Here is a 57,671-nt window from a genome sequence, read left to right as displayed (position 1 = left end):
GCTCCGGCGCCAAAGTGGCCATCAGCGATGTCGACCTGGAGGGCCTGGGCCACACCGAAGAACAGCTCAAGGCGATCGGCGCGTCGTTCAAGTCCGATCGCCTCGATGTGACCGAGCGGGAGGCCTTTTTGGCCTACGCCGACGCCGTCAGAGAGCACTTCGGCAAGGTCAACCAGATCTACAACAACGCAGGCATCGCCTTCACCGGCGACGTCGAAGTCAGTCAGTTCAAGGACATCGAACGGGTGATGGACGTCGACTTCTGGGGTGTCGTCAACGGCACCAAGGCACTCCTGCCGCACCTGATCGCCTCCGGCGACGGGCACGTCGTCAACGTGTCCAGCGTGTTCGGGCTCTTCTCGGTGCCCGGGCAGGCGGCCTACAACTCGGCCAAGTTCGCCGTGCGGGGCTTCACGGAGGCGCTGCGGCAGGAGATGGCGGCGGCCGGGCACCCGGTGGCGGTGACCACGGTGCACCCGGGCGGCATCAAGACCGCGATCGCGCGCAACGCGACGGCCGCCGAGGGACTCGACCCCGAACAGCTCGCCAAGCTGTTCGACAAGCGGCTCGCCCGGACCAGCCCCCACCGCGCCGCCACGATCATCCTGGACGCGGTCCGCAAGAAGAAGGCCCGGGTCCTGGTCGGCACGGACGCCAAACTTCTCGACGTGATGGTCCGGGTGGCGGGCCCGTATTACCAGCAGCTCTTCGGCCCGGTCATGGGCCGGTTGATGCCGAAAGTCTGAGGTCAGCGGCCGAGCGGATGCTCGGCCAGCCAGCCGCCCGCCACCGCCTGCGGGTCGGCACCAGTGCTCAGTTGCCGGCGCATCTCAACCAGGGCCGCGGTATCCAGCACACCGGCCACTTCGTTGATCGCCAGCAACTGGCGATCGCTGAGCGCATTGCGGCGATAGAGCGGCACCACATTCTCGGCACGGATCAGTGCGGGTTGGCCATCGGCCAGCGCGACCAAGTCGCCGGGAACGCCGGGGTCGGTCGAGGTGGTCCACCCCGCGGTCAGCTGCCCGGACCGAATTGCGGCGAACATTGCTACGCCATCAGGAAATTCGCGCGGCTGAGCGAGCCGGCAGGAGCCGACCGTCGACGGTTCCTGATGTCCGGCGACGGTCCCGACAACGAGGTCGTCGCAGTGGCGGGGCAGCGTGCTCAAGTCCGCACTGACGTCACTACCGCCCCACGCCTTGGCGGTGGGCTGACTGACCAGCAACACGGGTTTGTCTTCAGCGGCCGTCGTGTAGTCGCCCGCCACCACTCCCTCGGGCAGCGCCGCGATCATTGCGCGGTAGACATCTTTGTCCGACATCGCCGTCGCGCCGGGCTGCAAAGCTTGCAACGTGCGGCCGGTGAAGGCGGGGACGACGGTGAACGCTCCGGAATCCAATTGCGGTTTCGGGTCGGGCGCAGTCGCCGCACGCGCACCGAATCCGTATGACCGGAGGGCGGCGACGTAGACGCCGGCCAGCAGCGCCGAGTCGGCGTCAGCCCGGGATCCGACCACCACTTCGGCACTGGCCCGGGGGTCGCCGGCGCCGGGAGCACAGCCGGCCACTGCGAGCGCGGCGGCGAGCAGCGGCGCCGCCAGTCTGCCGATTCTCACACCCCGGAAGTGCCTGAGGCGTCCGTGGCCAGTGCCACCGCCTTGGCGACCGCCTCCCCGACCCGGGTGTCCAGGGGGCTGGGGACGATCCGGTCGAGTGCGAGGTCGTCGCTGGCGACGGAGAAAATCGCCTCGGCCGCGGCGACCATCATCTTTTCGGTGATCCGGCGCGCTCCCGCCTCCAGCGCCCCGCGGAAAACCCCGGGGAAGGCAAGCACGTTGTTGATCTGATTCGGGAAATCGCTACGGCCGGTGGCCACCACCGCGGCGTATTTGGCCGCGATCTGCGGGTGAATCTCCGGATCGGGGTTGGACAGAGCGAACACGATCCCGCTGGGGGCCATGGTGGCGATCATCTCCTCGGGCACCACGCCCCCTGACAACCCGAGGAAGACGTCGGCGCCGCGGATGGCCTCGGCCAGGCTGCCGGTCAGGCCGGCGGGATTGGTGCGCCGCGCCAGAGCCACCTTGACGTCGTTCATGTCGTCGCGACCGGTGTGCAGAACCCCGCGCGAGTCGAGCACGGTGATATCCGAAACACCCATCGCCATAAGGAGATTGGTGCATGCGACACCGGCCGCACCGGCTCCGGACACCACCACCTTCAGTGACGTCATGTCGCGACCGAGCACCTTGCTGGCACCCATGAGCGCGGAGAGCACCACGATCGCCGTGCCGTGCTGGTCGTCGTGCATCACCGGGCAGTCCAGCGCCTCGATGAGGCGACGCTCGATCTCGAAACAACGCGGGGCCGCGATGTCCTCGAGGTTGACGGCGCCGAACGTCGGGCGCATGCGCACCAGGGTTTCCACGATCGCGTCGGGATCCTTGGTGTCCAGCACGATGGGGATTGCGTTCAGCCCGCCGTACGCCTGAAAGAGCGCGCACTTGCCTTCCATCACCGGCAGCGATGCCGACGGTCCGATGTCGCCGAGGCCCAGGACGGCGCTCCCGTCGCTGACCACGGCCACCAACCGGTTCGCCCAGGTGTACCGGGCAGCCTGGGCCTGGTCGGCGGCGATCGCTCGGCTGACCTGTGCCACGCCGGGGGTATAGGCGATCGACAACGCGCGTTGGGTGTCCAGCGGGGAGGTGAGGCCTACCGAGAGCTTGCCGCCTACGTGTGCCTCGAAGATCTCGGCGTCGGTGATGACGCCGTCCACGGCTTGCGTCTGTATCGATTCAAGCAATTCGGACACGCGCTTCAGCGTACTGACTACCCATTAGTAGGCCTAATTGGTGAGGTAGGTCTCACCAGGCCGGCGGCCCTCGCTCAGATCAGCTTCAGCTCGGTGACTGCGCTGCGCTCGTCGACCAGCTCGGCCGTGGTCTTGTCGATGCGGCCCCGGGAGAACTCGTCGATCTCCAGCCCCTGCACGATCGACCAGTTGCCGTCCTTGGTGGTCACCGGGAACGACGACACGATCCCCTCCGGCACGCCGTAGGAGCCGTCGGAGAAGACCGCCATCGACACCCAGTCTCCGTCCGGGCTGCCCAGCAACCAAGAGCGGGCGGCGTCGATGGTCGCCGAGGCGGCCGAGGCGGCCGAGGAGGCACCCCGCGCGTCGATGATCGCCGCGCCACGCTTGGCGACGGTCGGGATGAAGTCGTTCTCGATCCAGTTCTGGTCATTGACGACCTCGGCCGCGTTCTTGCCACCGACCTCGGCGTGGAAGATGTCGGGGTATTGGGTGGCCGAGTGGTTGCCCCAGATGGTCACCTTCTTGATGTCGGTGACCGCGGCGCCGGTCTTGCGGGCCAGTTGCGAGATCGCCCGGTTGTGGTCCAGGCGGGTCAGCGCGGAGAACCGCTCCTTCGGGATGTCGGGCGCGTTGCTCAGCGCGATCAGCGCGTTGGTGTTGGCCGGGTTGCCGGTCACGCCGATGCGGACGTCGTCGGCGGCGACGGAGTTCAGCGCCTTGCCCTGCGCGGTGAAGATCGCGCCGTTGGCCTCGAGCAGGTCGCTGCGCTCCATGCCCGGGCCGCGCGGCCGCGCCCCGACCAGCAGCGCGAGGTTCACACCGTCGAAGATCTTGTTCGCGTCCGCGCCGATCTGGACGCCGGACAGCAACGGGAACGCGCAGTCGTCGAGCTCCATCACGACGCCCTCCAGCGCCTTGAGGGCGGGCTCGATCTCAAGGAGACGCAGCTCGATCGGGCGGTCGGGGCCCAGCAACGAGCCACTCGCCAGGCGGAACAACAGGCTGTAGCCGATCTGGCCGGCGGCGCCGGTGACAGCGACCTTGAGAGGACTTGCGCTCACGTCGATTTACTCCTTGTGGAGAAGTTCGTGCAGATTCGGGTTTCGGCTCGAAACTAGCGCACGCTTCTGCGCCGCCGATCTCCGGTCCGCTACCAGGGCTTTCCCGACACCTGAACGTGGCGCCTCGAACAGTTAGGACGCGTACCATGGACCACCGCCCGGTCGGACCTGCGCACGTGGGAGGTGGATGTGTTCCAAGGATTTGACGCATTGCCCGAAGCGCTTCGGCCCCTTGCGCACGAACCGCACCCCAAGCCGGACCCGGCCCCCGAACCGCCCAAGGAGACGTTGGTCGACTGCGCCGTCTACGCCGACGGCCACCGGTTGCCCGGCAAATTCGGCTACGCGGCCGCCCTGGATAAGGTGCGCGAGATCGAAACGCTGGGGCAAGACGCATTCGTCTGGGTCGGCTTGCGCGAACCCAACCAGTCCGAGATGCAGGAAGTGGCCGACGTGTTCGGGCTGCACGCGCTGGCGGTGGAAGACGCGGTGTGCGCCCATCAGCGGCCCAAGGTGGAGCGCTACGACGACACCCTGTTCCTGGTCCTCAAGACCGTCAACTACGTGCCGCACGAATCGGTGGTGCTGGCCCGCGAGATCGTCGAGACCGGCGAGATCATGGTCTTCGTCGGCAAGGATTTCGTGGTCACGGTGCGCCACGGCGAACACGGTGGACTGGCGGATGTGCGCAAGCGGATGGACGGCGATCCCGATCAGATGCAGTTGGGTCCCTACGCGGTGATGCACGCGATCGCCGACCACGTGGTGGACCACTACCTCGAGGTGAGCAGTTTGATGCTGTCGGACATCGACGGCATCGAGGGGCTGGCGTTCGCGCCGGGCAGCAAGATCGACGTCGAGCCGATCTACCTGCTCAAGCGCGAGGTGGTCGAACTGCGCCGCTGCGTCAATCCGCTGTCGGCCGCGTTCCATCGGATCCAGATGGACAATAAGGACGTGATCTCCAAAGAGGTGCGGCGCTATCTGCGCGACGTCGCCGATCACCACTCCGAGGCCGCCGACCAGATCGCCAGCTACGACGACATGCTCAACTCGCTGATCCAGGCGGCACTGGCCCGGGTCGGGATGCAACAGAACAACGACATGCGCAAGATGGCGGCCTGGGCGGGTATCTTGGCGTTGCCCACCATGGTCGCCGCCATCTACGGCATGAACTTTCATTTCATGCCGGAGCTGAACTGGACGTGGGGATACCCGGCGATAATGGCCCTGATGGCCGTCTCTTGCGTGGGCCTGTACTTCCAGTTCCGGCGCAACAACTGGCTCTAACGTGCCCGGCGCGTCACTTAGGCTGTGCGGCGGGGCGATTCGGGTTCAGCACATCGACGCGGTCGTTGTCCCACGCCTGGCGCATCGCCTCGGCGCCCTTGAGCCGGACCCACGCCGCTTCGGTGGCGGTGATGGGGGTCGCCGACAGGAACTGCACCGGGTCGCGGGGCGGGTCCAGCGGTAGATCGCCAATTCCGCTGCGGCCCAACAGGACGGCGGTGAACGGCACCCGTGACGACGGGGACGCCCACAGCGGCGAGCCGAGATCCACCAGCGCGTCGACGCATAGCACCACACCTTCGACGGCCGGCACGGCCGCCAGGATCGCCAGGCTGCGCGCAATGCCGGAGACCGGACCGGGATCGCGCAACCGCAGCACGATTTCGGCGCGTGGACCGCGCACCGGATCGGCAATGTCGAGCGTCGGTTCGGCCATCGGGTGGCGGGAGCAACCCAGCGTCACATAGTGCACCGTCCCGTCCGGCTCGCGGAAACGCAACACCTCGATGGTCTCGGTGCCCAGAAATGTCACGCTCGCCGCATCGGGCTCCGCGTCGGTGAAGTGGGCCTGCAGGTGCGCGCGCACCCGGTCCACCGTCACGGTGTCTCCGACGGAGCGATCATGAGGTTGGCGCCGGAATCCGCATCGAAGACCACCAGCTTGGTGGTGTCGAACGCCAACTCGATCGATTGCCCGATGGCCGCCTTCGATTCGGCGGGGACCCTTGCCACGAACTGGTTTTCATGGGCGTTCGACTCGGCGGCCAGCTCGTCCAACTGCGCCGAGTGCGCGGCCCACGCCGCGGTCGAGAAGTAGACGTACTTGTCCGCGCCCAGCGACTCGACCAGGTCGACCTTCACCTCGAAGGTCAGCGCCCTGATGCGCTGGTAACCGTCGATCAGCCCGGCGTCGGACAGATGTTCGGGCCGCACGCCGACGATGACGTTCTCGGGTTGCGGATGCCGGGCGATCCCCTCTTGGATCTCCGGTGCCAGCATCACCTCACCAAACGGCAGTTTGAGCCCAACGGGCGTCAGCGTGGCCGGAAAGAAATTCATCGCCGGCGAGCCGATGAAACCGGCGACGAACAGGTTGGCCGGCTGCTCGTACAGCTCGTCCGGTGCGCCGATCTGTTGCGCTATACCGGAATGCATCACCACCACGCGGTCGCCCAGCGTCATGGCCTCGGTCTGGTCGTGGGTGACGTAGACCGTCGTGGTCCCCAGCCTCTTTTGCAGCCGGGCGATCTCGCCGCGCATCTGGACCCGCAATTTCGCGTCCAGGTTGGACAGCGGCTCGTCCATCAGAAACGCTTTGGGGTGGCGCACGATGGCGCGGCCCATCGCCACCCGCTGTCGCTGCCCACCCGACAGCTGCGACGGCTTGCGGTCCAGAAGTTCGGTCAGGTCAAGGGTTTTCGCGGTCTCCTCGACCTTCTGGGCGATCTCAGACTTCTTCATCTTGGCCAGCGTCAATGGAAAGGCGATGTTCTGCCGCACAGTCATGTGCGGGTACAGCGCATAGGACTGGAACACCATCGCGATGTCGCGATCTTTGGGCGCCTTCTCGTTCACCCGCTGCCCGCCGATGCGCAGCTCGCCGGACGAGATGTCCTCAAGCCCGGCGATCATGTTCAGCGTCGTGGTCTTGCCGCAGCCGGAAGGGCCCACCAGGATCAGGAATTCGCCGTCGGCGATGGTGAGGTTCAGGTCGTGCACCGCCGTGGCGCCGTCGGGGTAACTCTTGCTGACGTGGTCCAGCACGATCTCGGCCATCGAGTTATCCCTTCACCGCGCCGGAGGTCAACCCGGCGACGATTCGTCGTTGGAAGATTAAAACAAAAGCGATGATGGGCACCGTGATCACCACGGCGCCGGCCGCGATCGAGCCGGTCGGCTCCTCGAACTGGGAACTGCCGCTGAAGTTCACGATCGCCACCGGTGCGGTGATGGCCGCCTTGGTGGCCGTCAGCGTCAACGCCAGCAGCAAATCGTTCCAGGCGAAGATGAATACCAGGATCGCCGCCGTCACCACCCCGGGCGCCGCCAGCGGCACGATCACCTTGCGGAACGCCTGAGCCGGCGTCGCGCCGTCCATTTTCGCTGCCTTCTCCAAGTCCCAAGGGATCTCTCGGAAGAAGGCCGACAGCGTGTAGATGGCCAGCGGCAGCGCGAAGGTGATGTACGGCAGGATCAAGCCGGGCCAGGTGTCGAACAAGCCGATGAATCGTTCGATGTTGAACAGCGGCGTCACCAGGGAGATCGCGGGAAACATGGTGACCAACAGGGTGGCCCCAACGAGCAACCGCTTGCCCGGAAACTCCAGCCGGGCAATCGCGTACGCCGCCATCGCACCGAGGACCACCGCGATCACGGTGGTGATCAGCCCGATCCCGACGGAGTTGACCAGCGCCGAGCTGAAAAAGTCGCCGCGAAAGATGCCGCGATAGTTATCCAGGGATGCCGATGACGGAATCAGCTTGCCGTCTCTGACCGCCGAGCTCGGCTTCAGCGACAAGCTGAAGATCCACAACACGGGAAGGAGCGCATACACCACCACCAGGGTGTCGACGACGGCCCAGATAGCCATGCGCCGGGCGCCCGCCCCCTCAGCGGCCATCGACGTCACCCCCGGGCGCCGCCGCGCCGAACACCTTGATGAATAGCAAGGCGATCAGACCGGCACAGAGGAAGATCAGCACGCTGATCGCAGAGCCGAGCCCGACGCTGAAGCCCTTGAACAGGTTGTCGTAGCCGAGCATCGACACCGAACCGGTGTTGTTGGCACCGTTGGTGATCACATAGATGTTGTCGAAGATGCGAAACGCGTCCAGGGTCCGGAACAGCAGGGCGACCACCACCGCCGGCTTGATGATCGGCAGCGTGACTCTGGTCAGCCGCCGCAACGCGCCCGCCCCATCGACCTGGGCGGCTTTCAGCAGATCTTCCGGGACCAGCGCCAGGCCGGCCAGCAACAGCAGCGACATGAATGGCGTGGTCTTCCAAACCTCGGCGAGCACGACGATCGCCAGCGAGGGGATCTGATCGGTCAGCGGGGCACTGCCCTGCGGCAGCAGGTTCGCCAGATAACCGGTGCCCGGCGTCCACGCGTAATACCAGCTGTACGACGCGACCACTGTCACGATGCCGTACGGGATCAAAACCGCGGTGCGGACCAGTCCTTTGCCGACCAGGGTGCGGTGCATGACCAGCGCCAGCGCCAGGCCCAACACGAATTCCAGGAACACCGAAACCACCGTGATGCCCAGCGTGACCGCCAGCGCCGTCCACCAGTAACGGTCGGTCAGGATCGTCACGTAGTTGTTCAGGCCGACGAATGCGGTGTCATTGGGCACGGCAAGGTTGTTGCGCTGCAAGCTCAACCACACGGCGTAACCGATCGGATACGCCGTCACCGCCAGCATCAGGATCGCAGCCGGCGCGACCAGAAGGAGCGCCAGCCGCTGCTCAGCTGGGCGGCCGCGCAATCGTGGCATAGCGGAAGACGTTCGCGTGGAACCAATTTCGGGGGCGGCTGTTGTCATCGGCAGCGTGCCCCCACCGCGTCGCCGGCGCGCCTCACGGCAGCAACCCCTTTCCGTCGATCGCCTTCTGCACCTGAGTGCTGAGCTCGTCGGCGGTCCGTTCGGGGTCGAGCTGGGCGATCGGGCTCAGCGTCGCGGCGAGCCGGATGGCCACACCCTGGTAAACCGGCGTCGCCGGACGCACCGCCGCATCGGTGAGCTGCCGGCGAATGATGATGTACATCGGATATTTGCTCTGGAATTGCGGATCGGAATACAACGAAGTGCGCACCGGAGGCAGGCCGCCTTCGATCGCAACGTACTTCTGATGCGCCAGATTTCGCAGGCAGCGAAGGGCTTCGAAGGCTTCGGCACGGTGGCGGGTGGTGCTCGCCACCGCCAGATTCGCCCCGCCGATCGTCACCTTGGCCGGACGGCCCGGCGCCACGCCGGGATACGGCGCGAAGCCGAAAACCTTCTGACTGGCTTGGTACGCGATACGGAATTGCTGGTCGTTCGGCACGAATATCCCCGCGCCGTTGATGCTGCCGGCCAAATCCGGATCCCGGTTGAGCGGCAGGAAGGGCACGCCGCCCTTCACCGCGTTCTCCAGCATGGACGCCAGCGCGTACGGCCAGTTGACCGCGAGCGCGGCCCGACCCTGTTCGACCGCCAAGCGCGCAGTGCCTTCGTCGGTCCGGCTGATCGACGGATCGGCGCCGGGCGCGACGGCCACCGACTTGAGGATGCGCAGCGCTTTGACGGTGGCCGCCCGGTGCGCCGGCGTGTCGGTCAGCGTGACGCGGCGGCCATCGTCGGAGAGCACCTGGCCACCCCCGCTCACCAGCAGCGTGTTGAACCACACCACCAGACCTTCGCCCTCGTTGGCCTGCACACCGATCCAGCTGGGCCGGCCCGCGTTGTGCAATCTGGTGGCCTCGGACACCATGTCGTCCCAGGTTCGGGGCGGCTGGGGCACCAAATCGGGCCGATACCAGAGTAATTGGGTGTTGGTGGTGACGGGTGCTCCGAACAGCCTGCCGTGCCAGCGCGCCGTCGACAGCGGGCCCGGCAACGTGTCCACCGTCGCGTCGACCTCGGTTCGGCCTTCGGGATCGGCGGACAACGGCAACGCCCAGCCGGCCTCGGCGAACTCGGCCGTCCACACCACGTCCAGCGACATCACGTCAAGCGTGCGGTCGTGCCCGGTCAGCCGGCGGGCCAGCTGCAAACGCTGCTCGCCGGGCGCTCGGGGCAGGCTGATCTGTTGAATGGCGAGGCGGCCATTGAACTGTTTCGTGCAATCCTGGGCCACGGCGGTGAACGTCGCACCATCGGCGGCCGTCGTGTAGAAGCTGATGACCAGGCCGTGACTCCCCAAACCGCACGCCGCTACCGCCCACGCGATGATCGACGTCGCCAGCGCGATTGCGCCCATCCGGCGCCCGCGCCCGCGCCGACTCACCACTAATTCACACCTCTCAGCGCGCGCCTCAGATCGCCAAGCGCGCCAACAGGTCTCGCGCCTTCTCTGCGTTTTGCGGATCACAGAGCACGTCGTAGCGCCCGGCCACCAACTGCATGGTTGAGCTGAAATCCCTTGTGCCACGGGCCATCGAATAGGGAACGGCGGACGTGATCAGCCCGAAGAAGACACCGGCGACCAGACCCGTGGCCAGCGCCCCCCAGGGGTTCGGGCTGAAGAAGCCCAGCACCAGCCCGATGAACAGGCCCAGCCACGCCCCGCTCAGCACGCCGCCGCCGAGCACCTTGGGCCACGTCAGCCTGCCGGTAACCCGCTCCACCTGCATCAGGTCGACACCGACGATGGTCACCTGCTGCACCGGGAACTGCTGGTCGGACAGGTAGTCGACGGCGCGCTGCGCTTCGGCGTAGGTGGGATAGGACCCGACCGGCCAACCCCGCGGCGGCGTCGGCAATCCGGGCGTCCCGCGGCGTCCCGCACCGCCCGGAGGCGTTGCGCCGGGAACCTGCCCAGGCTGGAAAGGATTAGTCATCGCCGCTCATTGTCCTCCGCCTCGGCCGTCGTTTCATCTCAGGCCTCCCAACCTATCCGCCGACCTTGCACCACCTGCGAAAACATGCTGCGTCCCGCGATGCAATGTCGGTCCCGGCGCGACGACGAGCCGAGGTTTCACCGCTGCCGGCCCCGAAATCGTCGCGCCATCTTCGTGTTCTCGTCGGCGATTCGCGGCGGCACCCGCCACCTGCCCATGGGCTAGGTTGAACACCATGACAGCTCCCGGGGGCGCCTTCGGCGAGAGCGGCCACGACAACGAGGCCGACTCGCCCGCCGCCGGCGGAACCGGCCAGCAGCCGGATGCGACCGCGCCCTGGCATCCGCCGGCCGCGCAGCCGCCGGCCGAATCGGCGCCGCCGCCGTACCCCCCGCCGAGCCCCGACCAGGCATCCGGCTACCCGCCGCCTGCTGCTCCCCCACCCGGATACGAGCAGCCGCCCGGCTATGGCCCACCGGCCTATCCGCCGCCGCCTCCGCCCTATGGCCCACCGCCCACCTACGGTCCGCCCGCTTATCCGGGCGGCGACTACCCCACGCCCGATTACCAAGGCGGTTACTACCCGACGCCCGATTACCCGGGCGGCTACGGATCTGCCCCGCCACAGAAGGCGGGGACCAATGCGCTGGCGATCGCCTCTCTCATCTCATCGTTCACCGGCCTGCTGTGCTGCATCGGGTCGATCGTCGCCATTGTGCTCGGCGCGATCGCCGTGAGACAGATCAAGCGGACCGGCCAGGACGGCTTCGGCCTGGCGGTCGCGGGAATCGTCATCGGAATCGCCACTCTCGGTGTGACTTTGGTTTTCTTGCTCTTCGCGATGCACACGCGTTAGCGCATTCCGGCCCCCCGGGTCGTCTGCCATCGAACCGACGGCTGCCTAGGCTCTACTCCCATGGGATCGGTCAACAGGGTGTACATCGCGCGGCTGGCGCGGATGTTGGTGTTGGGTCCGCTCGGCGAATCCGTCGGGCGAGTGCGTGACGTCGTGATCAGCATCAGCATCGTGCGCCAGCAGCCCCGCGTGCTCGGCCTGGTCGTCGACCTCGCGACGCGGCGCAGCATCTTCATCCCGATCTTGCGTGTCGCCTCCATCGAGCCCAACGCCGTGACGCTGAGCACCGGCAACGTGTCGTTGCGTCATTTCGTCCAGCGGCCAGGGGAGGTGCTGGCCATCGGCCAGGTGCTCGACACCGTCGTCAAGGTCAACGACCCCGAACTGCCCGAGCTGGCCGGCCTGGACGTGGTGGTCACCGACCTGGGCATCGAGCAAACCCGAACGCGGGACTGGATGGTGAGCCGGGTCGCCGTGCGCAGCCAACGCCGGCTGGGACGGCGGGGCCCGGTCCACGTCGTCGACTGGCACCACGTGCAGGGCCTGACGCCGTCGGCCCTGGCGCTGCCCGGCCAGGGCGTGGCGCAACTGCTGGACCAGTTCGAGGGCCGCAAACCGGTCGACGTGGCCGACGCCATCCGCGGCCTGCCGGCCAAGCGCCGCTACGAGGTGCTCAAGGCGCTCAACGACGACCGGCTCGCCGACATCCTGCAGGAACTGCCCGAGTTGGATCAGGCCGAGGTGCTGTCGCAGCTGGGCACCGAGCGATCCGCCGACGTGCTCGAGGAGATGGATCCCGACGACGCGGCAGACCTGCTCGGGGTGCTGAACCCGACCGATGCCGAGATGCTGCTGACGCGAATGGATCCCGGGGATTCGGCCTCGGTGCGCCGGTTGCTCACCCACTCGCCCGACACGGCGGGCGGCTTGATGACCTCGGATCCCGTGGTGCTGACCGCTGACACGGCCGTCGCCGAGGCGCTGGCCCGCGTCCGCGATCCCGACCTCAGCACCGCACTGTCGTCGATGGTGTTCGTGGTGCGTCCACCCACGGCCACCCCCACCGGTCGCTACCTGGGTTGTGTGACGCTGCAGCGGCTGCTGCGCGAGGCACCCGGCGAAATGGTCGGCGGGATACTCGACAGCGACTTGCTCACCTTGACGCCGGAAACGCCGCTGGTTTCGGTGACCCGCTACCTCGCCGCCTACAACCTGGTGTGCGGGCCCGTGGTCGATGACCAGCACCATCTATTGGGCGCGGTCACCGTCGATGACCTGCTCGATCACTTGCTGCCGCACGACTGGCGGATGGATTTGCAAGAACTCGACGCCGCCGGCCGGCTCGACGGACTGGGAGGACCCGCGTGAGCAAGTCCACGGCTCCACGGGGGCTCTACACGCCGCGGACGTCGCGCAGGTATTCGCCGCGGCTGGATCCCGAAACCGTCGGGCAGTTCACCGAGTCGATCGCACGCTTCTTCGGCACCGGTCGGTACCTACTGCTGCAGACCATCGTGGTCTTCGTGTGGATCGCGCTGAACCTGTTTGCCGTGGGACTGCGCTGGGACCCCTACCCGTTCATTTTGCTGAACCTGGCCTTCTCCACGCAGGCCGCCTACGCGGCGCCATTGATCCTGCTGGCCCAGAACCGTCAGGAGAATCGCGACCGCGTGTCCCTCGAGGATGACCGCCGCCGTGCGGCGCAGACCAAGGCCGACACGGAGTACCTGGCCCGCGAACTGGCCTCCGTCCGGCTGGCCGTCGGCGAGGTGGTGACGCGGGAGTACCTGCGCCACGAGCTCGACGACTTGCGCGAAATGTTGGCCAAGTTGCAGCCGGAAACCGCAGGTGGCGTGCCTGTTTCAGGCGGCGGGACCCTTGAGCGAGCGGTTAAGAAATCCAGGTGAGAACCGATTCGACCATTGCGCCACTCGTGTCACAAGAGTTATGTATGGTGATCTGGTTCACCGAGCTAACAGAAAGTGGACCCAGCTCACACATCTAGGACGGTCGAGTGCGCATAGGGGGAAGCCGGGGTGAAAGCCCCGCCGCCGCGTCCGAGCGGCAGCGAGCACTTCGGAACACGCGCAAGCCGATTTTCGGCGTGGCAATGATTGCTCCATTGGTCTTTGCGGGGGCGGTCAGCGCAGCGTCTCCCACGCTCCCGGTGCGAATGCCGCCGAGGCATGCTGCCGTCACTCCGGTCGCCGCCGTCTCCCCGACCTTCCCCGACCTCACCGGGCCCGCCGTCGTCGCGATGGATCGCGGCCCCACGGCCTTTCACGTCGCCGGACCCGCGTTGTCCGCCCCGCCGCCCGCGATGATCGTCAATGCGCGCGGCGCACTGGGCATTCCGAGCATCGCGCTGGCCGCCTACCGCAATGCGGAACAGAAGATGGCCGTCGCCGCGCCGGGTTGCGGCGTCAGCTGGAACCTGTTGGCCGGCATCGGACGCATCGAATCCGGCCACGCGGGCGGCGGTGCGGTCGACTCGCGCGGCACCGCGATCACCCCGATTTACGGCCCGTCCCTGGACGGTTCGCTGCCCGGCAACGAGACCATCATCCAGAGCAGCGCCGGCAACCGCGTCACCTATGCCCGCGCGATGGGGCCGATGCAATTCCTGCCGGGGACCTGGGCGCGCTACGCGTCCGACGGCAAGGGCGACGGCGTGGCGGATCCGCAGAACATCTTCGACTCCACCCTGGCGGCGGCTCGGTATTTGTGCAGCGGCGGGCTCAATCTACGTGAGCAGTCGCAAGTCCTGACCGCGATCCTGCGCTACAACAACTCGATGCCCTACGCGCAGAACGTGTTGGGCTGGGCGGCGGCCTACGCCACCGGCGTCGTGCCGGTCGACCTGCCGCCGATGACCGGACCGCCGCCGCCGCTGGGCGACGCGCACCTCGAACACGCCGAAGGGCTCGGCCCCAACCTGCCGATGAACATCAACGCCCTGCCGTTGGACGACCCGCTGGCTCGCGTTCCGCTGATCGACTTGAGCAGCCCGGGGCTCCCCGGTTCCCAGCCGATGTTCCCGTGGATGACGCCAACGCCTCAGCAGGCGCCGGCCCGAGTTCCCGGTTGCACGGTGATCTGCATCGGCTCGCAGGGCACGCCGCCCGCGGGTGCGCCGCAGCCGTTCGCACCCCCGCCGCCGTTCGCTCCCCCCGCGCAGCCGCCGTTCGCGCCTCCGGCGCAGCCGCCGTTCGCGCCTCCGGCGCCGCCGCCGTTCGCGCCTCCGGCGCCGCCGCCGTTCGGCGCACCGCCCCCGGATGCCGGCCCGCCGCCGGCGCCCCCGACCGCAGCGCCAACAGGTCCGGCCGCCGTACCCTCGCAGGCCGCGCAGGCACCCAAGTCCGCCAGCCCGTCCGGCGCGGCGCTCGGCGCCGCCAAGCCGAAGCACCCGGGTCCGGCCAGCTAACCAGCCGACGGCGATCGCCCGCGCGGCGAAGGGTCTCCGCCAAACCGCGCCGTCGCGCACGCCTACACTCGGCGGTGATGTCCCGCCATGATTCTTCAGATCCAGCAGCTGACCTGAGCGCGGCTGTCCGCGTTGCCCTGGGCAAGGTGATCGACCCCGAACTGCGGCGTCCTATCACCGAACTCGGGATGGTCAAGAGCATCGACACCGAGCCCGACGGCGCGGTGCATGTCACGATCTACCTGACCACCGCCAGCTGCCCGAAGAAGACCGAGATCAGCGACCGCGTCAGCCAGGCGGTGGCGGACGTTCCGGGCACCGGCGCGGTCAAAGTCACCCTGGACGTGATGAACGACGAGCAGCGCACCGAATTGCGCAAGCAGTTGCGCGGCGATGCGCGTGAGCCGGTTATCCCGTTCGCGCAACCGAATTCGCTGACCCGGGTCTACGCCGTCGCGTCCGGAAAGGGCGGAGTGGGCAAGTCCACCATCACGGTCAACCTGGCGGCGGCGATGGCGGCGCGCGGCTTGTCCGTCGGTGTGCTGGACGCCGATATCCACGGCCACTCGATCCCCCGGATGATGGGCACCACCGATCGGCCCACGCAGGTCGAGTCGATGATCCTGCCGCCCATCGCGCACGAGGTGCGGGTCATCTCCATCGCTCAGTTCACCGAGGGCAACACCCCGGTGGTGTGGCGCGGGCCGATGCTGCACCGCGCCCTGCAGCAGTTCTTGGCCGACGTCTACTGGGGCGATCTGGACGTGCTGCTGCTCGACCTGCCGCCGGGAACCGGCGACATCGCCATCTCGGTGGCGCAGCTGATTCCCAACGCGGAAATCCTGGTGGTGACGACGCCGCAGCTGGCCGCGGCCGAGGTTGCCGAGCGGGCCGGCAGCATCGCACTGCAGACCCGCCAGCGCGTCGTCGGCGTCGTGGAGAACATGTCCGGGCTCACCCTGCCCGACGGCTCCACGCTGCAGGTGTTCGGTGAGGGCGGCGGCCAGCAGGTGGCGGAGCGGCTCTCCCGGGCGGTCGGCGCCGACGTACCGCTGCTGGGGCAGATCCCGCTCGATCCCGAGCTGGTGGCCGCGGGAGATTGCGGCACGCCGCTGGTGCTCAGCGCACCCGATTCGCCGGTCGGCAAGGCGCTGCGCGGGGTGGCCGACAGCTTGTCGTCGCGCAAGCGTGGGCTTGCCGGCGTATCGCTCGGGCTCGATCCGACGCGCCGGTGAAAGGCGCGGGTCTAAAGGTCGCAGCGCGCGCCGGCGTTCAGGTCGCGTCGGCGTCGAATGGCGTGTGACCGCCGGACTGCGGTTCGGCCGCCAGCGCCTGCCCGTTCGGTGCGGCAGGCTCCGACTGCGGAGTCTGCGGCGGCGCGCCATTGACCGGTTTGTCGAAGCCGCCGGTCAGGAAAGAGTCGTCGCCGTCGAGCAGATGCTTGGTCAGCGCCGCACGCGGAGTCATGCCCCGTAGCTTCTGCAGTTCGCTGAGCGGAACGCGCAGATCGTCGAACTCCGGTCCGAGGTCCTCACGCAGCTGATTGGTCACGCCGCTGAGGTAGTCACGCGCCTGACGCAAGGCGTTGGACGTCCACCGGATGGCACCCGGCAGCCGCTCCGGCCCAAGAACCACCAGCCCGACCACGACGAGGACGAGCATGTGCTCCCAGCTCAGGCTGCCGAACATCAGCTGCCGTCAGGGTCGGGTTTGACGGTCAGCGTGACGTGCCGGCCGTCCCGGACGACCTCGATCGGCGAATCCTGGCCGATGGTCAATTGCCTTACGGCGACGACGAACTCGTCGGCGTCGGCCACCTTGCGGTTACCGACCTTGACGACGACGTCGTTCTCCAGGATCCCACCCTTTTGCGCGGGGCTACCGGCCTTGACGTTGGCCACCTGGGCACCGGAAGCGATCGCGTTGCTCACCGACCGGGTGCTGACACCCAACGTGGGGTGCACGATCTTGCCGTCCTTGATCAGCGTCTCGGCGACCTGCTTGGCCTCGTTGATCGGGATCGCGAAGCCCAGCCCACTTGCACTGTCGGACAACGACTTACCCGCGGTGTCGATGCCGATCACCTGTGAATCCATGTCGATCAGCGGACCGCCGGAGTTTCCATGGTTGATCGACGCGTCGGTCTGCAGCGCGTCGATCACCGTGTCGGTGTCCGAGCCCTCCCCCGACAGCGGCACCGGTCGGTGCAGCGCGCTGATGATGCCGTGGGTCACGGTGCTGCGCAGGCCCAGGGGGGCACCCGCGGCCAGGACCTCGTCACCCACCCGCACCTTGTCGGAATCACCGAGGCGAGCCACCGACAGATTGTCGACGTTGTCGACCTTGAGCACGGCCAGGTCGGTCTTGGGGTCGCGGCCCACCAGGTTTGCCGGCACCTCCTTACCGTCGTTGAACACCACCGTCGTCTTGAACTGGCTGGGGTTGTTCGCCGCCTCGGAGATGACGTGGTTGTTGGTGACGATGTAGCCGCGGCCGTCGATGACCACGCCGGAGCCCTGCATGCCCTCCTGGTCGCTCTTCGATTCGATGGTCACCACGGAGCCCGCCGTGGCTGCCGCCACCTTGGCAAAGCGTCCGGCCGGTCCTTCGCCGTTGCCGTTGGTCGACAGCGTCACCTTGGAGGTGGTGAATGCCTCGGCGACCTCGGCCGTCTTGCGACCGATCACGCCGCCGAGCATGCCGATGACCAACGCGATCAGCAGCAAGATCAGCAGCGCGAGGTAGGACACCTTGCCGCCGAACAACACATCGCGCACGCCCAGTTTGCCGCCGTAGCCCAGCGCGGTCCCGGACCGCGAAGGCGCGACCGCCGGGGTGCCCAACGCCGCCGCGGCGCCGGGGTCTCGCCAGGGATCGTCGAGCTCGTCGGGCTCCACGCCGTCTTTCTCGGCGGCCAGCGCGTTGGCGTCCACCGGGTGGCGCTGCAGTGAGTCGGGGCTGCCGTCCGGACGGTGGAATGCCTCCTGCAGGACGGGATCGGCCGCTCGGTCGGTCGGCCGGAATTCGCCCTGGTCCCGGTACTTCTGCGGGCGGACCCGTTCGGCCACGAACGACCCGCGCAGGCCGGCGGGACGACCGAACTCCCGACTCGATGCGGGGTCGACCGGCGGACGCGAGATGGGGCGGGGCGCCAAGCGGCTGCCGCTGTCTTTTGCTTGGTCGTAGCCTTGGTCGGAGGTCACGTTATCCCTTTTGGATCCTCTACTTGAGCGCTCGAGACAGGCCTTTGCCAAGCGAAACCCGCGGCACCGGCGTTGTCCGTGTCCACCCTAGTATCCATGGCGCGCCGCCGGTCGGCATGAACGCGCGTGTGGGGTAGCCGCTGCGCGCGGCAACCGATCGATCGCGTGGGCGTCGCCGCGGAAACGGCACGCTACCGGCGCTTGCGCCGATCACGGCCGTCGCGGTCCGCGAAACGGTCGGATGCCTGCGCCGAAGAGTCGTCGGGCGACTCGTAGGGAATGTCGGCCAGCATGCCCAGCAGCGTGCTCGGGATGCGGATGGGCCGCGAATCGCGCAGCGCCGCACGCGCCCGGCTCTGATCATCGACCTCGGCCGCACACTGAGCGCACAGCGACAGATGATGCGCGGCCCGCAGGTGCGCGTTCATCCGCAGCTCGCCGTCGACGAAGGCCGCGATCGCCTCGACGGAAAGGTGCTCGGTGGACCCGAATTGGCGGGGCGCACCGACGGGCGCGTCGCTTTGGGAGGCAAATTGAGCGGGGAGCCAGGAGAACGCGCGGCGGAACACATGTCCTCGATCGGGCATCACCAACTCCTCGCCACTCGATTCTTATTGCCGCCTTATATCGAATGTAGCGCGAGCGGGTCCGCAATACCGAGGCTAAGGCCGCAAAGCCGCCGAATAGCTGCCCGAACGTTAGGCGGGCCGTCGGTGATTAGGCCGATTCGGCGCGCACTGCGTCGCGATCGGGGTGCGCGGCCAGATAGTCCCGCAACGCCTGGCGCCCGCGGTGGATGCGGCTGCGCACGGTGCCGAGCTTGACGCCCAAGGTGGCGCCGATTTCCTCGTAGGACAGGCCCTCGATGTCGCAGAGCACGACGGCGGCACGGAACTCCGGTGGCAGCGAATCCAGCGCAGCCTGCAGGTCAGGACCCAGCCGCGAATCGTGGTAGATCTGCTCGGGGTTGGGTTCGTCGGCGGGCACCCGCTCGTAGTCCTCGGGCAGCGCCTCCATCCGGATGCGCGAGCGCCGGCGCACCATGTCGAGGAACAGGTTCGTGGTGATGCGGTGCAACCACCCTTCGAACGTTCCCGGCTGGTAGTTCTGCACCGACCGGAAGACCCGGATGAAAGTCTCCTGGGTCAGGTCTTCGGCATCGTGCTGGTTGCCGGAAAGGCGGTAAGCCAGCCGGTACACCCGGTCGGCGTGCTGGCGCACCAACTCGTCCCACGACGGCATGGCCGCTTTGTCTCCGGTCGCGTCGAAGACCGCTGTCCCGTGCAGCGCATCCGACGGCTCCACCCATTCGTCGGTGGGGAGTTCCTGCGCATGAGACATGCTGGACGGGCTGAGAAGCGTGGTGATGATCGAGTCCTCCGAATCCGGCGTGCCTATAAGTGGCACTTCGTCGCTAGCGGCAACAGGTAGTTCCCATTCGGTATTCCCGGTCCAACGCCCGCCGCCATCCATAGGGCTACCGTCGCGTACCGGAGTATGTGCGGTATATGAACAATCTGAGCTGAACCTGAGAAACCGGATCGTTACCTGCGCTGTGCAGGAGATATCCATCGCGCAGTGACCTTAAACGCACGACGACCGTTGGGCGCGTCACCCTGATCCGATTCAGGCGCGCCTGTCAAACTCCGCCGCGAAGTGGAATACGCTGCGGACATGGACGGCACCGACGCAGAAGCCCCGGGCCAGGCGGCGCCCAGCCGGGCCGAATCGCTCTTCGCGCACGCCGAAAACTCGATATCGGAAGACGCGCTGTTGGCGGCCGCCCGCGAGCGGGCCATGGACATCGGCGCGGGCGCGGTGACACCGGCGGTCGGCGCGTTGCTGAGCCTGCTCACCAAGCTGAGTGGCGGCAAGGCCATCGCGGAGGTGGGCACCGGCGCGGGCGTCAGCGGGCTCTGGCTGTTGTCCGGCATGAGCGACGACGGCGTCTTGACGACCATCGACATCGAGCCCGAATATCTGCGGTTGGCCAAGCAGGCGTTCACCGAGGCGGGCATCGGTCCGTCGCGCACCCGGCTGATCGGTGGCCGCGCCCAGGAGGTGCTCACCCGGCTCGCCGACGAGTCCTACGACTTGGTGTTCATCGACGCCGACCCGGTCGACCAGCCGGATTACGTCGTCGAGGGTGTGCGGCTGCTGCGCCCCGGGGGCGTCATCGTGGTGCATCGCGCCGCGCTGGGCGGACGGGCCGGGGATCCGGCCGCCCGCGACGCCGAGGTGGTCGCGGTGCGGGAGGCTGCGCGGCTGATCGCCGAGGATGAGCGTCTCACCCCCGCACTGGTGCCGCTCGGCGACGGCATCCTGGCCGCCGTCCGCGATTGATTCGCGGCCGGCGCAACACCCTTCAACACCGTTGAGCACGCCCTTTCGGGCGCGTGTCACACCGCTACGAAATCTTGACGCGTGTCGTCCTTGACCGCCGACTGAACGAACGTTTAATGTACTGAACATGCGTTCAGCCGACCTGACGGCAGCCGCCCGGATCCGGGATGCGGCCATCGAACAATTCGGCGAGCACGGGTTCGGCGTCGGGCTTCGCGCTATCGCCGAAGCGGCCGGCGTGAGCGCCGCGCTGGTCATTCACCACTTCGGCTCCAAGGACGGCCTGCGCAAGGCCTGCGAGGACTACATCGCCGAGACGATCCGCGGCACCAAATCGGAGGCGCTGCGATCCAACGACCCGGCAACCTGGTTCGCCCAGATGGCCGAGATCGAAGAGTACGCACCGCTGATGGCGTACCTGGTGCGCAGCATGCAGACCGGTGGAGACCTGGCGAACATGCTGTGGCGCAGGATGATCGACAACGCCGAGGAATACATGGAAGAGGGCGTGCGCGCCGGGACCATCAAACCCAGCCGTGACCCCGGAGCGCGGGCCAGGTACCTGGCGATCACCGGCGGCGGCGGCTTCCTCCTCTACATCCAAATGCACGAAACACCAACGGATCTGCGTGCGGTGCTGCGCGATTACTCGCGCGACATGATATTGCCCGCGCTCGAGGTCTACACCGAGGGACTGCTGACCGACCGAACCATGTACGACGCATTTCTGGCCGCTGAAGATCAAGGAGAATCTGATGCCAACTGAGGAATTTATGCGTTCTGCACCCATCGAGATCCGCGGTCTCACCAAGAACTTCGGTGCGGTGCGGGCGCTGGACGGCCTGGACCTCACGGTGCAGGAAGGCGAAGTCCACGGGTTCCTCGGTCCCAACGGCGCCGGGAAGTCGACGACCATCCGCATCCTGCTGGGCTTGGCGAAGGCCGACGGCGGTAGCGTACGGCTGCTCGGCGGTGACCCATGGACCCAGGCCGTCGCGCTGCACCGCCAAATCGCTTACGTGCCAGGCGACGTGACGCTTTGGCCGTCGCTGACCGGCGGTGAGACCATCGACCTGCTCGCCCGCATGCGGGGCGGCATCGACAAGAAGCGTCGCGCCGAGCTGATCGAGCGCTTCGACCTGGACCCGCACAAGAAAGCCCGCACCTATTCCAAGGGCAACCGCCAGAAGGTGTCGCTGATCTCGGCATTCTCATCACACGCGAGGCTGCTGCTCCTGGATGAGCCGAGCAGTGGGCTGGACCCGCTCATGGAGAACGTGTTTCAGCAGTGCGTGGCACAGGCCCGCGACCGCGGAGCAACGGTGCTGTTGTCCAGCCACATACTGGCCGAGACGGAAGCGTTGTGCGAACGGGTGACGATCATCCGCGCCGGCAAGACCATCGAGAGCGGTTCGCTGAGTTCCATGCGCCATCTGAGCCGCACCTCGATCAAAGCCGAAATGACCGGTGATCCGGGCGATCTCAGACGGATCAAAGGCGTAGAGGACGTCAGCGTCGAGGGAAATACGCTGCGCGCCCAGGTCGACAGCGAAAGCCTGGGCGAGCTCATCCGCGTGCTCGGCGATGCCGGGGTGCGCAGTCTGGTCAGCCAGCCGCCGACCCTCGAGGAGCTTTTCCTGCGCCACTACGACACGACGGACGGTGACGGTCGGCACGGACGCGACGAAGCGAAGGTCTCGTTGTCATGAGCACAACCACACTGGACCGGCCATTTGCATCGGCTTCGCCTGCGCCACTTGATAGTTCGAGCTTCTCCGGAACGCTCGCCATGCTGCGGCTCTACCTCCGTCGCGACCGGGTTTCGATGCCGCTGTGGGTCCTGTTGCTGTCGCTGCCGCTGGCCACGGTGTACGTCGGCAGCATCGCAAAAATCTACCCGACCGACTCCGCGCGCGCCGGGTTCCAGGCCTCCATCATGGCCAGCCCCGCCCAGCGTGCTCTCTACGGCCAGATCTACAACGACACCCTTGGCGCCGTGGGCATTTGGAAAGCCGGGATGTTCCACACACTGATCGCGATGGCCGTCATTCTGACGGTGATCCGCCACACCCGCGCCGACGAGGAGAACGGGCGGACGGAGTTGGTGGACTCGACCGCTATCGGCCGCTACGCCGCCCTGAGCGCGGCGCTGCTGCTGTCATTCGGAGCATCGATCGCCACCGGCCTGATCGGTGCCGCCGGCCTGTTGAGCACCAATGTCCCGGCCGCCGGGTCGCTGGCCTTCGGGGCGGCGCTGGCCTGCTCCGGCCTAGTGTTCACCGCAGTCGCGGCCGTGACCGCGCAGCTGTCGCCGAGCGCCCGGTTCGCCCGCGGCGCCGCCTTCGCCGTACTGGGCGCCGCGTTCACCCTGCGTGCTATTGGTGACGCCGGTGACGGCACGCTGTCGTGGCTGTCTCCGCTCGGGTGGTCGCTTCAGGTCAAACCATATGCGGGCGATCGCTTGTGGGTGCTGCTGCTGCACCTGGCGACGACGGCCGCGTTGACCGCCCTCGCGTATCGGCTGTTGGCCGGCCGCGACGTCGGCGCCGGGCTCATCGCGGAACGCCCCGGGCCCGCCACGGCTGCACCCGCACTCGGCAACGTGTTCGGGCTGGCGTGGCGGCTCGACCGCGCCGCGCTGCTGCTGTGGACCGTAGGACTGTGCTTGTACGGCCTGCTGATCGGCAGCGTGGTGCACGGCATCGGCGATGAGCTTGGTGACAGTGGCGGGGCGCGCGACATCGTCGCACGGATGGGCGGCACCAGCGCACTCGAGGAGGCGTTCATCGCCGTGGCGTTCGCGATGATGGGCATGGTCGCCGCCGCCTTCGCCGTCTCGCTCACACTGCGGCTGCACCAGGAAGAATCGAGCTTGCGCGCCGAGACGGTACTGGCGGGTGCCGTGTCCAGAACTCGCTGGCTGGCAAGCCATTTGGTGATTGCGCTCGCCGGCTCCGCGGTGGCGATACTGGCCAGCGGAATCACCGCCGGCGTCGTCTATGGGGTCGCGGTCGGCGATGTAGGCGCAAAGCTGCCCATGGTCGTCGCAAGCGCGGCCGTCCAGCTGCCCGCGGTGTGGCTCTTGTCGGCCGTGACCGTCTGCGTGTTCGGCATCGCGCCACGCCTGACCCCGGTCGCCTGGGGTGTCCTGATCGGCTTTGTCTCCCTGTACCTGATCGGGTCGTTGGCCGGGTTCTCGCAGTGGCTGCTGGACGCGGAGCCGTTCGCACACATCCCGCGGATCGGCGCCGATTTCACCGTTGTACCGCTGCTATGGCTGTCAGGCATCGACGTAGCGCTGATGATGCTGGGAGCCACGGCTTTTCGACACCGCGATCTACGCTGCTAGGAGCACGATGAAAACCGGAATCCGTGTAACGGCGACATCCGTATGGGGCATTCTCTCGCTGGCCTTGATCCTGCTCCTGCCGGCCGGCACGCTGCACTACTGGCAGGCGTGGCTCTTCGTCGCGGTGTTCACCGCCGCGACCCTCCTGCCGACCGTCTACCTGGCCCGGACCAATCCCGCGGCCCTGCAGCGCCGCATGCGTGCGGGGCCGCGGGCGGAACCCCGCACGGCACAGAAGTTCATCATCACCGGCTCGTTTGTTGCCCTTTTCGCGACCATGGTGTTCAGCGCGTTCGATCATCGGTTCGGCTGGTCGTCGGTGCCTCCTCTGTTGTCGGTGCTCGGCGACGTGCTGGTGGCGACGGGCCTCGGCATCGCCATGCTGGTGATCGCCCAGAACAGTTATGCCGCAGCCACCGTCACGGTGGAAACGGGCCAGACTGTCGCTTCCCACGGCCTCTATAGATTCGTGCGCCACCCGATGTACGTCGGAAATGTGATCATGATGACCGGAATCCCTCTGGCACTCGGCTCCTACTGGGGTTTGCTCTTCGTCCCCCCGGGCGCCCTGGTGCTCGCGCTGCGCATCCTCGACGAAGAAAAGCTGCTCGTCCGGGAACTACCCGGATACCGCGACTACGCAAGGCGCGTGCGCTACCGGCTGGTGCCCTACGTCTGGTAGCCACCGGATCGGCCACCTAAGGTATTGGCGTGCTGCACAACCGGCCACCCGCCCTGGACCGCCCCTGGCGGCGCCCCGGCGCGCTGCGTTACGCGTTGAACAGGATTCGCGGCATCGCCAAACCTCCCGTCACCGTCACCGACCCTCCCGCGGATGTACAGGTCGAGCGTGACGTGGCCGTCACCACCCGCGACGGAACGGTATTGCGGATCAACGTCTTTCGCCAGGGAGGGGGCGCACCCCAGCCGGTCATCTTGAGCATTCACCCGTACGGCAAGGACAACTTGCCGACCCTGCGCGGCAACAAGGCGACGTTCTCGGTGCAGTACCGCATGATTCGCCAGCCCCAGCCCGTGGCCTTCTCCACCCTGACCGGATGGGAGGCACCGGATCCGGCGTGGTGGACCGCGCACGGCTTCGTCGTGGTGAACGCCGACTCCCGCGGCTGCGGCCATTCGGAGGGCACCGGAAACCTGCTGTCCCGCCAAGAGGCCGAGGACACCTACGACCTGGTGCAGTGGGTCGCCGGACAGCCGTGGTGCGATGGCAACGTGGTCATGCTCGGGGTGTCCTACCTGGCCATCAGCCAGTACGCCGTGGCCGCCCTGCAGCCGCCGGCGCTGAAGGCGATCTGCCCATGGGAGGGCTTCACCGATGCCTACCGCGACCTGATGTTTCCCGGCGGCGTTCACGAGATCGGCTTCAGCCGGTTGTGGTCGCGCAACCTCAGTCGCGACACGCGGCAGAGCTACGACATCGCACGGATGCAGGAAGGCCACCCGCTGCGCGACGAGTTCTGGCGCTCCCTGGCGCCCGACCTCGCGGCGATCAAGGTCCCCATGCTGGTCTGCGGCAGCTTCTCGGATAACAACCTGCACAGCCGGGGCTCGATCCGGGCATTCGTGCTCGGCGGCTCCGCCCACGCCCGCCTCTACACCCATCGCGGCGGCAAGTGGACCACCTTCTACTCGGAAGCCGCGCTGGCAGAGCAGCTGAAATTCTTCCGCGATGTGTTGGGCGGGGCGACGGCATCGCGCAGCGTGCGTCTGGAGGTACGCGAGGACCGCGACACCGTCGCTGCGGTGCGCGAAGAAGCGGAGTGGCCGCTAGCCCGCACGCGTTGGCGCCCAATGTATCTCGGCGACGCCAGCACCCTGACGCCCGAGCGGCATGCGGCATCCGGCCACATCTCATTCGGAACCCGTTCGCGTGCAGCATCTTTCGCCTGGACCATTCCCGAGGACGTCGAGCTGACCGGCCCGATGGTGGCCCGGCTGTGGGTCGAGCTGAGGGGCTGCGACGACGCGAACTTGTTCGTCGGTGTGGAGAAGTGGCGCGACGGGCGGTTCGTTGGCTTCGAGGGATCCTACGGTTACGGGCGCGACCGCGTGACGAGCGGGTGGCAGCGAGTTTCGCTGCGCGCCCTGGACCCCGAGGCGTCCGGGCCGGTCGAACCCGTGATCACGGGCACCGACCCACGCCCGCTCTCGGCCGGCGAGCTGGCGGCGGTCGAGGTGGAGCTGGGCCCGTCGTCGACGCTGTTCCGCGCCGGCGAGCAGCTGCGGCTGGTGGTCGCAGGCCGCTGGCTGTCTCCGAGAAACCCCCTCACGGGCCAGTTTCCGGCGTGGTACGAAGGCTCGTCACGCGGTCGCGTCACCTTGCACTGGGGTCCACAGCGGGAGGCCCACCTGCTGATCCCCGAGATCCCGGCCTAGATCCGACGGCGCGGGTCGCCTTTTTCGACCGCATCGTCGTTGCGCTAGATCCAGACGCCCTTGCCCACGGCGACCACCCCGCCGGCGCTGATCGCGAAGCGCTCCCGGTCCCTTTCCAGATCCACGCCCACCATCTCGCCCGGTCCCACGACGACGTTCTTGTCCAGGATCGCGTGACGCACCACCGCGCCGCGGCCGACCCGGGCGCCGGGCATGATGACGCTGCCCTCCACGATCGCGCCGTCGTCGACCACCACGTTGGACGACAGCACCGAGTTGCGCACCGAGGCCGCCGAGATGATGCTGCCCGCACCCACCACCGACTCCTGCGCGGAACCGCCGTTGACGAACTTGGCCGGTGCCAGGTTCTCCGACTCGCCGCGGATCGGCCAGCGCTTGTTGTACAGGTTGAACACCGGATGCACCGATACCAGGTCCATGTGGGCGTCGTAGAACGCGTCCAGAGTTCCCACGTCGCGCCAGTAGGCCCGGTCACGATCGGTTGCGCCGGGCACCTCGTTGTCGTTGAAGTCGTAGACCGCGGCCATCCCGTCGTCGACGAGTCGCGGGATGATGTCGCCGCCCATGTCGTGATCGGAATGGTCGTCGTCGGCGTCCGCGCGGATCGCGTCGATGAGCACCTTGGTCGTGAAGATGTAATTGCCCATCGACACGAACGTCTGCTCGGGGTCGTCGGGGGTTCCGGGCGGATCGAGTGGCTTCTCGATGAAGTTGCGGATGCGGCCCGACTCGTCGGAGTCGATGCAGCCGAACGCGGTCGCTTCGCCGCGCGGAACCCGGATGCCCGCCACCGTCGCGCCCGCACCGCTGTCGATGTGGAACCGGACCATCTGCTCGGGGTCCATCCGGTATACGTGGTCGGCACCGAAAACCACGATGTAGTCGGGGTCTTCGTCGTAGATCAGGTTGAGCGATTGGTAGATCGCATCGGCCGAACCGGTGTACCAGCGCGGGCCGAGCCGCTGCTGCGCGGGCACCGGAGTGATGTACTCACCGGCCAGACCGGACAACCGCCAGTTCTGCGAGATGTGACGGTCCAGTGAATGCGACTTGTACTGGGTGAGAACACAGATGCGCAGATAACGGGCATTGACGAGGTTGGACAGGACGAAGTCGATCAGTCGGTAGGCGCCCCCGAAGGGAACTGCGGGCTTGGCGCGGTCCGCCGTCAGCGGGTACAGCCGCTTGCCCTCACCGCCGGCCAGGACGATGCCCAGCACGTGTGGCGCTTCCCTCATGGTTTCAAACCTATCGGCCGTTGCGAAGGGCTGCCAGGGGCACCGGGTGATTGGCGACGTTCTGTGGGGCTGTCCGTCAAGGTATTTGGCTGCACACGCCGCGAAGATCGCCCCGCGCCGTCGCGAACCCGACTCGCGGCGGGATCCGTCGCCGAACTACCGTTCGGGTATGCGGGTGGCCATGATGACGCGCGAATACCCACCAGAGGTCTACGGCGGAGCGGGAGTCCACGTCACCGAACTCGTCGCCCACCTGCGCCGGCTCTGCGCGGTCGACGTGCATTGCATGGGGGCACCACGTCCGGGCGTTTACGTGCACGAACCCGACCCGCGACTGCGGGGCGCCAACCAGGCGGTGTCGACCCTGTCGGCCGACCTGATGATGGCCGATGCGGCGTCGGGTGCGAGCGTGGTGCATTCACACACCTGGTATACCGGCATGGCCGGGCATCTGGCCTCCCTGCTCTACGGCGTGCCGCACGTCGTGACCGCGCACTCGCTCGAGCCGCTGCGCCCGTGGAAGGCCGAGCAACTCGGCGGGGGCTACCGGATCTCGAGCTGGGTCGAGCAGACCGCGGTGCTGGCCGCCGACGCCGTCATCGCGGTCAGTACCGCGATGCGCGAGGACGTCCTGCGCGTCTATCCCACACTGGATCCCAGCGCCGTGCACGTGATCCGCAACGGCGTCGACACCGATGTCTGGTACCCGGCCGGGCCGGTGCGAACCGGATCGATGCTGACTGAACTCGGCATCGATCCCGCACGGCCCATCGTGGTGTTCGTGGGCAGGATCACACGCCAAAAGGGACTGGCTCACCTGGTGGCGGCCGCCCACCGGTTCAGCCCGGAGGCACAGGTGGTGCTGTGCGCCGGCGCGCCCGATACCCCGGAGATCGCCGACGAGATTCGCGATGCCGTGGCCGCTCTGGCCGCCAGCCGCACGGGGGTGTTCTGGATCCGGGAAATGCTGCCCATCGGCGATCTGCGCGAAATCCTCTCGGCGGCATGGGTTTTCGTATGCCCATCGGTTTACGAGCCCTTGGGCATCGTGAATCTGGAGGCGATGGCCTGCTCGACGGCGGTGGTGGCCTCCGATGTCGGCGGGATCCCGGAGGTCGTCGCCGACGGGGTCACCGGGACGCTGGTGCATTACAGCCCCGACGACGCGCGGGCCTATCAGGCCGGGTTGACCGATGCCGTCAACGAGTTGATCGCCGACCGCGAGAAAGCGCAACGCTACGGCAAGGCAGGACGACAGCGCTGTGTCGAAGAGTTCTCCTGGGCCCACGTCGCCGAGCAGACGCTGGAGATCTATCGGAAGGTGTGCGCATAGCGCCGCCGATTTCCACTCGGCGGCAGGCCCTAGGTGGGGCTTGTGACGCCCTTGAGTTCGTCACCGAGGGCAGCGGCTTCGTCGGGCGTCAGCTCAACGACAAGTCGACCGCCTCCCTCAAGTGGTACTCGCATCACGATGCCGCGCCCCTCCTTTGTTGCTTCGAGAGGACCGTCTCCGGTCCGGGGCTTCATCGCCGCCATCGAGTGCTCCCTCCGGGTTCGAGCTGGCCCGCCCGTGCGGACCTGGTCGGCGCCGAGCACGCCCCGCCAGCGAACTTCAAGCCATGCCCGGCATCGAACTGCCTTATCACCCCCCCATTGTTCCCTATCCAGGTCGCCACTTGAACAAAGACCCGCATCTGTGTGCTCAACGGGCCGTTGCGGGCACCCAGCAATCGCGAATGTGGTCGTCGACCATCCCGGTCGCCTGCATAAGCGCATAGGCGGTGGTCGGGCCGACGAAACGGAACCCCCGCCGCTTGAGTTCACGGGCCATGGCCTTCGATTCGTCAGTGGCCGAGGGGATTTGGGATGGGTCGGCCGGTCGTGACCGCGGCGACGGCGCAAATGACCACAGCAGGTCCGCCAAGTCTGCCGGACTCCCCAGCTCAGCGGCGGCGCGCGCGTTGGCGATCGTCGACTCGATCTTGGCGCGGTTGCGGACGATGCCCTGGTCCGCCATCAGCCGCCGCACGTCTGCGTCGGTGTATTCAGCGACCTTGGTGATGTCGAAGTGCCCGAACGCGCGCCGGAAATTCTCCCGCTTGCGCAGGATGATCAGCCATGACAGGCCACTTTGAAAGGCCTCCAAACTCATCCGTTCGAACAACGCGACCCCGTCGCGCACCGGTTGGCCCCATTCGCGGTCGTGGTAATCGCGATAGAGCTCGAAATCGGGTCCGGGCCGCCCGCTCGCCCAACTGCAGCGAACCAATTCGTCTTTATTCACACTGAGTCCTGACGATCCTCGCCATCGTCTGGTTCCCCCGATTCGCCCTCGGTCTCCTGCCCGGCGGGCGACGCGTTCACCGCGGCCAGCTGGCCGCGCAGCGCCTCGAGCTCACGCGCGAGCCGATCCAGCACCCAGTCCACCTCACTGGCCTTGTAACCGCGCAGGACCTGGGTGAACTTGACGGCGTCGACGTCGGAGCCGGTCACCCCGAACGCGGGAAGCACGGTGGCCGTCGTCCCACGGGGCAGCGGTGGCAGCTGCTCGCCGCGACCGAACAACAGGCTGGCCGCACCGAACAGGACGATCGCCACCAGCACCAGAACCACCAGGTACAGCAACACCAACGCCACGTGATCGATACTGCCCTATGGCACCGACACGGCGGCGACCAGCGTGACCTCGCGCCGGGGCTAGTGGGGCCTGATGGCCTGCATCGGCGGCCGATCCGCCAGCGACACGGGCGACGTGTGCTGGGTGTAGCCGTTGCCCTCGGCGCCGTCGGCCATGAACTGCGTCAGCCCGACGCCCGAGTCCGGGATTCCACAGCGCGATAGCAGGGTCGCGATGACCTGCCGGCTCATCACGCCCAGCTCGGCCAGCGGCCGATTGCGGTGCGCGCGGACCCCCAAGTTCGCCTGGGCGATCGCACCCAACCCCAGCCGGTCGAAGGTGTCCACCAGCAGGCCGATCTCCACGCCGTAGCCGGGGGCGAACGGCACCGAGGTCAGCAGCTCGCGCGTGGCCGCGTATTCGCCGCCGAGCGGTTGCACGATGCAGCCCAACTCCGGGCGCAGGGCCGCAAGCAGCGGCCGGGCCACCAGCTCGGTCACCCGCCCACCGCCGGTGGCACTGGCATCGGCGGGCACGTCACCGACATCGGCGAGCTCGCTGCCCCGCAACGGCCGCCGATAGAAGCTTTTGACCAGATGAATGCCGTCGTCGGTGAGGAGCGGGGCCACCAGCCACGGCACGAACATCGGGTGCGGATCGATCAGGTCGGAGTCGACGAACACCACGATGTCCCCGCGGATGGCTGCCAGCGAGCGCCACAGCGCCTCGCCCTTGCCGGGCCGGATCGGCACCTCGGGCAGCGCTTGCTCGCGGCTGACGACGCGGGCGCCCGCGGCGACGGCGCGGATCTCGGTGTCATCGGTGGAACCGGAGTCCAGCACGATCAGCTCGTCGACCAGCCCATCGACCAGCGGTGAGATGCTCTCGATCACCGACTCGATGGTCTCTTCCTCGTCGAGGGCCGGCAGCACCACCGAGATGGTCCGGCCCGCCTTCGCGGCCTCCAGCTCGGCGATGGTCCAGCTCGGCCGGTTCCAGCTGCGGTTGGCCAACCAGACGTCGCCGGGCCGGGCGGCAAGCATGCCGTCGCCGGCGAGGTCGCCGGCGACCAGGCCGGATGTCGTCATGCCAACCCCCTCACCGTGCGCGCCGGCGGGCGTGTTCCCTGAATCGAGGCCACCATCTCCAGGACCCGACGGGTGGGCGCGACCTCGTGCACGCGGAACATCCGCGCGCCGGCGGCCGCGGCCAGCGCGGTCGCCGCCAACGTTCCCTCGAGCCGCTCGGTCAATTCCACACCCAGAGTCTCCCCGACGAAGTCCTTGTTACTCAAAGCCATCAGCACCGGCCACCCGGTGTTCACAAGATCGCTCACGTGGCGTAACAGCAGCAGCCCGTGGAAAGTGTTCTTGCCGAAGTCGTGGGTGGGATCGATCAGCACCCGGTCGCGGGCCACACCGCAGGCCACCGCCCGCTCGGCGGCCCCGGTGACCTGGGCGATGACATCGTCGACCACGCCGCGGGCGGTGGTTCCGTAATGCACCCGGAAGGGGCGCGTGCGCGGGAGCGCGTTGCCGGTGTGCGAACACACCAGGCCCGCTCCGAACTCGGCGGCCACCTCCGGCAGCGCCGGGTCGATGCCGCCCCAGGTGTCGTTGATCAGGTCCGCGCCGGCCGCGCAGGCAACCTTGGCCACCTCGGCGCGCCAGGTATCGGCGCTGATCAGCTGCTCCGGATATGCGCCGCGCAGCCATTCGATGAACGGCACCAGCCTGGCGATCTCGGTGTCGGCATCGACCTCTTCCCCGGGACCGGCCTTGACGCCGCCGACGTCGATGACATCGGCGCCGTCGGCGACGGCCCGGTGCACGGCCGCCCTGGCGGCCTCGTCGCTGAAGGTCGCGCCCTTGTCGTAGAACGAGTCCGGGGTGCGGTTGATGATCGCCATGATCAGCGCACGATCGCCCGCGACCGGGCGCCCGCACAGAGTCGAGCGGCCGGCTGACGCCGGCGGTGTCGAGCGGCCGGCTGACGCCGGCGGTGTCGATTGCACACATACATGGTGCCCGGTCCCCGCGCCGCGCGCGGGCCGGGGATCGAGTGTGCGGCCACGGCCGCAATCTGGCGGCGTGTCGCCGCCGTGTGCGCACACGCGACGCCGTCAGCGCACCCTCATCACCAGGGCGTCCTTAGGGGCGTTTGCCCTCGGCCACCTCGCCGGGGTACTCGTCGTAGTACGGCACGTAGCCCTTGTCGCGCCCGGCCAGCACAAACAGCGGGTCCTCCACGTCGGAACCGTAAGCCTGCTCGCGCAGTTCCACCTTGCGGCTCTTGAAGGTCGTGGTCTGCTCGATGGATTCCACCACCCGCACGAACAGGGGCAGGGCGTAGGCCGGGAGCTGGTCATAGACGGCACGGGCCAGCGACTGCCCGTCGAACTCGGCACCCCCGCGTAATTTCACCGCGGCCATGCCGGCACGGCCGCCGGTGCGCGGAACCTCGACCCCAAAGACCGTGCAGTCCTCGACGGAGTCGTCGGACGCCAGCGCCGCCTCGACCTGCGTGGTGGCGACGTTCTCGCCCTTCCACCGGAAGGTGTCGCCGAGCCGGTCGACGAACGCGGCGTGGCCCATGCCCTGCGGGCTCATCACGTCACCGGTGTTGAACCAGCAGTCGCCCTCGCGAAAAGCGTTGCGCACCAACTTCTTTTCGCTCGACTCTTTGTCGGTGTACCCGTCGAAGGGCTGCAGGCGGTTGACCGGACTGAGCAACAAACCGGGCTGGCCGGCGGGCACCCGACGGACCCGGCCGTTGTCGTCGCGCAGCGGGGCGCCGGTGTCGGGGTCGTACTCGACGTAGGCCAGCGGCATCGGGAACACGCCCGTGGAGCGGGGCACGTTGAAGACGTTGATGAACGCCGCGTTGCCCTCGCTCGAGGCATAGAACTCGCAGACGCGGGCGATGCCGAACCGCTTGGTGAACTCGTCCCAGATCTCCGGGCGCAGGCCGTTTCCGGCGATCACCCGCACCTTGTGGGCGCGGTCGGTCGGCTTGGCCGGCTGGTTGAGCAGGTACCGGCACACCTCGCCGATGTAGATGAACGCAGTGGCCTCGTTGGCGATCACCTCGTCCCAGAACTTCGACGCCGAGAACGACTTGCCCAGCGCCAGGGTCGCCCCCGAGTTGATCACCGACGACAGCGCCACCGTCAGCGCGTTGTTGTGGTACAGCGGCAGGCAGCAGTAGAGGGTGTCGGAACTCTTGAGCCGCAACCCGATACCGCCGAACGCCGCGAGTGCCTTGAGCCACCGCAGGTGCGTCATGACGCTGGCCTTGGGGAAGCCCGTGGTGCCCGAGGTGAAGATGTAGAACGCGGTGTCCCTGGCATGCACTGCCGACGCCGAGGCGGGGTTGGTGGCCGCCGCGCTCACCGCGAACCGCTCCAAGTCCTCGACGGTCAACGTCTCGGTGCTGCCCGAGCCGCCGCACTCGGCCACCGCGCTGACCAGATCGGTCTCGGCGATGAGAACCTTGGCGTCGAGCAGGCCGAGGCTGTGCGCGAGCACCTCGCCGCGCTGGTGGTAGTTGAGCATGCCGGCGACCGCGCCGCACTTGACCGCGGCCAGCATGGCCAACACGGTGTTCGGGGAGTTGCGCAGCATGATGCCGACGACGTCGCCCTGGCCGACGCCGCGCGCGGCCAGCACGGCGGCGTATCGGTTGGCCGCGGCGTTGGCGTCGCGGTAGGTCAGCTGCTGATCGCCCATGCGCAGGAAGATGCGGTCGCCGTAGCGGGCGGCCCGATCCTGAAACACCGTGCCGATCGACTTCTTGGAGCCCGGCTGGGCCAGCAGCCCGGTCATCGCGCCACGCGCGATCACCGGCAGGTCGGCCAGCACGGCCGGCGCCCGAAATGCGATGTCGGTCAGTTTGACCGCCGTGCGCGCTCCACCGTCACGATCGGACACGTGATCCCCTCGATTCGTTTCCAAAGTCAAAGCTCGGCGGACAGCCTAATAGGGGTGGCAAACCCGTCGACGGCCTCAGCCCGGTGCGCACGCTTCCAGCGCCGCACCCACCTTGTCGACCAGCACCAACCGGTCCATCGCCATCTGGGAGACGTAACCGCTGTCCAGCAATCCGCACAACCAGGTCCACAGCCCTTCGTAGTGACCGAAGGGGTCCAGCAACACGATGGGCTTGCCGTGCAGACCGAGGAAGGCCGTCGTCCACGCGTCAAGCAACTCGTCGAGGGTGCCGAGGCCACCCGGGAGCACGACGAATGCATCGGCGCGCTCTTCCATGAGCTGCTTGCGCTCGTGGACGGTGTCGCTGACGATCAGCTCGTCGGCGTCCGCGTCGGCGATCTCGCGGCGCATCAAGATCTTGGGTATGACGCCGACGGTCCGGCCGCCGCGGGCGCGCGCCGCGCTCGCCACCGCGCCCATCGCCGACACCCGGCCCCCGCCCCACACCAGCGTCCAGCCGCGCTCGGCGATCGCCTCACCGAGTTCCGCAGCGACTCCGAGCAATTCGGGATGCTGCGGACCGGAGGCGCAGTACACACACACCGACCACTCGCCTGATGAATCGCGCTGGCCGGGCATATCCGCCAAAGGTAGACCAACCGCATACGGCCCGTCATATCTGGGGCTTTCACCCTGCCGCCCGGCGCTCGCACCATAAAATTCGGCGGTGCCGATTCGATGGAACGTCCCCCAACATGCGGCGGCCTCAGAGCGGCTGGATGCGGCTCTGGCCGACGGGGCCCGCGGAGCAGTGGTGCTCGGACCCGATGGCGTCGGCAAATCCACCCTCGTCCGGGTGGCCGCCGAGCGTTTCGCCGATCAGCACCCGAATACGGTCACCCGCTGGGTCACCGGCACCCCGACCGAACGCACGGTCCCGTTCGGGGCGTTCAGCCATCTGGTGCAGATCGCCGACCTCGGCAAGCCGGCCGCGCTGTTGCGTGCCGCGCGGGCGTCGCTGGGCGGTGACGATCTGTTGCTCGTGGTCGACGACGCCCAACACCTGGACGTGCTGTCAGCCACGCTGGTCTACCAGCTGGCGCGCGACGGCGCCGGACGGCTCATCGTCACCGCCCGCGCCGAGCCCGCTCCCGATGCGATCGCGGCGCTGTGGAACGACGGCCTGCTCACCCGGATAGACCTCGAGCCGCCCGGCGGGGCGACGGCGCCCGAAGAGATAGACACGTTCCTCACCGAGCTCCCTGCGGCTGCGCGCTCGGTCCTGGAGTATCTGGCCGTCGCGGAGCCTTTGTCGCTCGCCGAGCTGACCGCGCTGGCGGGAGACGGCGCGGTGGATGATGCGGTGACGTGGGGTGCCGCGGAGACGCGGGCGCGGGGCGGGTCCTCCGACGACCCGGTCGTCTACACGGCCCATCCGTTGTTCTCCGAACGGGTGCGGGCCGCGCTCGACCCCGACGGGGCCCGGCAACGACGCACCGATCTCGTCAAGTTGCTGTCACAACGTCCGTCCGAGCACCTCAGTGACCACTTGCGGCTGGTGTCGCTGGCGCTGGACAGCGACACTCCCCCGCGGGTCGCCGACGTCGTCGCCGCCGCCCAGCAGGCGCTGCGGCTCGGTGACCTGGCGCTGGGCGAACGGCTGGCCCGATGGGCGCTGCGGCGGTCCGGCGGCCTGGCGGCGCGGCTCGCGCTGGCGCATGCCCTGGGGTGGCAGGGCCGTGGCCGCGAGGCCGATTCGATCTTGGCCGAGGTCGACTCCACCGCGTTGACCGAAGCCGCGCTGATGGACTGGGCCCTGCTGCGGGCGGCAAACCAGTTCTGGATGCTGAGCGAACCGGAGCGCGCCACCGCTTTCCTGCGGACCGTGCGCAACCGGGTCACCGATACCGGCCCACGGACCACCCTCGACGCGCTGAGCGCGACCTTCGCGATGAACGCCGGCAACGTCGGGCACGCCGTGAAGGTCGCCGCCGACGTCCTCGCGTCGCCGGCGGCCGATGACCAGGCGGTGGCCTGGGCGGCCAGTGCGGCCGCATTGTGCGCGGCGCGCGAAGGTCGATTCGATGACGTCGAGCCCCTGGCGCAGCGCGCCTTGGCCGCCGAACATCCCGGGCTGCTGCGCTTCACGATCGGGCTGGGTCAGACCACCGCGGTGTTGATGGCCGGCCGCCCCGACCAAGCCCGCCAGCTCGCTCAGCAGTTCACCGACTTCGCCGAACTGCAGCAGCCGGGCCGCGCGATCGGCGAGGTGCTGCTGGCCCATGCGCTACTCGCCGGTGGCGAATTCGCCGCTGCGGCAGCCTTATTGACCCCGGCGGCCGCCATCCTGGAGCGGACCGGTTACTCGTGGGGGCCACTATCGCTCACGCTGCTGGCCACCGCGCTGGCCCAGCAGGGCGACACCGCCGCGGCGGCAAAGGCGTTGAGCAGGGCCGAAGCCCGGCACGGCACCAAGTCGGCCCTGTTCGCGCCGGAACTCGGTGTGGCGCGGGCGTGGCGGCTCGCCCTGGTGCGCGATCCGCATGGCGCGGTGGCCGCCGCGCGCGACGCCGCCCGGATGGCCGAACGCGGCGGGCAGCGGGGCGTGGCGGTGCGGGTCTGGCACGAGGCCGTCCGGCTGGGGGACATCCGGGCCGCCGATCCGCTGGCTCGGCTCTGTGACGAGGTCGACTGTGTCGCAGGCCGAATCGCGCTGTCCCATGCCCGCGCACTGGCCGCCGGTGATGACGCGGGGTTGCGCGCGGTGTCGGAGGAGCTGACGTCGATCGGAATGCACGCGGCCGCCGCCGACGCCGCCGCGCAGGCGCAGCGGTGCGGGGCCGGTTAGGCTTAGCCGCTCAGGTAGCCGCGCAGCACGTCCACCGCGGCGGTGATGTCGGCGACCGCGACCCGCTCGTCGCGCTTGTGCGCCAGGTTGGGATCGCCGGGCCCGAAGTTGACCGCCGGTATGCCCAGTGCGGCGAAGCGCGCCACGTCGGTCCAGCCGTACTTGGCGCGGACGTTGCCACCGGCCGCTTCGACCAGGGCCTTGGCGGCGGGCTGGGACAGTCCGGGCAGCGCGCCCGCCGCCGCATCGGTCTGTTCGATGTGCACATCGAGCCCGGCAAGCACATCGTGGACGTGTTGCAGCGCATCGGGCAGCGACCGGTCGGGGGCGAAACGGAAGTTGATCGTCACCGTGGCCGCGTCGGGAATCACGTTGCCCGCCACGCCGCCGTCGATGCGCACGGCCGACAGGCCCTCACGGTAGAGGCAGCCGTCGATGTCGACACTGCGCGCCTCGTACGCGGCCAGCCGCTCCAGCACCGCGCCGAGTTTATGAATCGCGTTTTCTCCCAACCAAGATCGCGCCGAATGAGCGCGGGTCCCGCTGGCGCTGACCACCACGCGCAGCGTGCCCTGGCAACCGGCCTCGATGTAGCCGCCGGTGGGCTCGCCCAAGATGGCCACGTCGGCGGACAGCCAGTCCGGCAACTCGCGTTCGATGCGGCCCAATCCGTTTGCGGCGGCTTCGATTTCCTCGCAGTCGTACATCACCAGCGTGAGATCGTGCACCGGGTCGGCCACCGTGGCGGCGAGATGCAGAAAAACCGCGTCCCCGGACTTCATGTCCGCCGTGCCGCAGCCGTACAGGTCGCCGCCCTCGCGACGGCTGGGCAGGTTTCCGGCCACCGGCACGGTGTCCAGGTGCCCCGCTAATAGCACGCGCGACGGCCGCTGGCGGTGCGTGCGCGCCAGCACGGCGTCGCCGTTGCGAATGATCTCGAACCCGGAGGTCTGGGCCCGCAGCGCGGCCTCGACCTCGTCGGCCAGCCGCGCTTCGTCCCGCGATTCGCTGGGAATGTCCACCAGTGCCGCGGTCAGCGCGATCGGATCCCCGCGTAAGTCCAGCACGGTCTCAGGGTAGTGGCGATCGCAAGCGCGGCGGAGCCGGGCGCAGGGTCGCCACCCTCGATCCCGTGGCGATCGCAAGCGCGGCGGAGCCGGGCGCAGCGGGTCGCCACCCTCGATCCCGTGGCGATCGCACGCGCGGCGGAGCCGGGCGCTGGCGGCTAGACGAGCAACTGCGTGGGCATCACCTTGGGCTTCACGCCGTAACGAGGCCCCATGCCGTAACCGCCCCGCCCCGCCGAGGCGACCGCAGGCATGCCGGACGCCCATGTGGTGTGCGCGTCTTCGGTGGGCGCGGTCCACCCCGTGCCCGCGACCGTCGCGGCGGGGACCCGAGGCGTGGCCGCCGACCACGCGACGGGCGTCGACAATCCGCCGACCGGGGACGCCGAGCCCATGCTCGCCATTACCGGTGCGGCACCGACGCCCGCGGTGCTGACCGGTGCCGGGGCACTCACCAGGGCTCCGGAGCCGACCGCGCCTCCCAGATCACCGGCGACGCCGGCGGAAGCCGCCGCGTCGAGGGTGTGGTTGTACAGGATGTTGGACACGATGGTGTTGAACACGTTCCACGACACGATGTCGAATCCGGCGTTGCCGACATTGGACACCACGGGGTCGCCGAGCACGCTGTCCAGGGCGTTCAGGCCCGGCGGGGCCGCCGGTGCGGCGGGCGCGGCGAACGACTGCACGGCGTTGGGCACGTTGGCGACGACCGAGCGGAGCCCACTCGTCTGCGCGGCCGTCGCCGCCGTCTGCGCGCCCAGCCCGCCCGGGCTGTTGGTGGGTGCCGGAGATGTCAACGGGCTCAACCTCGCCGCTGCCGCCGAAGCCGCGGCGTAGCTGTACATGGCGGCGGCGTCTTGGGACCACATCTCGCCGTACTGCGCCTCGGTGGCCGCGATGGCGGGCGTGTTCTGGCCCAGGACGTTGGTCGCGACGAGGGCCGCCAACTGGGCCCGGTTGGCCGCTACCAGCGGCGGCGGCACCGTCATCGCAAAGGCCGCCTCGTAAGCCGCCGCCGATGCCATGGCTTGGGTGGCCGCCTGTTGCAGCTGCGCAGCGGTGGTATTCATCCACGTCACATACGGCGCGGCGGCGGTGGCCATCGTGACCGACGACGGCCCCATCCACTCCTCGCCGGTCAGATTCGAGATCGCCGCCTGGCTGGCCGTGGCCGTCGTACTCAATTCGTCGGCCAAGCTGCTGAAGGCCGCGGCCGCGGCCATCATCGGACCGACTCCCGCGCCGGTGTACATGCGCAAGGAATTCAACTCTGGGGGCAGTGCTCCGAAGTCGAAAGTCATTGTCTTGCTCCTGTTCTTGCTGAGGTTCGGAGGTGTTAAACGGCGGGCTTGGGCATCACGGTGGGCTTGACGCCGTAGCGGGGCGCACCGAGGCCGTAGCCGCCGCGTCCGGCGGTGGCCATCGACGGCACGCCACCCGGGATGGCGTTCACGGTCGTCGCCGGGGGCGCGGTGGTGAATCCCGCGCCGGTCAGCGTCACCGGGGTCGAGGTCGCCTCGGGGACGCCACTTCCCGCCCAACTAGGCGGTACCGACAACGCGCCGATCGAGGGTCCCCGGCCCATGCTCGCCAGCAACGGCGCCCCACCCACGGCTGCGGGCGCTGGCGCGGGCGCGCTCGCGGGCGCTGCTGTCGAGGTGAGCCCCCCGGTGAAGTCGGGGATCCCGGCCGCGCCGGGAACGGGAGCGAACTGCCCCTCGCCCAAGGTGATGAAGTCCGAGGCCGCGGAGCCGACGTTCTGACCCCACTCGATGGTGGTGCCGAGGGCAGCGTCCCCGGGCGGTGGGTCGGCGGCAGCGGCGGCCGGCGCGGCGGCGGGCAACGCCGCGGCGCTGGTGGTGACCTTGTTCGCGGCTTCCGTGGTTCCGTACGAACCGGCGTTACTGTCCAGGTTGTTCACCAGGTCTTGGTGAATCGCCTTCGCCTGGGCGCTGACCTGCTGGTACCACGCGCCGTAGGCGGAGAATTGCGCCGCCTGCAGTGCGGACACTTCGTCGGCGGCCGCGGGGGCGATGCTCGTGGTGGGAGCCGCGGCGGCGGCGTCCTGGGCGGCCATCGAAGCGCCGAGGCCTTCGAGCGTGCTCGCCGCGGCCAGCAGCGCCTCGGGCCGTATGGTGACAAAGGACATGTTCTTTCTCCTCCGCAATCAAGCGGCCACAGCGGGCCGGCGACAAAGGGGCCTTTGGCCAGGCCGGTAACGACCCCGGAGGCTGCGTACCCGAAACGGCGAAATTCACGCCTTGACCTGCTAGGACTGCCGAAGCCGAACGCTCAGGACCACGGACGGCGCGCCCCAACGTCACGAATCGCCTTGTGCGCGTCGGTCGTTGAGCGCACGCACGGGTGACTGCGCGGCCCTGATGCAGCGCTCCCGCAGGGCGGGCGGGACCTGGTGCCACCACACGAAGTAACCTGTCCGCCGTGACTGGAGCTGCAGGTATCGGGCTGGCAACGCTGGCCGCCGACGGATCGATCCTCGACACGTGGTTCCCCGCACCGGAACTGACCAAATCGGGCACCGGCGCGACGTCGCGGCTGGCGCTGTCCGATGTTCCCCAGGAGCTGACGGCGCTGATCGGTCGGGACGACGACCGCGGCACCGAGACCGTCGCCGTGCGCACGGTCATCGGCTCTCTGGATGACGTGGCCGCCGACGCCTACGACGCCTACCTGCGATTGCATCTGCTCTCGCACCGATTGGTGGCGCCGCATGGGCTGAACGCCGGCGGCTTATTCGGGGTATTAACCAACGTGGTCTGGACTAATCGCGGACCGTGCGCCGTCGAGGGCTTTGAGGCCGTCCGGGCCCGGCTGCGGCGCCACGGATCGGTCACGGTCTACGGCGTCGACAAGTTCCCGCGCATGGTCGATTACGTTCTGCCGACCGGGGTGCGCATCGCCGATGCCGACCGGGTGCGGCTGGGCGCCCACCTGGCGCCGGGCACGACGGTGATGCACGAGGGCTTCGTCAACTACAACGCCGGCACCCTGGGCGCGTCCATGGTGGAGGGACGCATCTCCGCGGGCGTGGTGGTGGACGACGGCTCCGACATCGGTGGCGGGGCCTCCATCATGGGCACGCTGTCCGGCGGCGGCACCGAGGTGATCTCGATCGGCAAGCGCTGCCTGCTCGGCGCCAACGCCGGCCTGGGTATCTCATTGGGCGACGACTGCGTCGTCGAAGCCGGCCTGTACGTCACCGCCGGCACCAAAGTCATTACGCCCGAAGGCAAAACGATGAAGGCGCTGGAGCTGTCCGGCGGCAACAACTTGTTGTTCCGCCGCAATTCGGTGACCGGGGCGGTGGAAGTCGTGGCCCGCGGTCAGGGCATTGCCCTCAACGAGGACTTGCACGCCAACTGACGCGTGCTCCTATAAGTCGGCGGGGACCCTGTCGGCGGCCGGGGCCGCGCCCAGCGCGGTTCCTTTGGTTTCGGGCAGCAGAGAGACGCACACGAGGCTGGTCGTTACCAGGGTCGCCATCATCACCCCGATGGCCCAGCTGCCGTATGTCGCCAACAGGGTGCCCGCCAACAGCGGCGGCACGGCGGCGCCGAGGACGCCGGCCAGGTTCATCGCCACCGCTGCGCCGCTGTAGCGGTAGCGCGTGGCGAACAACTCGGGAACGAAGGCCCCCGTGGGGCCGTTGGCTATCGCCGCGCAGGCGAACATGCCGAGGACGGCCACCGCGTACATCGCGGGGCTGCCGGTATCCATCAGCGGAATGACCACGAAGGACCACGGCAGACACGCCGCCAGCCCGCTCAGCATCACGCGGCGACGCCCGACGCGATCGGACAGCCATGCCCCGAACGAGACGAACACGATGCTGGTCAGCCCGGCCAGCGCGCCTACGCCCCAGATGAAGCTGCGTGAATAACCCAGATGGGAGTGGGCGTACATGACGAGGAAGGTGTTGCCCAGATAGACGAAGCCCATGCCGCCCAGGAAGCAGCCCGCGACCAGCACGATCTCGCGTCGCTGCAGCCGCACCAGCTCTGCCAGTGGCGCTTTGGGCACCAGATTGCGGGCCTTCTCCTGGACGAACAGCGGGGTCTCGTCGATGTTGAGCCGCACGTAGAGGGCGATGCCGATCAGCCCGCTGCTGATCAGGAACGGCACCCGCCAGCCCCATTCCATGAATGCCGGGCTGCTCTCCCCCATGGTGAGGCTGACGGCGAGGAACGTCAGGCTGGCCAATATCCCCGCCGTGCCGCCGCCCAGCGAAGTGAACATGCCGTACCAGCCGCGTTTGCCAGGGGGCGCGTATTCGGCGCTCAACAGGACCGAGCCGGCCCATTCGCCGCCGACGGCGAAGCCTTGCAGCAGGCGCAGCACGATGAGGATCAAGGGCGCCGCGGCCCCGATCGACGCCGTGGTGGGGACCAGGCCCACGCTGACCGTCGATGCGCCCATGATCAGCAGGGTGGCGACCAGTGTCTTCTTGCGACCCAGCCGGTCCCCGAAGTACCCGAAGACCGCGGCGCCCAACGGGCGGGACAGGAACGCCGTCGCGAACGTCGCCATCGAGGCGATGGTGGCCACCGTCGGGCCGAGGTGTGGGAAGAACACCGCGGGAAACACCAGGGCGGCCGCGGTTCCGTAGATCAGGAAGTCGTAGAACTCGATGGCCGAGCCCACGAGACAGGCCGTCGCGATCCGCCGCATGGGGGTACGCGCGGCAGGGCCCGCGGGCCGAGTCGCCTCACCCACGGCGGCCTCGCGCCGTCCGGTTACGTCGATGCACGGTTACGACGGTAGGTGAAGCTTCGCGGGCACGCCCGGCCCTGAGCCTGGCAAATTGCTGCGTGTCTCGGCACCCGGCTTACCCGGGCTGCGCCCGGTTGAGCGGCCGCTCAGCCTTCGGTCAGCAGCTGCTTCTTGAGGACTTTGCCCATGGCGTTGCGCGGCAGCGCGTCCACGATGCGCACCTCACGCGGCCGCTTGTGCACCGAAAGCTCTTGAGCGACATAGTCGATCAGTTCGTCACCGGCGGCCGATCCGACGACGTAGGCGACGATGCGCTGACCCAGGTCGTCATCCGGCATCCCGATGACGGCCGCCTCCTGGACTCCGGGATGACCGAGCAGCACCGTTTCGATCTCGCCCGCGCCGATGCGGTAACCGCCGGATTTGATCAGGTCGACCGACTCCCGTCCGACGATGCGGTGCATCCCGTCGGCGTCGATCACCGCGACGTCACCGGTGCGGTACCAGCCGTCGGCGTCGAACGCCTCGGCGGTGGCGTCCGGCCGGTTCAGGTAGCCGTCGAACATCATCGGCCCGCGCACGTGCAGCTTCCCGACCGTCTCGCCGTCGTGCGGCACCACCCCGCCGTCGTCGTCCACCACCTGAGTTTGGACACCGGTGAGCGGCAGGCCCACCCAGCCCGGGCGTCGCTCACCGTCGGCCCGCGTGGAGATGGTGATCAGCGATTCCGACGCGCCGTAGCGTTCGATGGGTTGGTGTCCGGTGAGCCCAGCCAGCCGGTCGAACACCGGAACCGGCAGCGGCGCGCTTCCGGAGACCAGTAACCGCGCCGGGCGCAGCGCCCGGGCGGCCGGCTCGTCGGCCCCGACCCGCGACCACACCGTGGGCACCCCGAAGAACAGCGTGCCCCCGTGCTCGGTCGCGGCCTGCGCGTAGCCCGCCGGTGTCGCCTTGCCGGTGTGGATGAAACGATTTCCGATCCGCAGCGAGCCGAGCAGGCCCAGCACCAGGCCGTGCACGTGAAAGAGCGGCAGCCCGTGCACCAAGACGTCGTCGGCCGTCCATTGCCAGGCTTCCGCCAGGGCATCGAGGTCGGCCGCGATCGCCCGTCGGCTCAGTACCACTCCTTTGGGCAGCCCGGTCGTGCCCGAGGTGTAGATGATCATGGCGGTGGCATCCGGCGACGGCTCGGCATAGCAGTGCCAGGAGCGGGCGTGCAGCCGCACCGGGATGTGCGGCAGGCCTTCCGCCTCGTCGGGCGCCGGCCCGAGCCAAGCCTGCACACCGGAATCGGTGAGCATGTGCCGGCGTTCGGCCGCGCCGACGTCGGCGGGCACCGGGACAAAGGGCACCCCGGCGATCAGGCAGCCGGCGACCGCCAGCACGGTCGCGGCCGTCGGGGCGGCGAGGATGGCAACCCGGCCCGCGCCGCCCGCCCGCTCGGCCACCGAGGTGGCGGCAGCGACGAGGTCGCTGCGGCTGAACACGGTGCCGTCGATGCGCACCGCGTCGGCGATATCGGTGGCGGTGAGCGCCGCGGGATTCAGGGACGCCAGCAGCACCTGAGCAGGCTACCCTGCCCGGAGAAAGGTCAGCCTCGCTCGTCCCAGATCTTGGTCAGGGTGGACAGGATCTCCTCGCCGCGGCCCAGCCCGCCGAGGTGGCTTTCACCCGGCAGCACGATCAGCTCGCAGTCGGGCAGCAAGGCCACGACGTGCTGGCCGTGGGCGAACGGCACGATGTGGTCGCTGTCGCCGTGCCACCACCGCACCGGCACCTTGACCTCGTCGAGCCGGAATCCCCAGTCCCGGGTGAACAGGATGATGTCGTTGAACGGGGCCGCCAGCTGCTTGCGGCTGCCGTTGAGCAGGTCGTCGAGGAACATGGCCCCGAACTCGGGCCGGGTCAGCAGGCGCCGGTCGCCTTCGGGCGATATCGCCGCATATAGATAGAGCGCGGGATTCGCGACGGGGCGGACCGCCCGGACCACCAGGCTCGCGCCGATCCGTAGCGGGTCACCCGCCAGCTGCAGCAGGGGCGCCACCCGCTTGCCCAGATTCATCAGGCCGCTGGTGATTCCCTCGTCGCCGACGAAAGGCGCGACGCCACCGAGCACACCGACGGCTACGACCCGGTCGGGCAGCACCGCGGCGGACGCCAGCGCGTAGGGGCCCCCGCCGGACAGACCGATGACTGCCATCTGGTCGATACCCAGGATGTCCGCGATGGTCCGCAGGTCGTCGCCGAATGCCCGGATGTTCTCGTACCGGTGCGGCGTCGACGAGCCGATCCCGGGCCGGTCCAGGCCTATCAGCCGGATCTTGTGCTGTTCGGCGTAGAGGCGGGCCTCGGTGGGAATCTGGCGGCGGGCGCCCGGGGTGCCGTGCAGCCAGAAGAATGCCCTGCCCTGCGGGTCACCGAACTCCGCGAAGCCGATCTGGCGGTCCTCGCCGACGGCGACGTTTCCCTCGAGCTTGGGGCGGGCGATCTCCATGACCATGTCGAGCAGCTTGGCATGTGATGTGCGGTTCACCAAAGCGGGCCCGGTTGCTTTCCGCCGGGGCCGCCGGCGGCGCAGAGACAAATCTGCGTCGAGAATCCAACATCAGACTTAGGGCACACCGGGCTCGCCGACGAGCTACGCGGGAACCCCGATCGCCATCTGCTCCATGTATTGGTGCAACCCGCCGATGCCGCCGCCCTCACGGCCCAGCCCGCTGAGCTTGAAGCCGCCGAACGGCGCGCCGCCGGGGCTGATGCCGTTGACCGCGATCTGGCCGGTACGGATGCGGCGCGCCACACCGACGGCGCGGTCCACATCTTCACCCCACACCGCACCGGAGAGCCCGTATTGCGAGTTGTTCGCGATGGCGACGGCGTCGTCGTCGTCTCGGTAGCGCAGCACGGTCAGCACCGGGCCGAACACTTCCTCTTGCGCGATAGTCGAATTCGGCTCCACACCGGACAGGATCGTCGGTTCGAAGTAGTAGCCGACGTCCAAGCCGGCCGGCCGGCCGCCGCCGGTCACCAGCTTCGCACCATCACTTCGGGCGCCTGCGACGTGCGCCTCGACCCGGTCGCGTTGCGCCGCACTGATCAACGGACCCATCTGCACGTCGGGATCGGTGGGGTCACCCACCTTGATGTCGCGGGCCAGCGCCGCAAGGCGATCGACGATGTCGTCGTGCAGCGAATCAGGCAACAGGAGCCGGCTGTGCAGGATGCAGGCCTGTCCGGCGTGCAGGGAACAGGATTCGAACAGCATCTGCCGCAGCATCTCGTCGGTCACTTGTGCGTCGTCGAGGACGATGCTGGCCGACTTGCCGCCCAGTTCCAACAGGATTCGCTTCATCGTGTCGCCGGCGGCGGACATGACCTGGCGACCGACGACCGAGCTGCCGGTGAAGCTCACCATGTCGATGCGCGGATCGGTGGTCAGCAGCTTGGCCGCATCGACACCCGACGGCGTGACCACGTTGACCACCCCGGGCGGAATGTCGGTGTGCTCGTCGATGAGCTGCGCCAACGCCAGCCCCGCCAGCGGTGTCAGCGGAGAGGGCTTGAGCACCACCGTATTTCCCGCGGCCAGAGCGTGATTGATCTTCATCACGTTCAGGCAGTGCGGAAAGTTCCACGGCGTCAGCACCGATACGACACCCAGCGGCGCGTGCCGGAGCAACGTGGTTCCGGCGCTGATGCCGCTGACCTCCTGGTCGACCAGTTGGGTGGCGAGCTGGGCGGCATGCATGGACATGAACCCGGCACCGTCGATCTGCATCATCCGCTCGTTGGCGATGCAGCCCCATTCCACCTGGGACAGCGCGAAGAAGTCGTCGGCGTGCTTGGTCAGCGCCTCGCCCAGCTGGTTCAGACACCCGGCGCGCTGCTCGGCGGACATCGTGCCCCACGGTCCGCTGTCGAAGGCGCGCCGCGCGGCCGCGATCGCGTCGCCGACCTGCGCCACGCTGGCATCGGGCGCGGTAGCGATGACGGCCTCGGTGGACGGCGAAACGTCGTCGTAGCGGCCGTCCTGCGGCTCGACCCAGTCGCCGTCGATGTAGAGCTGATAGGTCTGGACAAGAGCGGGTGAATCGGCCATCTGCGTCCTCCGGTCATCTGATCACTTGGTGTACTCGCCCCGGCAGCCGCCGTCAATCTTCATTCGCGCGAATTCCCCGCTATTCCCGTGCTTTGCTGTCGTATTGACAGCGCGCGACGGCGCAGAGTACACACATTTCGCGTGACAGATCGCATCAATCTGTCGGATCCTGTGAGAGGGGCCTTGCCAAGTGACCGACTCAGAAACCGTCAGCGCCAAGGTGCGGGCCCTCATCGGACAGCCCACCGGTGGCACCGGGAAACCGTCGCTGGCACCGGACCCGGTGAACCAGCCGATGATCCGGCACTGGGCGTATGCGATGGCCGACATGAACCCCGTCTACATCGATCCGGAGTTCGCCGCGTCGTCACGGTTCGGCGACATAGTCTCACCGCCGGTGATGCTGCAGACGTGGACCATGCCATCGCCGAAGCTGGAGGGAATCGGCGAACGGGGCGGGGCTCCCGTTGAAATCCAGAGCAATCCAACGGCGTTCCTTGATGAGGCCGGCTACACGAGCACTGTCGCGACCAATTCGGAGTTCGAGATCGAGCGGTACCCGCGACTGGGCGACGTGATCAGCGCGACGACGGTCTACGAGTCGGTCTCCGACGAGAAAAAGACGGCGCTGGGCACCGGCTTCTTCCTGACCTGGCTGACCACCTACACTGACCAGAACGGTGAGGTGTTGGGACGGCAGCGATTTCGGGTCCTGCGATTCAGACCGGCAAACTGATGGCGACTCGTCTGGCGCCGGCGATCACCCCGGACACCGAATTCTTCTGGAATGGTTTGCGGGAGAACAGACTTCTGATCCAGCGCTGCGGTGGCTGTGGGAAGCTGCGGCATCCGCCGCGCCCGATGTGCCCGCACTGCCGTTCGCTGGAGTGGACGGCGATCGAGTCGTCCGGCCGCGGAACGGTCTACAGCTTCGTGATGCCGCACGAGCCCAAGTTTTCGTTCTTCGAATATCCCTACGTCGTCGTTCTGGTGGAGCTGGAAGAAGGCGTACGTCTGGTATCCAACCTGACCGGGATCGACCCTTCCGATGTGACGCCAGGGCTGCCGGTGGAGGTCTACTACCAGGCGTTCGACGACGGCCTCGTACTACACCAGTTCCGGCCCAGCGGCTAGGCGTGGTCATGGATTTCGGCTTGTCCCTCGGTCCGGCTTCGGCCCAACTGGCCCGCCTCGGCGCAACCTATTCGGAAGGATCCGCATGACGACCACCTCCAGCCGGACCACGACCCTGCGATGGCAAGAAATCGCGGAGGGCGACGAGGTCACCCCGCTCGAAATCCCGATCACCACAACGATGATCGTCGCCGGCGCCATCGCCACCCGGGACTTCATGCCGGTGCATCACGACCGCGACTACGCCAAGCAGCAGGGCTCGCCCAACCTGTTCATGAACATCCTGACCACCAACGGCTACTGCGTGCGCTTCCTCACCGACTGGGCCGGACCCGAGGCGATGGTGAAGAACCTGTCGATTCGCCTTGGCGTGCCGTGCTTCCCCGACGACCCGCTGCGGTTCACCGGTAGCGTCACCGGCAAGACCGAAGGGTCGGACGGCGAAAACTTCGTCGAGGTGACGTTCGCCGGCGCCAACAGCCTGGGCGACCACGTGTCCGGCACCGCGTTGCTCAGCCTGCTCGACGGGTCGGGCGCATGAGCCGGACGCTGCCGGGCGCCGCGGCCATCGTCGGGATCGGCCAGACGGAGTTCTCGAAGGAATCGGGGCGCAGCGAGCTGCAATTGGCGTGCGAGGCGGTCAGCGCCGCACTCGACGACGCCGGCCTGGCCCCCGGTGACGTCGACGGCATGGTCACGTTCACGATGGATGCCAGCGACGAGATCGACATCGCCCGCAACGTGGGCATCGGCGACCTCAACTTCTTCTCCCGCGTGCACCACGGCGGCGGGGCTGCCGCGGGCACCGTCGTACACGCGGCGATGGCCGTCGCCACCGGTGTCGCCGACGTCGTGGTCTGCTGGCGGGCATTCAACGAACGGTCGGGCTTCCGGTTCGGCGGCAGCGGTCGCAGCATGGCCGAAACACCGTTGTTCATGGCGCATTACGCGCCGTTCGGGCTGCTCACCCCCGCGGCCTGGGTCGCCGTGCACGCGCAGCGCTACATGTCGACGTATGGCGTCACCAACGAGGACTTCGGCAGGATCGCCGTCGTCGACCGCAAGCACGCGGCGACCAACCCCGACGCGTGGTTCTACCAGCGCCCGATCACCCTAGAAGATCACCAGAATTCGCGCTGGATCGTCGAACCCGTGCTCCGCCTGCTGGATTGCTGCCAGGAGAGCGACGGTGGCGTCGCGCTGGTCATCACCAGCGCCGAGCGTGCCCGCGACCTGCGGCAGCCGCCCGCCATCATCGCCGCGGCCGCCCAGGGCGCGGCCCACAACGGCGAGATGATGACGAGCTACTACCGCGACGAGATCACCGGGCTGCCCGAGATGGGCGTGGTGGCCCGTCAGCTGTGGCGCGACTCGGGGTGCAAACCGCAAGACATCCAAACCGCCTTCATCTACGACCATTTCACGCCGTTCGTGTTCGCCCAACTCGAGGAACTCGGATTCTGCGGGCGCGGCGAGGCGAAGGACTTCGCCACCATCGAGCGGCTGTCGCTGGGGGGAGACTTCCCCATCAACACCAACGGCGGCCTGCTCGGCGAGGCGTACATCCATGGCATGAACGGCATCACCGAGGGGGTGCGGCAGGTGCGCGGCACCTCTTTCAACCAGGTCGACAACGTCGAACACGTGCTGGTCACGTCCGGCACCGGCGTACCGACCAGCGGTCTGATTCTCGCACCGGCCGGCTGAGGCAACCGATCATGCCGAGGCTCGCGCTCCTGACCGCCCACGGCGGTCCCATCGAGCTGGCCGGATTCCCGTTGATTAACCCTGGCGCCGGGCACCGCGGCGCTGCGGCTGCGGATGGCCGGCATCTGCGGTTCCGACCTGCACATCTTCCGTGGCGAGCTGCCACTGCCATGCCCGTTCGCCATGGGTCACGAAATGGTCGGTGAGATAGCCGAACTCGGCGAGGGCCTGACTGCCGACGCGACCGGCCAGCCGCTGGCCGTCGGCGATCGTGTGGTGGCGCGGCCTAGACGCGGCTAGGGAGCAACGGGCTCCGAATGTGCGTCCACGGCGGGCTTGTCGGGGTCGTGTCACCGCCCAGCGTTCAAACTCGTAGCCCTGAGCGCACGGTCGATGGTTTTACACGTCAACGCCGCTGTTGGGGCCACACCGTGTCGGCGACGCGAACCGGTCGGCGATAGCCGCTTTCGTGCCCGACTAAGGCCGCGTGTGCGCGGGGATGGTGCGGCTGGTTGGGCTCCGCTGGTGGTCGCGCAGTTCGCGAGCTTCGGTTGCGCACGTGGACCCGGAGAAAGTTGCGCTGAAGTGCGGGGCATCCCTTGGTACGGTCCCAGGATGAGGTTGAGAAACGGTGCAACCTTCGCTGGATACACAGTGGTGCGACTGCTGGGTTCCGGGGCGACGGGCGAGGTCTATCTGGTCGAAGACCCGAGGTTGCCTGGCCAACGCGCGCTCAAGATTCTGCCGGCGCAGGTGTCAGCTGACACTGAGTTCCGAGACCGGTTCTACCGCGACGCCGACCTGGTCACCACCTTCCACCATCCGCACATTGTCGGCGTACATGACCGGGGCGAGTTCGATGGCCAACTGTGGATCGCGATGGACTATGTCGACGGCAGAGACGCCGCGCAGTTGATGAAAGAACACTACCCGGACGGGATGCCGGCACAGGACGTGTACGACATAGTGACCGCGGTGGCCGACGCGCTCGACTACGCCCACCGGCGGGGCCTATTGCATTGCGACGTCAGACCGGACAACATCTTGCTCACGAATCCAGAACAACGGCGAATCCTGTTGGCCGGCCTAGGAATAGCTCGCCAACGGGGCGAGATCAGCGGACCGAACGCCGCAAATTTCAGCGTGGAACAGGTCGCCTACTGCGCACCCGAACAATTAATGGGCGCGGGCGTTGACGGTCGCGCCGACCAGTACTCGCTGGCCGCCACCGCCTTTCACCTTCTTACGGGTGCGCCGCCGTATCAGCATTCCAACCCGGTCGTCGTCATCAGCCGACACCTCAACGCAGCACCACCGAAGCTTGCTGATCGGCGCCCCGATTTGGCCCAGCTCGACCAAGTGCTATCGACTGCCCTGGCCAAGGACCCCGCCGACCGGTTCGAGCTGTGCCGCCAGTTCGCCACAGCCCTCGCTGGGCGGGCCCCCGCTCCGCGGGAGTTCTTCGCCGTGCGCCCGGCCCCGGGGCAAGGCGGCCCCGAATCGCCCAGCAGATCGGCGCCGGAGCGACCACCAAGCCTTACCGCCCAGTCGGCGCCCGCGCAGCCGGGGTGGAGCGGCCTGGGACGCCGGCGGCGCAAGATCCTGCTCGGGGCGGCGGCAGCGGCGGTCGTGCTTGCCGTCATCGGCTGGATGGTCGGGTACATGATCAACAATCAGGTCTTCGCCCCAACCAGCACCCCAGCCGCTGTCGCTGCGGGTCCCGTACTCATCGGCACTTACGGCGTGGACTACGACGGGGCAAAGCGAACCAAGAACGGCACTGTCGACCCCGCTACCGACGCCGCCAAGGCTTGGTGGGCGTTTCGTTCTTGGTGCACACCTCCGGAGTGCGCTGCCACGGGAACCAGGCTAAACGACCAGAACCCTCAAGTGGCGCGCACGCCAGGCGATACAACCGAGTTGCACTTCGTCGACGGTCACTGGCGGGCCGCGACCCTTCAGGGCAAAATCCAGCAACAGCGGTGCCTGGTAGGAAACGGGCAAATCACAGCAGGTGCCGAGGCCGCAGCGGTTACGTGGACTTTGGAGCCACAGGCTGACGGCACGCTCCGAGGCGTCCAGACCGAAACTGTTCTCGGCAATGAATGCGGCAATCAAGGAACGGTGTACCGAACTCCGTTGGTGTTGACGCGGAAAGGCGATGTGCCGCCTGGTGTGACCGTGGCCGACCCAGCGGCAATAACTACCAGCCCGGCCGCCATCACGCCTGCGACAGCCGCCGCGGGTCCGGCACTCGACGGCACCTATCGCGTGGACTACGACTGGGCAAAGCAAACGGCCAACGGCGCTCCAACAACCGGCGACCCCACTACCACCCGGACCACCAATTGGTGGGCGTTTCGTTCGTCCTGCACCGCCACAGGATGCGTCGCCACGGGATCCCGCCTGGCCGAGGCTAACCACGACGAGGCCAGAGGTGGTGCACGCGTTCTCCGCTTCGCCGACGGTCACTGGCAGGACACGCCTTACCTTCATCCACCAGAACAGTGCCGCGGAACAAGCGGAACAGCCACCGATACCTCAACGCTGAGTTGGTCATTGGAGCCACAGCCTGACGGCACGCTCCGGGGCGTTCAGACCGAAACCGTTCTCACCAATGAATGCGGCAATCAAGGCATGGTGTACCAAACCCCTGTAGTCGCGACTCGGACAGGCGATGTGCCGCGCAGTGTCACCGTGGCCGACCCAGCCTTATTCGCCGCCCCGCCTGCACCACCCACCAACAGCCCGCACCCGTAGAGTCCGACCGAACCTGAGATCGATGGTGAATCGCAGTCATTCGGCAATCCACCGAGCCGCGCTGACCGTCAATCGGGGCATCGAACTTTGGCCCGCGACCTCCGGCCCGCTTTCGCACCTCGGATGTGCCGTCTCGGGTGGGCGCGCCACGAGGGAAGTTGTCGCACAAGATGCGGGGCGATCGGCGCTCTGCGACGATTACGGGCTAGTGACCCCCATGAAACTAGTACTCGCGGCCCTGACAAGCCTTGCCGTCACCATCGGCATGGGCATGCCCGCGCGCGCCGATACCACTGACGACGCGTTCATCGCCTCACTGCGAGCGGCGGGCTTTACCTTTTCGGACGCGGGACAGGCAATAACGGCAGCCCACTACGTGTGCCACGCCGCCGATGGTGGCACGGCTATGGCGGATATCGCCAAGGCAATCCAATCCAAGGACTCCGCACTCAGTGACGAGAAGGCGACCAAATTCACGACAATCGCCGCCAACGCGTACTGCCCTCAAGCGCTTTCGCCCGACAGTTCGTCGAGCAGTGCCCCGGCCAGTTCCGCCCCCAGTGCGCCGACCAGCGCTCCGAGCAGTGCCCCGAGTAGCGCCCCAACGAGCACCCCCACCGGTACCCCGAGCCCGTCCCCGTCCAATGACCGAGCGGTGCCCCGCAGCACCATCTCTTAGCCCGGAGCCCTAACGCTCAGTCGCGGCGGCGACGACAGGGCTTTGGCTGTGCGGCCAGGGCGGTGGTCGTCGGCGCGTCGGCACCCTGACCGCCCACGCAGAGCCCTGAGCGCACACTCAGTGGCCAGGCTGCGCCAGCGCCCGCAGGAAGAAGGCCAGGTTGGCCGGCCGCTCGGCCAGCCGCCGCATGAAGTAGCCGTACCACTGGGTGCCGAACGGGACGTACACCCGCACCTGGTTACCGGCCGCGGCGAGACGCCGCTGCTCGCCGTCGCGGATGCCATAAAGCATCTGGTATTCGAAACCAGTTGCAGGGCGGCCTGATTCGCGCACCATCTTCGGCGCCGCCTCGATGATCACCGGGTCATGAGAGGCCACCATCGGGTAGCCCGACCCGGCCATCAACACCCGCAGGCACGCCAGATAGGAGTCGGTGACCTCGCCCGGTTCGCGGTAAGCCGCCGACGCCGGTTCGTCGTAGGCGCCCTTGCACAGCCTCACCCGGGCGCCGGAGGCAGCGAATTCTTCGCAGTCATCCAGGGTGCGTCGCAGGTAAGCCTGCAAAACCAGGCCCAGCCAAGGAAATTCGGCCCGCAGGTCGCGCACGATGCGCAGCGTCGAATCGGTGGTTGTGTGGTTCTCGGCGTCGACGGTCACCCACACACCCGCACGCTGGGCGGCGGCGCAGATCGACCACGCGTTCTCCCGCGCGATCTTGTGCCCGTCGCGGTCCAGCGACTGCCCGAGCGCCGACAGCTTGACCGAGACTTCTAGGGGACGGATCGCGCCGCTCGCCGCGCCGAGGCCGCCCAGCGCATCGATCAGATCCAGGTAGATCCGCACGGCCGCATCGGCGGCGTCGGCGTCGTCGACGTCCTCACCCAGATAGTCGACGCTGACGAATCGGCCCGAATCACGTAGGTCTGCGGTGCTGTTCAGCACGGAATGGATCGTCTCCCCAGGAACGAACCGGTGCACCACCTTACGCGTGACCGACAGCCGTTCGGCGGTGCGGCGCAAGCCGTCGCGGCGGCTCGCGGCCATGATCGCCGGGCGCAGGGTGGTGGCGAACAGTCCGGCCATCAGTCGGCGCCCATGTGCGGATAGCTGTGTTCGGTTGCGGGGATGAAGGTCTCCTTGATGGTGCGCGCGGACGTCCAGCGCAACATGTTCAGCATCGATCCGGCCTTGTCGTTAGTGCCCGAACCACGCGACCCCCCGAACGGCTGGCGCCCGACGACCGCGCCGGTCGGCTTGTCGTTGATGTAGAAGTTGCCTGCCGCGAACCGCAGCCGGTGCTGGGCGGTGAGCACGGCGTCGCGGTCGTCGGCGATGACCGCGCCGGTCAGCGCGTACCGAGACCCGGTATCTACGACGTCGAGGATTCGCTCGAAGTCGTCGTCGGGATACACGTGCACCGACAGCAGCGGGCCGAAGTATTCAGTCGCGAACGACTCATCGGTCGGATCATCGGACACCAACACCGTTGGCCGCACGAAATAACCTTCGCTGTCGTCGTATTCGCCACCGACGGCGATGGTGACGTGCGCCGCGCCCTTGGCCCGCTCGATGGCGTCGACGTTCTTGATGAAGGCGCGCCGGTCGATCAGCGCTCCCCCGAAGTTGGTCAGATCGGTGACGTCGCCGTAGCGCAACGCCGCGGTCTTGCCCAGGAAGTCGTCACCCATGCGGCGCCACACCGACTGCGGTATGAAGGCCCGCGATGCGGCCGAGCACTTCTGGCCCTGGTAGTCGAACGCGCCGCGAATCAGCACCGTGCACAACACGTCCGGGCGTGCCGAGGTGTGCGCGACGACGAAGTCTTTGCCTCCGGTCTCGCCGACCAGCCGCGGATAGCTCTGGTAGCGGCCGATATTGGCGCCCACCCGCTGCCACAGCTGCTGGAAGGTGGCCGTCGACCCGGTGAAGTGGATGCCCGCCAACCGCGAGTCGGACAGCGCCACATCGGAAACGGCGAAGCCGTCGCCGGTCACCAGGTTGATCACTCCGGGCGGCAATCCCGCCGCCTCGAGCAATCGCATGGTCAGATACGCCGACAACGTCTGGGTGATCGACGGCTTCCACACCACCGTGTTGCCCATCAGCGCCGGCGCGGTCGGTAAATTGCCCGCGATCGAGGTGAAGTTGAACGGCGTGATCGCGTACACGAAGCCGTCCAGCGGGCGGTATTCGCTGCGATTCCACTCCCCCGCTCCGCTGATCGGCTGCTGCGCCAGGATCTGCCGCGCGAACGCCACGTTGAATCGCCAGAAGTCGATCTGCTCGCACGGCGAGTCGATCTCGGCCTGGTAGGCCGACTTGGATTGGCCGAGCATCGTCGCGGCGGCGATCTTCTCCCGCCACGGCCCGGCCAGCAGGTCGGCCGCGCGCAGGAACACCGCCGCCCGCTCATCGAACGGCATTGCCGCCCAGTCGCTTTTCGCCGCCATCGCCGCGTCGATCGCCGCCGTCGCGTCGCCGCGCTCGGCGTTGGTCAGGGTGCCCAGCTTCGCGGCGTGCCGGTGGGGCTGGACGACGTCGATGCGCTCACCGTCTCCCATCCGGTGGGCACCGCCGATGACATGCGGGAGGTCGATGGGCTGATCGTTCAGCGCCGCCAGTTCGGCGCGCAGCCGGGTGCGCTCCGGCGAGTGCGGTGCATAGTCGTGGACCGGTTCGTTGGCCGGCATGGGGACCTGGGTTATGGCGTCCATGCTGCAAGGATCCTCGCGGCGGGCGCGCAGGAAATTAGCCGATCGGACAATCCCGACAGCTTACGGTAGTAGCATCGAACAACATGGCCGGCGTGGGGCTGGGACAGCTACTACTCGCGCTGGACGCGACCCTGGTGAGCCTCGTCGACGCGCCCCGGGGCCTGGATCTGCCGGTGGCATCGGTGGCGCTGATCGACTCCGACGACGTGCGACTCGGGCTGGCGGCCGCGGCGGGTGCCGCCGATGTCTTCTTTCTGCTGGGCGTCGCCGACGACGAGGCCCTGCGGTGGATGGACAAGCAGGCGCGCGAGCGCGTGCCGGTGGCGATCTTCGTCAAGGAGCCGTCGAATGCCTTGGTGGCCAAGGCGGTTGCAGCCGGATCGGCCGTGGTGGCCGCTGACCCGCAGGCCCGCTGGGAGCGGCTCTATCAGCTGGTCAACCACGTCCTGGAGCATCACGGTGACCGCGCGGACTCGACGGATGACTCGGGCACCGACCTGTTCGGGTTGGCGCAGTCGCTCGCCGACCGGATTCACGGCATGGTCAGCATCGAGAACGCCCAATCGCACGTCCTGGCCTATTCGGCCTCCAACGACGAAGCCGACGAACTGCGCCGCCTCTCCATCCTCGGCAGGGCGGGTCCGGCCGAGCATCTCGAGTGGATCGCCCAGTGGGGCATCTTCGACGCGTTGCGGTCGGGAGGCGACGTGGTCCGCGTCGCCGAGCGGCCCGAGTTGGGTCTGCGCCCGCGACTGGCCGTCGGGGTCTACCAGCCCGCACCCGACGCGCGGCGGCCCCCGGTGTTCGCCGGAACCATCTGGGTACAGCAGGGCTCGCAACCACTTGCCGACGACGCCGAGGAAATGGTGCGAGGCGCCGCCGTGCTGGCCGCCCGCATCATGTCACGGCTCGCGGCCCGGCCGTCCACGCATGCCCGCCGGGTGCAGCAACTTCTCGGCCTCACCGATGCGGAGGCTTTCGCACCCGTCGATGTGGCTGCCGTCGCAAGCGAACTCGGTCTTGCCGCCGACGGCGACGCGGCGCTGATCGGTTGGGACGCGGCGGACAGCTCACCGCGTCACGTTCGGCTCGCTGACGTTATTGCGCTGAGCGCCAGCGCTTTTCGTCACGATGCCCAAGTCGCCCCGTCCGGTGCCCGCACGTATGTGCTCCTCCCGCAGACGCACAACCGGGCGGTCACCTCATGGGTGCACGGCACCATCGGCGCCATGCGCGCCGAACTCGGGGTGCAGTTGCGGGCGGCCATCGCCGCACCGATCGCCGGCCTTGCCCGGGTCGCCGCGGCGCGCATCGAGGTCGACCGGGTGCTGGACAGCGCTGAGCGACACCCGGTTTCGTTCGGGCAGGTGACGTCGTTGGCCGAAGCTCGTACGACCGTTCTGCTCGACGAAATCGTGACCCTGGTCGCTAGCGACGAGCGATTGATCGATCCTCGGATCGTGACGCTGCGCGATGACGATCCGGTGCTGGCCGAGACGCTGCGGACCTATCTGGACGCTTTCGGCGACATCGCCGCGGCCGCGCAATCGTTACGGGTGCACCCGAACACGGTCCGCTACCGGGTGCGCCGAATCGAGAAAGTGTTATCGGCGTCGTTGGCCGACCCCGACGTGCGACTGCTGTTCTCGCTGGGATTACGGGTGCTGGAGACTAAATAACCTCGCGTTCGACAGCCCTACTGACTGTTGGCCGTTTCGGATTCCTCGAGAAAGTGGTCCACCACATCGGGGCCGGTGGAGTGCATCTTGATGGACAGCTCGAGCAGCCTGTCCTTGGCCCGCTTCGGGAGCAGCTCGATCGAGCGAGTGGTGGCCGAGT

54 protein-coding genes and 1 pseudogene (1 of these 55 running past the window's edge) are annotated in these 57,671 nt (G+C 68.0%); 24 read left to right on the top strand and 31 right to left on the bottom strand.

Features of this window, described 5'->3' with window-relative positions; genetic code table 11:
• Positions 1-746, top strand: the 3' portion of a protein-coding gene (locus AC5Y4H_RS18110) for an SDR family NAD(P)-dependent oxidoreductase (RefSeq protein ID WP_499983709.1). It extends 82 nt beyond the left edge of the window; the window shows 746 of its 828 coding nt (coding positions 83-828); its start codon lies beyond the left edge, outside the window; its stop codon occupies positions 744-746.
• Positions 747-748: 2 nt separating this feature from the next.
• Here AC5Y4H_RS18110 and AC5Y4H_RS18105 read toward each other — a convergent pair whose 3' ends face one another.
• The 3 genes from AC5Y4H_RS18105 to AC5Y4H_RS18095 form a co-directional block, all read right to left on the bottom strand.
• A complete protein-coding gene (locus AC5Y4H_RS18105) occupies positions 749-1,618 on the bottom strand; it encodes a glycine betaine ABC transporter substrate-binding protein (protein ID WP_499983708.1) in 870 nt (289 codons plus the stop codon).
• Positions 1,615-2,817, bottom strand: a complete 1,203-nt coding sequence (locus AC5Y4H_RS18100; RefSeq protein WP_499983706.1) for an NAD(P)-dependent malic enzyme — start codon at positions 2,815-2,817, stop codon at positions 1,615-1,617. Before AC5Y4H_RS18100 ends, AC5Y4H_RS18105 begins: the two co-directional genes overlap by 4 nt.
• Positions 2,818-2,891: 74 nt before the next feature.
• Entirely contained in the window at positions 2,892-3,881 is a 990-nt protein-coding gene (locus AC5Y4H_RS18095; protein ID WP_499983705.1) for a malate dehydrogenase, read from the bottom strand.
• A gap of 189 nt (positions 3,882-4,070) precedes the next feature.
• Between AC5Y4H_RS18095 and corA the strand changes: the two genes are divergently transcribed.
• Entirely contained in the window at positions 4,071-5,171 is a 1,101-nt protein-coding gene (gene corA / locus AC5Y4H_RS18090) for a magnesium/cobalt transporter CorA (protein ID WP_499983703.1), read from the top strand.
• A 13-nt stretch (positions 5,172-5,184) separates the two neighbouring features.
• Here the strand turns inward: corA and AC5Y4H_RS18085 are convergent, their stop codons facing one another.
• The 6 genes from AC5Y4H_RS18085 to AC5Y4H_RS18060 form a co-directional block, all read right to left on the bottom strand.
• On the bottom strand, positions 5,185-5,766 hold the full coding sequence (locus AC5Y4H_RS18085) for a suppressor of fused domain protein (protein ID WP_499983809.1): 582 nt from the start codon (positions 5,764-5,766) through the stop codon (positions 5,185-5,187).
• A 2-nt stretch (positions 5,767-5,768) separates the two neighbouring features.
• Positions 5,769-6,947 carry an ABC transporter ATP-binding protein gene (locus AC5Y4H_RS18080; RefSeq protein ID WP_499983701.1) on the bottom strand — a complete coding sequence of 393 codons (1,179 nt, stop codon included), beginning with the start codon at positions 6,945-6,947 and terminating at the stop codon, positions 5,769-5,771.
• 4 nt (positions 6,948-6,951) lie between these two features.
• Positions 6,952-7,791 carry a carbohydrate ABC transporter permease gene (locus AC5Y4H_RS18075; protein ID WP_499983699.1) on the bottom strand — a complete coding sequence of 280 codons (840 nt, stop codon included), beginning with the start codon at positions 7,789-7,791 and terminating at the stop codon, positions 6,952-6,954.
• Positions 7,781-8,668 (bottom strand): carbohydrate ABC transporter permease, encoded by an 888-nt coding sequence (locus AC5Y4H_RS18070; protein ID WP_499983697.1) that lies wholly within the window; start codon positions 8,666-8,668, stop codon positions 7,781-7,783. The genes AC5Y4H_RS18075 and AC5Y4H_RS18070 overlap by 11 nt, the downstream gene beginning before the upstream one ends.
• Before the next feature lie 82 nt (positions 8,669-8,750).
• Positions 8,751-10,163, bottom strand: coding sequence for an extracellular solute-binding protein (locus AC5Y4H_RS18065; protein ID WP_499983695.1), 1,413 nt, complete (start codon positions 10,161-10,163; stop codon positions 8,751-8,753).
• A 25-nt stretch (positions 10,164-10,188) separates the two neighbouring features.
• Positions 10,189-10,713 (bottom strand): YflT domain-containing protein, encoded by a 525-nt coding sequence (locus AC5Y4H_RS18060; RefSeq protein WP_499983693.1) that lies wholly within the window; start codon positions 10,711-10,713, stop codon positions 10,189-10,191.
• Positions 10,714-10,948: 235 nt separating this feature from the next.
• Here AC5Y4H_RS18060 and AC5Y4H_RS18055 point away from each other — a divergent pair, with 235 nt between their 5' ends.
• From AC5Y4H_RS18055 to AC5Y4H_RS18035, 5 genes are all read left to right on the top strand, one after another.
• Entirely contained in the window at positions 10,949-11,569 is a 621-nt protein-coding gene (locus AC5Y4H_RS18055; protein WP_499983692.1) for a DUF4190 domain-containing protein, read from the top strand.
• Positions 11,570-11,629: 60 nt separating this feature from the next.
• On the top strand, positions 11,630-12,937 hold the full coding sequence (locus AC5Y4H_RS18050; protein ID WP_499983691.1) for a magnesium transporter MgtE N-terminal domain-containing protein: 1,308 nt from the start codon (positions 11,630-11,632) through the stop codon (positions 12,935-12,937).
• Positions 12,934-13,476, top strand: coding sequence for a DUF1003 domain-containing protein (locus AC5Y4H_RS18045; RefSeq protein ID WP_499983690.1), 543 nt, complete (start codon positions 12,934-12,936; stop codon positions 13,474-13,476). Before AC5Y4H_RS18050 ends, AC5Y4H_RS18045 begins: the two co-directional genes overlap by 4 nt.
• A gap of 107 nt (positions 13,477-13,583) precedes the next feature.
• Entirely contained in the window at positions 13,584-14,993 is a 1,410-nt protein-coding gene (locus AC5Y4H_RS18040; RefSeq protein WP_499983688.1) for a lytic transglycosylase domain-containing protein, read from the top strand.
• A gap of 77 nt (positions 14,994-15,070) precedes the next feature.
• On the top strand, positions 15,071-16,228 hold the full coding sequence (locus AC5Y4H_RS18035) for an Mrp/NBP35 family ATP-binding protein (protein ID WP_499983687.1): 1,158 nt from the start codon (positions 15,071-15,073) through the stop codon (positions 16,226-16,228).
• Positions 16,229-16,265: 37 nt separating this feature from the next.
• Here AC5Y4H_RS18035 and tatB read toward each other — a convergent pair whose 3' ends face one another.
• The 4 genes from tatB to sigE all read right to left on the bottom strand — a co-directional run bounded on the left by tatB (position 16,266) and on the right by sigE (position 19,669).
• Positions 16,266-16,682 carry a Sec-independent protein translocase protein TatB gene (gene tatB / locus AC5Y4H_RS18030; protein ID WP_499983686.1) on the bottom strand — a complete coding sequence of 139 codons (417 nt, stop codon included), beginning with the start codon at positions 16,680-16,682 and terminating at the stop codon, positions 16,266-16,268.
• Positions 16,682-18,196, bottom strand: coding sequence for a serine protease HtrA (gene htrA / locus AC5Y4H_RS18025; RefSeq protein ID WP_499983684.1), 1,515 nt, complete (start codon positions 18,194-18,196; stop codon positions 16,682-16,684). Before htrA ends, tatB begins: the two co-directional genes overlap by 1 nt.
• Before the next feature lie 191 nt (positions 18,197-18,387).
• Complete coding sequence (gene rseA / locus AC5Y4H_RS18020) at positions 18,388-18,783, bottom strand: anti-sigma E factor RseA (RefSeq protein ID WP_499983683.1); 396 nt, start codon at positions 18,781-18,783, stop codon at positions 18,388-18,390.
• A gap of 130 nt (positions 18,784-18,913) precedes the next feature.
• The gene (gene sigE / locus AC5Y4H_RS18015) at positions 18,914-19,669 is read right to left on the bottom strand and encodes an RNA polymerase sigma factor SigE (RefSeq protein ID WP_499983682.1); all 756 of its coding nucleotides are present in this window, start codon (positions 19,667-19,669) and stop codon (positions 18,914-18,916) included.
• A 201-nt stretch (positions 19,670-19,870) separates the two neighbouring features.
• Here sigE and AC5Y4H_RS18010 point away from each other — a divergent pair, with 201 nt between their 5' ends.
• The 6 genes from AC5Y4H_RS18010 (at position 19,871) to AC5Y4H_RS17985 (ending at position 26,285) form a co-directional block, all read left to right on the top strand.
• Positions 19,871-20,539: an O-methyltransferase gene (locus tag AC5Y4H_RS18010; protein ID WP_499983681.1), complete on the top strand. Its 669-nt coding sequence runs from the start codon at positions 19,871-19,873 to the stop codon at positions 20,537-20,539.
• Between the two features lie 127 nt (positions 20,540-20,666).
• On the top strand, positions 20,667-21,305 hold the full coding sequence (locus AC5Y4H_RS18005) for a TetR/AcrR family transcriptional regulator (protein WP_499983679.1): 639 nt from the start codon (positions 20,667-20,669) through the stop codon (positions 21,303-21,305).
• Between the two features lie 7 nt (positions 21,306-21,312).
• Entirely contained in the window at positions 21,313-22,248 is a 936-nt protein-coding gene (locus AC5Y4H_RS18000) for an ABC transporter ATP-binding protein (RefSeq protein ID WP_499983807.1), read from the top strand.
• Positions 22,245-23,888: an ABC transporter permease gene (locus AC5Y4H_RS17995; RefSeq protein WP_499983678.1), complete on the top strand. Its 1,644-nt coding sequence runs from the start codon at positions 22,245-22,247 to the stop codon at positions 23,886-23,888. The genes AC5Y4H_RS18000 and AC5Y4H_RS17995 overlap by 4 nt, the downstream gene beginning before the upstream one ends.
• A gap of 7 nt (positions 23,889-23,895) precedes the next feature.
• Positions 23,896-24,570, top strand: coding sequence for a methyltransferase family protein (locus tag AC5Y4H_RS17990; protein ID WP_499983676.1), 675 nt, complete (start codon positions 23,896-23,898; stop codon positions 24,568-24,570).
• Positions 24,571-24,599: 29 nt separating this feature from the next.
• Positions 24,600-26,285 (top strand): CocE/NonD family hydrolase, encoded by a 1,686-nt coding sequence (locus AC5Y4H_RS17985; RefSeq protein WP_499983675.1) that lies wholly within the window; start codon positions 24,600-24,602, stop codon positions 26,283-26,285.
• Between the two features lie 44 nt (positions 26,286-26,329).
• On the opposite strand, the gene glgC is transcribed toward AC5Y4H_RS17985, so the two are convergent.
• Positions 26,330-27,544 carry a glucose-1-phosphate adenylyltransferase gene (gene glgC / locus AC5Y4H_RS17980; RefSeq protein ID WP_499983673.1) on the bottom strand — a complete coding sequence of 405 codons (1,215 nt, stop codon included), beginning with the start codon at positions 27,542-27,544 and terminating at the stop codon, positions 26,330-26,332.
• A gap of 169 nt (positions 27,545-27,713) precedes the next feature.
• Between glgC and glgA the strand changes: the two genes are divergently transcribed.
• Complete coding sequence (gene glgA / locus AC5Y4H_RS17975; protein WP_499983672.1) at positions 27,714-28,877, top strand: glycogen synthase; 1,164 nt, start codon at positions 27,714-27,716, stop codon at positions 28,875-28,877.
• Positions 28,878-28,906: 29 nt separating this feature from the next.
• Here the strand turns inward: glgA and AC5Y4H_RS17970 are convergent, their stop codons facing one another.
• From AC5Y4H_RS17970 to log, 7 genes are all read right to left on the bottom strand, one after another.
• Positions 28,907-29,080, bottom strand: coding sequence for a DUF3117 domain-containing protein (locus tag AC5Y4H_RS17970; RefSeq protein WP_499983670.1), 174 nt, complete (start codon positions 29,078-29,080; stop codon positions 28,907-28,909).
• A 166-nt stretch (positions 29,081-29,246) separates the two neighbouring features.
• Entirely contained in the window at positions 29,247-29,828 is a 582-nt protein-coding gene (locus AC5Y4H_RS17965) for a DNA-3-methyladenine glycosylase I (RefSeq protein ID WP_499983668.1), read from the bottom strand.
• Positions 29,825-30,181 (bottom strand): DivIVA domain-containing protein, encoded by a 357-nt coding sequence (locus tag AC5Y4H_RS17960; RefSeq protein WP_499983666.1) that lies wholly within the window; start codon positions 30,179-30,181, stop codon positions 29,825-29,827. The genes AC5Y4H_RS17965 and AC5Y4H_RS17960 overlap by 4 nt, the downstream gene beginning before the upstream one ends.
• Positions 30,182-30,241: 60 nt before the next feature.
• On the bottom strand, positions 30,242-31,249 hold the full coding sequence (locus tag AC5Y4H_RS17955) for a glucosyl-3-phosphoglycerate synthase (RefSeq protein ID WP_499983665.1): 1,008 nt from the start codon (positions 31,247-31,249) through the stop codon (positions 30,242-30,244).
• On the bottom strand, positions 31,246-32,070 hold the full coding sequence (gene folP / locus AC5Y4H_RS17950) for a dihydropteroate synthase (protein WP_499983806.1): 825 nt from the start codon (positions 32,068-32,070) through the stop codon (positions 31,246-31,248). The genes AC5Y4H_RS17955 and folP overlap by 4 nt, the downstream gene beginning before the upstream one ends.
• 241 nt (positions 32,071-32,311) lie before the next feature.
• The gene (gene fadD6, locus AC5Y4H_RS17945; RefSeq protein WP_499983663.1) at positions 32,312-34,090 is read right to left on the bottom strand and encodes a long-chain-acyl-CoA synthetase FadD6; all 1,779 of its coding nucleotides are present in this window, start codon (positions 34,088-34,090) and stop codon (positions 32,312-32,314) included.
• Positions 34,091-34,165: 75 nt separating this feature from the next.
• Complete coding sequence (gene log, locus AC5Y4H_RS17940; protein WP_499983661.1) at positions 34,166-34,729, bottom strand: cytokinin riboside 5'-monophosphate phosphoribohydrolase; 564 nt, start codon at positions 34,727-34,729, stop codon at positions 34,166-34,168.
• A gap of 88 nt (positions 34,730-34,817) precedes the next feature.
• Here log and AC5Y4H_RS17935 point away from each other — a divergent pair, with 88 nt between their 5' ends.
• The gene (locus AC5Y4H_RS17935) at positions 34,818-36,938 is read left to right on the top strand and encodes an AAA family ATPase (RefSeq protein WP_499983659.1); all 2,121 of its coding nucleotides are present in this window, start codon (positions 34,818-34,820) and stop codon (positions 36,936-36,938) included.
• A gap of 2 nt (positions 36,939-36,940) precedes the next feature.
• Here the strand turns inward: AC5Y4H_RS17935 and dapE are convergent, their stop codons facing one another.
• The 3 genes from dapE to AC5Y4H_RS17920 form a co-directional block, all read right to left on the bottom strand.
• On the bottom strand, positions 36,941-38,005 hold the full coding sequence (gene dapE, locus AC5Y4H_RS17930; protein ID WP_499983658.1) for a succinyl-diaminopimelate desuccinylase: 1,065 nt from the start codon (positions 38,003-38,005) through the stop codon (positions 36,941-36,943).
• A 158-nt stretch (positions 38,006-38,163) separates the two neighbouring features.
• A complete protein-coding gene (locus AC5Y4H_RS17925; RefSeq protein WP_499983656.1) occupies positions 38,164-39,309 on the bottom strand; it encodes a PPE family protein in 1,146 nt (381 codons plus the stop codon).
• A 35-nt stretch (positions 39,310-39,344) separates the two neighbouring features.
• A complete protein-coding gene (locus AC5Y4H_RS17920; RefSeq protein ID WP_499983654.1) occupies positions 39,345-40,157 on the bottom strand; it encodes a PPE family protein, SVP subgroup in 813 nt (270 codons plus the stop codon).
• A 284-nt stretch (positions 40,158-40,441) separates the two neighbouring features.
• On the opposite strand from AC5Y4H_RS17920, the gene dapD reads away from it, so the two are divergent.
• A complete protein-coding gene (gene dapD / locus AC5Y4H_RS17915; protein WP_499983804.1) occupies positions 40,442-41,392 on the top strand; it encodes a 2,3,4,5-tetrahydropyridine-2,6-dicarboxylate N-succinyltransferase in 951 nt (316 codons plus the stop codon).
• Between the two features lie 9 nt (positions 41,393-41,401).
• On the opposite strand, the gene AC5Y4H_RS17910 is transcribed toward dapD, so the two are convergent.
• From AC5Y4H_RS17910 to AC5Y4H_RS17895, 4 genes are all read right to left on the bottom strand, one after another.
• A complete protein-coding gene (locus tag AC5Y4H_RS17910) occupies positions 41,402-42,697 on the bottom strand; it encodes an MFS transporter (protein WP_499983803.1) in 1,296 nt (431 codons plus the stop codon).
• Between the two features lie 188 nt (positions 42,698-42,885).
• Positions 42,886-44,301, bottom strand: a complete 1,416-nt coding sequence (locus AC5Y4H_RS17905) for an acyl-CoA synthetase (protein ID WP_499983652.1) — start codon at positions 44,299-44,301, stop codon at positions 42,886-42,888.
• A 29-nt stretch (positions 44,302-44,330) separates the two neighbouring features.
• Positions 44,331-45,239, bottom strand: a complete 909-nt coding sequence (locus AC5Y4H_RS17900) for an alpha/beta fold hydrolase (protein ID WP_499983802.1) — start codon at positions 45,237-45,239, stop codon at positions 44,331-44,333.
• 138 nt (positions 45,240-45,377) lie between these two features.
• On the bottom strand, positions 45,378-46,838 hold the full coding sequence (locus AC5Y4H_RS17895; protein WP_499983650.1) for an aldehyde dehydrogenase family protein: 1,461 nt from the start codon (positions 46,836-46,838) through the stop codon (positions 45,378-45,380).
• Between the two features lie 190 nt (positions 46,839-47,028).
• Between AC5Y4H_RS17895 and AC5Y4H_RS17890 the strand changes: the two genes are divergently transcribed.
• The 7 genes and pseudogenes from AC5Y4H_RS17890 to AC5Y4H_RS17860 all read left to right on the top strand — a co-directional run.
• Entirely contained in the window at positions 47,029-47,574 is a 546-nt protein-coding gene (locus tag AC5Y4H_RS17890) for an FAS1-like dehydratase domain-containing protein (protein WP_499983649.1), read from the top strand.
• Complete coding sequence (locus AC5Y4H_RS17885) at positions 47,574-47,972, top strand: Zn-ribbon domain-containing OB-fold protein (protein ID WP_499983648.1); 399 nt, start codon at positions 47,574-47,576, stop codon at positions 47,970-47,972. Before AC5Y4H_RS17890 ends, AC5Y4H_RS17885 begins: the two co-directional genes overlap by 1 nt.
• 85 nt (positions 47,973-48,057) lie before the next feature.
• Entirely contained in the window at positions 48,058-48,513 is a 456-nt protein-coding gene (locus AC5Y4H_RS17880; protein ID WP_499983646.1) for a MaoC family dehydratase, read from the top strand.
• On the top strand, positions 48,510-49,679 hold the full coding sequence (locus AC5Y4H_RS17875) for a lipid-transfer protein (RefSeq protein WP_499983645.1): 1,170 nt from the start codon (positions 48,510-48,512) through the stop codon (positions 49,677-49,679). Before AC5Y4H_RS17880 ends, AC5Y4H_RS17875 begins: the two co-directional genes overlap by 4 nt.
• A gap of 114 nt (positions 49,680-49,793) precedes the next feature.
• Positions 49,794-49,979 carry an alcohol dehydrogenase catalytic domain-containing protein gene (locus tag AC5Y4H_RS17870; protein WP_499983644.1) on the top strand — a complete coding sequence of 62 codons (186 nt, stop codon included), beginning with the start codon at positions 49,794-49,796 and terminating at the stop codon, positions 49,977-49,979.
• Positions 49,980-50,294: 315 nt separating this feature from the next.
• Positions 50,295-52,439, top strand: coding sequence for a serine/threonine-protein kinase (locus AC5Y4H_RS17865; protein WP_499983643.1), 2,145 nt, complete (start codon positions 50,295-50,297; stop codon positions 52,437-52,439).
• Positions 52,357-52,887, top strand: a pseudogene (locus AC5Y4H_RS17860) (DUF732 domain-containing protein); the annotation flags it as partial. The gene AC5Y4H_RS17865 and the pseudogene AC5Y4H_RS17860, both read left to right, overlap by 83 nt.
• A 348-nt stretch (positions 52,888-53,235) precedes the next feature.
• Here AC5Y4H_RS17860 and AC5Y4H_RS17855 read toward each other — a convergent pair.
• Positions 53,236-54,201 (bottom strand): proline dehydrogenase family protein, encoded by a 966-nt coding sequence (locus AC5Y4H_RS17855; protein ID WP_499983641.1) that lies wholly within the window; start codon positions 54,199-54,201, stop codon positions 53,236-53,238.
• On the bottom strand, positions 54,201-55,832 hold the full coding sequence (gene pruA, locus AC5Y4H_RS17850) for an L-glutamate gamma-semialdehyde dehydrogenase (RefSeq protein ID WP_499983638.1): 1,632 nt from the start codon (positions 55,830-55,832) through the stop codon (positions 54,201-54,203). The genes AC5Y4H_RS17855 and pruA overlap by 1 nt, the downstream gene beginning before the upstream one ends.
• 83 nt (positions 55,833-55,915) lie before the next feature.
• Between pruA and AC5Y4H_RS17845 the strand changes: the two genes are divergently transcribed.
• On the top strand, positions 55,916-57,511 hold the full coding sequence (locus AC5Y4H_RS17845) for a PucR family transcriptional regulator (protein ID WP_499983636.1): 1,596 nt from the start codon (positions 55,916-55,918) through the stop codon (positions 57,509-57,511).
• Positions 57,512-57,528: 17 nt separating this feature from the next.
• On the opposite strand, the gene AC5Y4H_RS17840 is transcribed toward AC5Y4H_RS17845, so the two are convergent.
• On the bottom strand, positions 57,529-57,671 hold a 143-nt coding region (locus tag AC5Y4H_RS17840), incomplete at its 5' end, for a DUF6955 family protein (RefSeq protein ID WP_499983799.1).

It is taken from the genome of Mycobacterium sp. NGS58 (assembly GCF_059812385.1).
This window is presented reverse-complemented; position numbering and strand designations above follow the sequence as displayed.

Coding starts and splice junctions, on each gene's coding strand:
- AC5Y4H_RS18050 (WP_499983691.1), top strand. CDS start 11,630: ATGGGATCGGTCAACAGGGTGTACATCGCGCGGCTGGCGCGGATGTTG.
- AC5Y4H_RS17955 (WP_499983665.1), bottom strand. CDS start 31,249: ATGACGACATCCGGCCTGGTCGCCGGCGACCTCGCCGGCGACGGCATG.
- AC5Y4H_RS18010 (WP_499983681.1), top strand. CDS start 19,871: ATGGACGGCACCGACGCAGAAGCCCCGGGCCAGGCGGCGCCCAGCCGG.
- pruA (WP_499983638.1), bottom strand. CDS start 55,832: ATGGACGCCATAACCCAGGTCCCCATGCCGGCCAACGAACCGGTCCAC.
- AC5Y4H_RS18060 (WP_499983693.1), bottom strand. CDS start 10,713: ATGACTAATCCTTTCCAGCCTGGGCAGGTTCCCGGCGCAACGCCTCCG.
- folP (WP_499983806.1), bottom strand. CDS start 32,070: ATGGCGATCATCAACCGCACCCCGGACTCGTTCTACGACAAGGGCGCG.
- AC5Y4H_RS17870 (WP_499983644.1), top strand. CDS start 49,794: ATGGCCGGCATCTGCGGTTCCGACCTGCACATCTTCCGTGGCGAGCTG.
- AC5Y4H_RS17885 (WP_499983648.1), top strand. CDS start 47,574: ATGGCGACTCGTCTGGCGCCGGCGATCACCCCGGACACCGAATTCTTC.
- AC5Y4H_RS18055 (WP_499983692.1), top strand. CDS start 10,949: ATGACAGCTCCCGGGGGCGCCTTCGGCGAGAGCGGCCACGACAACGAG.
- AC5Y4H_RS17855 (WP_499983641.1), bottom strand. CDS start 54,201: ATGGCCGGACTGTTCGCCACCACCCTGCGCCCGGCGATCATGGCCGCG.
- AC5Y4H_RS17895 (WP_499983650.1), bottom strand. CDS start 46,838: ATGGCCGATTCACCCGCTCTTGTCCAGACCTATCAGCTCTACATCGAC.
- rseA (WP_499983683.1), bottom strand. CDS start 18,783: ATGCCCGATCGAGGACATGTGTTCCGCCGCGCGTTCTCCTGGCTCCCC.
- log (WP_499983661.1), bottom strand. CDS start 34,729: ATGCCCGGCCAGCGCGATTCATCAGGCGAGTGGTCGGTGTGTGTGTAC.
- AC5Y4H_RS17865 (WP_499983643.1), top strand. CDS start 50,295: ATGAGGTTGAGAAACGGTGCAACCTTCGCTGGATACACAGTGGTGCGA.
- glgA (WP_499983672.1), top strand. CDS start 27,714: ATGCGGGTGGCCATGATGACGCGCGAATACCCACCAGAGGTCTACGGC.
- AC5Y4H_RS17880 (WP_499983646.1), top strand. CDS start 48,058: ATGACGACCACCTCCAGCCGGACCACGACCCTGCGATGGCAAGAAATC.
- AC5Y4H_RS18035 (WP_499983687.1), top strand. CDS start 15,071: ATGTCCCGCCATGATTCTTCAGATCCAGCAGCTGACCTGAGCGCGGCT.
- AC5Y4H_RS17845 (WP_499983636.1), top strand. CDS start 55,916: ATGGCCGGCGTGGGGCTGGGACAGCTACTACTCGCGCTGGACGCGACC.
- AC5Y4H_RS17900 (WP_499983802.1), bottom strand. CDS start 45,239: ATGGTCATGGAGATCGCCCGCCCCAAGCTCGAGGGAAACGTCGCCGTC.
- tatB (WP_499983686.1), bottom strand. CDS start 16,682: ATGTTCGGCAGCCTGAGCTGGGAGCACATGCTCGTCCTCGTCGTGGTC.
- AC5Y4H_RS18005 (WP_499983679.1), top strand. CDS start 20,667: ATGCGTTCAGCCGACCTGACGGCAGCCGCCCGGATCCGGGATGCGGCC.
- AC5Y4H_RS18070 (WP_499983697.1), bottom strand. CDS start 8,668: ATGCCACGATTGCGCGGCCGCCCAGCTGAGCAGCGGCTGGCGCTCCTT.
- AC5Y4H_RS17910 (WP_499983803.1), bottom strand. CDS start 42,697: ATGCGGCGGATCGCGACGGCCTGTCTCGTGGGCTCGGCCATCGAGTTC.
- glgC (WP_499983673.1), bottom strand. CDS start 27,544: ATGAGGGAAGCGCCACACGTGCTGGGCATCGTCCTGGCCGGCGGTGAG.
- AC5Y4H_RS17875 (WP_499983645.1), top strand. CDS start 48,510: ATGAGCCGGACGCTGCCGGGCGCCGCGGCCATCGTCGGGATCGGCCAG.
- AC5Y4H_RS17995 (WP_499983678.1), top strand. CDS start 22,245: ATGAGCACAACCACACTGGACCGGCCATTTGCATCGGCTTCGCCTGCG.
- AC5Y4H_RS17925 (WP_499983656.1), bottom strand. CDS start 39,309: ATGACTTTCGACTTCGGAGCACTGCCCCCAGAGTTGAATTCCTTGCGC.
- sigE (WP_499983682.1), bottom strand. CDS start 19,669: ATGGATGGCGGCGGGCGTTGGACCGGGAATACCGAATGGGAACTACCT.
- AC5Y4H_RS18075 (WP_499983699.1), bottom strand. CDS start 7,791: ATGGCCGCTGAGGGGGCGGGCGCCCGGCGCATGGCTATCTGGGCCGTC.
- AC5Y4H_RS17970 (WP_499983670.1), bottom strand. CDS start 29,080: ATGGCGGCGATGAAGCCCCGGACCGGAGACGGTCCTCTCGAAGCAACA.
- AC5Y4H_RS17920 (WP_499983654.1), bottom strand. CDS start 40,157: ATGTCCTTTGTCACCATACGGCCCGAGGCGCTGCTGGCCGCGGCGAGC.
- AC5Y4H_RS18000 (WP_499983807.1), top strand. CDS start 21,313: ATGCGTTCTGCACCCATCGAGATCCGCGGTCTCACCAAGAACTTCGGT.
- AC5Y4H_RS17990 (WP_499983676.1), top strand. CDS start 23,896: ATGAAAACCGGAATCCGTGTAACGGCGACATCCGTATGGGGCATTCTC.
- AC5Y4H_RS18080 (WP_499983701.1), bottom strand. CDS start 6,947: ATGGCCGAGATCGTGCTGGACCACGTCAGCAAGAGTTACCCCGACGGC.